General features: G+C 61.9%; 60 protein-coding genes and 3 pseudogenes (1 of these 63 running past the window's edge). 43 read left to right on the forward strand and 20 right to left on the reverse strand.

Annotated features, from left to right (window positions below):
• The 5 genes from petA to ROSMUC_RS12085 all read left to right on the forward strand — a co-directional run.
• Positions 1–71 carry the final stretch of a ubiquinol-cytochrome c reductase iron-sulfur subunit gene (gene petA / locus ROSMUC_RS12065; RefSeq protein WP_037273366.1) on the forward strand. It extends 493 nt beyond the left edge of the window, so only the last 71 of its 564 coding nucleotides appear in the window; its start codon lies off the left edge, out of view; it ends in the stop codon at positions 69–71.
• 12 nt (positions 72–83) lie between these two features.
• Positions 84–1406: a cytochrome b gene (gene petB / locus ROSMUC_RS12070; RefSeq protein WP_037273369.1), complete on the forward strand. Its 1323-nt coding sequence runs from the start codon at positions 84–86 to the stop codon at positions 1404–1406.
• Between the two features lie 10 nt (positions 1407–1416).
• The gene (locus ROSMUC_RS12075; RefSeq protein WP_037273371.1) at positions 1417–2268 is read left to right on the forward strand and encodes a cytochrome c1; all 852 of its coding nucleotides are present in this window, start codon (positions 1417–1419) and stop codon (positions 2266–2268) included.
• Between the two features lie 184 nt (positions 2269–2452).
• Positions 2453–3493 carry a fatty acid desaturase gene (locus ROSMUC_RS12080; protein WP_037273373.1) on the forward strand — a complete coding sequence of 347 codons (1041 nt, stop codon included), beginning with the start codon at positions 2453–2455 and terminating at the stop codon, positions 3491–3493.
• 42 nt (positions 3494–3535) lie between these two features.
• Entirely contained in the window at positions 3536–4204 is a 669-nt protein-coding gene (locus tag ROSMUC_RS12085) for a cupin domain-containing protein (protein ID WP_037273376.1), read from the forward strand.
• Positions 4205–4438: 234 nt separating this feature from the next.
• Here ROSMUC_RS12085 and ROSMUC_RS12090 read toward each other — a convergent pair whose 3' ends face one another.
• Positions 4439–5578 carry an alkane 1-monooxygenase gene (locus ROSMUC_RS12090; RefSeq protein WP_037273378.1) on the reverse strand — a complete coding sequence of 380 codons (1140 nt, stop codon included), beginning with the start codon at positions 5576–5578 and terminating at the stop codon, positions 4439–4441.
• A gap of 41 nt (positions 5579–5619) precedes the next feature.
• The gene (gene mutY, locus ROSMUC_RS12095) at positions 5620–6681 is read right to left on the reverse strand and encodes an A/G-specific adenine glycosylase (RefSeq protein ID WP_037273381.1); all 1062 of its coding nucleotides are present in this window, start codon (positions 6679–6681) and stop codon (positions 5620–5622) included.
• Between the two features lie 82 nt (positions 6682–6763).
• Between mutY and ROSMUC_RS12100 the strand changes: the two genes are divergently transcribed.
• From ROSMUC_RS12100 to ROSMUC_RS12110, 3 genes are all read left to right on the forward strand, one after another.
• A complete protein-coding gene (locus ROSMUC_RS12100; protein ID WP_037273384.1) occupies positions 6764–7273 on the forward strand; it encodes a DUF721 domain-containing protein in 510 nt (169 codons plus the stop codon).
• 27 nt (positions 7274–7300) lie between these two features.
• Positions 7301–7909: a DsbA family protein gene (locus tag ROSMUC_RS12105; RefSeq protein WP_037273386.1), complete on the forward strand. Its 609-nt coding sequence runs from the start codon at positions 7301–7303 to the stop codon at positions 7907–7909.
• Between the two features lie 113 nt (positions 7910–8022).
• Positions 8023–9372 (forward strand): aminotransferase class III-fold pyridoxal phosphate-dependent enzyme, encoded by a 1350-nt coding sequence (locus ROSMUC_RS12110; RefSeq protein ID WP_037273390.1) that lies wholly within the window; start codon positions 8023–8025, stop codon positions 9370–9372.
• Positions 9373–9455: 83 nt separating this feature from the next.
• On the opposite strand, the gene ROSMUC_RS12115 is transcribed toward ROSMUC_RS12110, so the two are convergent.
• From ROSMUC_RS12115 to ROSMUC_RS12125, 3 genes are all read right to left on the reverse strand, one after another.
• On the reverse strand, positions 9456–9740 hold the full coding sequence (locus ROSMUC_RS12115; protein ID WP_037273393.1) for a sll1863 family stress response protein: 285 nt from the start codon (positions 9738–9740) through the stop codon (positions 9456–9458).
• 123 nt (positions 9741–9863) lie between these two features.
• Positions 9864–11399, reverse strand: coding sequence for an alanine/glycine:cation symporter family protein (locus tag ROSMUC_RS12120; RefSeq protein ID WP_037273395.1), 1536 nt, complete (start codon positions 11397–11399; stop codon positions 9864–9866).
• A 27-nt stretch (positions 11400–11426) separates the two neighbouring features.
• Positions 11427–11861: a universal stress protein gene (locus ROSMUC_RS12125; RefSeq protein ID WP_037273398.1), complete on the reverse strand. Its 435-nt coding sequence runs from the start codon at positions 11859–11861 to the stop codon at positions 11427–11429.
• Between the two features lie 261 nt (positions 11862–12122).
• Between ROSMUC_RS12125 and ROSMUC_RS12130 the strand changes: the two genes are divergently transcribed.
• Genes ROSMUC_RS12130 through ROSMUC_RS12145 form a run of 4 tightly spaced genes read left to right on the forward strand, consistent with a single transcriptional unit; the run spans position 12123 to position 15494 of the window.
• Entirely contained in the window at positions 12123–12569 is a 447-nt protein-coding gene (locus ROSMUC_RS12130) for a protein tyrosine phosphatase family protein (RefSeq protein WP_102105947.1), read from the forward strand.
• The gene (locus tag ROSMUC_RS12135; RefSeq protein WP_037273400.1) at positions 12566–13285 is read left to right on the forward strand and encodes a 2-dehydro-3-deoxygalactonokinase; all 720 of its coding nucleotides are present in this window, start codon (positions 12566–12568) and stop codon (positions 13283–13285) included. The genes ROSMUC_RS12130 and ROSMUC_RS12135 overlap by 4 nt, the downstream gene beginning before the upstream one ends.
• Complete coding sequence (locus ROSMUC_RS12140; RefSeq protein ID WP_037273403.1) at positions 13282–14502, forward strand: 3-deoxy-D-manno-octulosonic acid transferase; 1221 nt, start codon at positions 13282–13284, stop codon at positions 14500–14502. The genes ROSMUC_RS12135 and ROSMUC_RS12140 overlap by 4 nt, the downstream gene beginning before the upstream one ends.
• Complete coding sequence (locus ROSMUC_RS12145; RefSeq protein WP_037273406.1) at positions 14499–15494, forward strand: tetraacyldisaccharide 4'-kinase; 996 nt, start codon at positions 14499–14501, stop codon at positions 15492–15494. The genes ROSMUC_RS12140 and ROSMUC_RS12145 overlap by 4 nt, the downstream gene beginning before the upstream one ends.
• Here ROSMUC_RS12145 and ROSMUC_RS12150 read toward each other — a convergent pair.
• The 7 genes and pseudogenes from ROSMUC_RS12150 to ROSMUC_RS12180 form a co-directional block, all read right to left on the reverse strand.
• A complete protein-coding gene (locus ROSMUC_RS12150; RefSeq protein WP_102105948.1) occupies positions 15487–16800 on the reverse strand; it encodes a M16 family metallopeptidase in 1314 nt (437 codons plus the stop codon). The two genes, ROSMUC_RS12145 and ROSMUC_RS12150, sit on opposite strands and share 8 nt — an antisense overlap.
• Positions 16797–18137 (reverse strand): M16 family metallopeptidase, encoded by a 1341-nt coding sequence (locus ROSMUC_RS12155; RefSeq protein ID WP_037273408.1) that lies wholly within the window; start codon positions 18135–18137, stop codon positions 16797–16799. The genes ROSMUC_RS12150 and ROSMUC_RS12155 overlap by 4 nt, the downstream gene beginning before the upstream one ends.
• Before the next feature lie 74 nt (positions 18138–18211).
• A complete protein-coding gene (locus ROSMUC_RS12160) occupies positions 18212–18727 on the reverse strand; it encodes a DUF3035 domain-containing protein (protein WP_037273411.1) in 516 nt (171 codons plus the stop codon).
• Between the two features lie 51 nt (positions 18728–18778).
• On the reverse strand, positions 18779–19249 hold the full coding sequence (gene lspA, locus ROSMUC_RS12165) for a signal peptidase II (RefSeq protein WP_037273415.1): 471 nt from the start codon (positions 19247–19249) through the stop codon (positions 18779–18781).
• A 7-nt stretch (positions 19250–19256) separates the two neighbouring features.
• Positions 19257–20847 (reverse strand): annotated as a pseudogene (purH, locus tag ROSMUC_RS12170) (bifunctional phosphoribosylaminoimidazolecarboxamide formyltransferase/IMP cyclohydrolase).
• Positions 20848–20871: 24 nt separating this feature from the next.
• Positions 20872–22627, reverse strand: a pseudogene (locus ROSMUC_RS12175) (heparinase II/III family protein).
• Between the two features lie 95 nt (positions 22628–22722).
• Complete coding sequence (locus ROSMUC_RS12180; RefSeq protein ID WP_037273418.1) at positions 22723–23991, reverse strand: RsmB/NOP family class I SAM-dependent RNA methyltransferase; 1269 nt, start codon at positions 23989–23991, stop codon at positions 22723–22725.
• A 69-nt stretch (positions 23992–24060) separates the two neighbouring features.
• Between ROSMUC_RS12180 and ROSMUC_RS12185 the strand changes: the two genes are divergently transcribed.
• From ROSMUC_RS12185 to sigJ, 4 genes are all read left to right on the forward strand, one after another.
• Positions 24061–24252, forward strand: a complete 192-nt coding sequence (locus tag ROSMUC_RS12185; protein ID WP_037273421.1) for a DUF1674 domain-containing protein — start codon at positions 24061–24063, stop codon at positions 24250–24252.
• A 95-nt stretch (positions 24253–24347) separates the two neighbouring features.
• Positions 24348–24731 carry a hypothetical protein gene (locus ROSMUC_RS12190; RefSeq protein WP_146005689.1) on the forward strand — a complete coding sequence of 128 codons (384 nt, stop codon included), beginning with the start codon at positions 24348–24350 and terminating at the stop codon, positions 24729–24731.
• Positions 24728–25267 (forward strand): hypothetical protein, encoded by a 540-nt coding sequence (locus ROSMUC_RS12195; RefSeq protein WP_037273423.1) that lies wholly within the window; start codon positions 24728–24730, stop codon positions 25265–25267. Before ROSMUC_RS12190 ends, ROSMUC_RS12195 begins: the two co-directional genes overlap by 4 nt.
• Positions 25264–26136: an RNA polymerase sigma factor SigJ gene (gene sigJ / locus ROSMUC_RS12200; RefSeq protein ID WP_037273426.1), complete on the forward strand. Its 873-nt coding sequence runs from the start codon at positions 25264–25266 to the stop codon at positions 26134–26136. The genes ROSMUC_RS12195 and sigJ overlap by 4 nt, the downstream gene beginning before the upstream one ends.
• Before the next feature lie 31 nt (positions 26137–26167).
• On the opposite strand, the gene ROSMUC_RS12205 is transcribed toward sigJ, so the two are convergent.
• Together ROSMUC_RS12205 and dapB are read right to left on the reverse strand one after the other, a co-directional pair.
• A complete protein-coding gene (locus ROSMUC_RS12205; protein ID WP_037273429.1) occupies positions 26168–26521 on the reverse strand; it encodes a hypothetical protein in 354 nt (117 codons plus the stop codon).
• Between the two features lie 56 nt (positions 26522–26577).
• Positions 26578–27396 carry a 4-hydroxy-tetrahydrodipicolinate reductase gene (gene dapB, locus ROSMUC_RS12210; RefSeq protein ID WP_037273432.1) on the reverse strand — a complete coding sequence of 273 codons (819 nt, stop codon included), beginning with the start codon at positions 27394–27396 and terminating at the stop codon, positions 26578–26580.
• Between the two features lie 162 nt (positions 27397–27558).
• On the opposite strand from dapB, the gene rbfA reads away from it, so the two are divergent.
• From rbfA to ROSMUC_RS12230, 4 genes are read left to right on the forward strand one after another with little or no spacing between them, the layout of a single operon-like run.
• Complete coding sequence (gene rbfA / locus ROSMUC_RS12215; RefSeq protein ID WP_037273434.1) at positions 27559–27954, forward strand: 30S ribosome-binding factor RbfA; 396 nt, start codon at positions 27559–27561, stop codon at positions 27952–27954.
• Positions 27941–28699, forward strand: a complete 759-nt coding sequence (locus ROSMUC_RS12220; protein ID WP_037273437.1) for a phosphodiester glycosidase family protein — start codon at positions 27941–27943, stop codon at positions 28697–28699. The genes rbfA and ROSMUC_RS12220 overlap by 14 nt, the downstream gene beginning before the upstream one ends.
• Positions 28700–28735: 36 nt before the next feature.
• Positions 28736–29641, forward strand: a complete 906-nt coding sequence (gene truB / locus ROSMUC_RS12225) for a tRNA pseudouridine(55) synthase TruB (RefSeq protein ID WP_037273440.1) — start codon at positions 28736–28738, stop codon at positions 29639–29641.
• Positions 29638–30207 carry a DUF1643 domain-containing protein gene (locus ROSMUC_RS12230; RefSeq protein ID WP_037273443.1) on the forward strand — a complete coding sequence of 190 codons (570 nt, stop codon included), beginning with the start codon at positions 29638–29640 and terminating at the stop codon, positions 30205–30207. The genes truB and ROSMUC_RS12230 overlap by 4 nt, the downstream gene beginning before the upstream one ends.
• A gap of 72 nt (positions 30208–30279) precedes the next feature.
• Here the strand turns inward: ROSMUC_RS12230 and ROSMUC_RS20860 are convergent, their stop codons facing one another.
• The 4 genes from ROSMUC_RS20860 to ROSMUC_RS12245 form a co-directional block, all read right to left on the reverse strand.
• A complete protein-coding gene (locus tag ROSMUC_RS20860) occupies positions 30280–30468 on the reverse strand; it encodes a hypothetical protein (RefSeq protein ID WP_146005690.1) in 189 nt (62 codons plus the stop codon).
• Positions 30446–31417: a hypothetical protein gene (locus ROSMUC_RS12235; protein WP_037273446.1), complete on the reverse strand. Its 972-nt coding sequence runs from the start codon at positions 31415–31417 to the stop codon at positions 30446–30448. Before ROSMUC_RS12235 ends, ROSMUC_RS20860 begins: the two co-directional genes overlap by 23 nt.
• A 132-nt stretch (positions 31418–31549) precedes the next feature.
• A complete protein-coding gene (locus tag ROSMUC_RS12240; RefSeq protein ID WP_245875171.1) occupies positions 31550–32182 on the reverse strand; it encodes an enoyl-CoA hydratase/isomerase family protein in 633 nt (210 codons plus the stop codon).
• A complete protein-coding gene (locus tag ROSMUC_RS12245) occupies positions 32179–32928 on the reverse strand; it encodes an SDR family oxidoreductase (RefSeq protein ID WP_037273449.1) in 750 nt (249 codons plus the stop codon). The genes ROSMUC_RS12240 and ROSMUC_RS12245 overlap by 4 nt, the downstream gene beginning before the upstream one ends.
• A gap of 129 nt (positions 32929–33057) precedes the next feature.
• Between ROSMUC_RS12245 and ROSMUC_RS12250 the strand changes: the two genes are divergently transcribed.
• The 4 genes from ROSMUC_RS12250 (at position 33058) to ROSMUC_RS12265 (ending at position 37806) form a co-directional block, all read left to right on the forward strand.
• Positions 33058–34578 carry a DUF2125 domain-containing protein gene (locus ROSMUC_RS12250; protein ID WP_037274062.1) on the forward strand — a complete coding sequence of 507 codons (1521 nt, stop codon included), beginning with the start codon at positions 33058–33060 and terminating at the stop codon, positions 34576–34578.
• A 111-nt stretch (positions 34579–34689) separates the two neighbouring features.
• The gene (locus ROSMUC_RS12255; protein ID WP_425442805.1) at positions 34690–36042 is read left to right on the forward strand and encodes a TldD/PmbA family protein; all 1353 of its coding nucleotides are present in this window, start codon (positions 34690–34692) and stop codon (positions 36040–36042) included.
• Positions 36029–36808: a 3'(2'),5'-bisphosphate nucleotidase CysQ gene (locus tag ROSMUC_RS12260; RefSeq protein ID WP_037273453.1), complete on the forward strand. Its 780-nt coding sequence runs from the start codon at positions 36029–36031 to the stop codon at positions 36806–36808. The genes ROSMUC_RS12255 and ROSMUC_RS12260 overlap by 14 nt, the downstream gene beginning before the upstream one ends.
• Positions 36809–36885: 77 nt before the next feature.
• The gene (locus ROSMUC_RS12265) at positions 36886–37806 is read left to right on the forward strand and encodes a DMT family transporter (RefSeq protein WP_037273455.1); all 921 of its coding nucleotides are present in this window, start codon (positions 36886–36888) and stop codon (positions 37804–37806) included.
• Here the strand turns inward: ROSMUC_RS12265 and ROSMUC_RS12270 are convergent.
• On the reverse strand, positions 37745–38563 hold the full coding sequence (locus tag ROSMUC_RS12270; RefSeq protein WP_037273456.1) for a glycosyltransferase: 819 nt from the start codon (positions 38561–38563) through the stop codon (positions 37745–37747). The two genes, ROSMUC_RS12265 and ROSMUC_RS12270, sit on opposite strands and share 62 nt — an antisense overlap.
• A gap of 15 nt (positions 38564–38578) precedes the next feature.
• Positions 38579–39408 (reverse strand): annotated as a pseudogene (locus ROSMUC_RS21745) (putative rhamnosyl transferase).
• A 317-nt stretch (positions 39409–39725) separates the two neighbouring features.
• Between ROSMUC_RS21745 and rpsL the strand changes: the two are divergent.
• From rpsL to rpsQ, 19 genes are all read left to right on the forward strand, one after another.
• The gene (gene rpsL / locus ROSMUC_RS12280; RefSeq protein WP_008281863.1) at positions 39726–40097 is read left to right on the forward strand and encodes a 30S ribosomal protein S12; all 372 of its coding nucleotides are present in this window, start codon (positions 39726–39728) and stop codon (positions 40095–40097) included.
• Between the two features lie 12 nt (positions 40098–40109).
• The gene (rpsG, locus tag ROSMUC_RS12285; protein ID WP_008281864.1) at positions 40110–40580 is read left to right on the forward strand and encodes a 30S ribosomal protein S7; all 471 of its coding nucleotides are present in this window, start codon (positions 40110–40112) and stop codon (positions 40578–40580) included.
• Between the two features lie 20 nt (positions 40581–40600).
• Positions 40601–42724 (forward strand): elongation factor G, encoded by a 2124-nt coding sequence (gene fusA, locus ROSMUC_RS12290; protein WP_037273459.1) that lies wholly within the window; start codon positions 40601–40603, stop codon positions 42722–42724.
• Positions 42725–42808: 84 nt separating this feature from the next.
• The gene (tuf, locus tag ROSMUC_RS12295; RefSeq protein WP_037273461.1) at positions 42809–43984 is read left to right on the forward strand and encodes an elongation factor Tu; all 1176 of its coding nucleotides are present in this window, start codon (positions 42809–42811) and stop codon (positions 43982–43984) included.
• 82 nt (positions 43985–44066) lie between these two features.
• A complete protein-coding gene (gene rpsJ / locus ROSMUC_RS12300) occupies positions 44067–44375 on the forward strand; it encodes a 30S ribosomal protein S10 (RefSeq protein ID WP_037273464.1) in 309 nt (102 codons plus the stop codon).
• 12 nt (positions 44376–44387) lie between these two features.
• Positions 44388–45230 carry a 50S ribosomal protein L3 gene (gene rplC / locus ROSMUC_RS12305; RefSeq protein ID WP_037273465.1) on the forward strand — a complete coding sequence of 281 codons (843 nt, stop codon included), beginning with the start codon at positions 44388–44390 and terminating at the stop codon, positions 45228–45230.
• Positions 45227–45844 (forward strand): 50S ribosomal protein L4, encoded by a 618-nt coding sequence (gene rplD, locus ROSMUC_RS12310; protein ID WP_037273467.1) that lies wholly within the window; start codon positions 45227–45229, stop codon positions 45842–45844. The genes rplC and rplD overlap by 4 nt, the downstream gene beginning before the upstream one ends.
• On the forward strand, positions 45841–46137 hold the full coding sequence (locus ROSMUC_RS12315) for a 50S ribosomal protein L23 (RefSeq protein ID WP_008281870.1): 297 nt from the start codon (positions 45841–45843) through the stop codon (positions 46135–46137). The genes rplD and ROSMUC_RS12315 overlap by 4 nt, the downstream gene beginning before the upstream one ends.
• Positions 46138–46288: 151 nt before the next feature.
• A complete protein-coding gene (locus ROSMUC_RS12320; protein ID WP_037273471.1) occupies positions 46289–47047 on the forward strand; it encodes an SAM-dependent methyltransferase in 759 nt (252 codons plus the stop codon).
• A gap of 272 nt (positions 47048–47319) precedes the next feature.
• Entirely contained in the window at positions 47320–48162 is an 843-nt protein-coding gene (gene rplB / locus ROSMUC_RS12325) for a 50S ribosomal protein L2 (RefSeq protein WP_037273474.1), read from the forward strand.
• Positions 48163–48165: 3 nt separating this feature from the next.
• The gene (gene rpsS / locus ROSMUC_RS12330; protein ID WP_008281873.1) at positions 48166–48444 is read left to right on the forward strand and encodes a 30S ribosomal protein S19; all 279 of its coding nucleotides are present in this window, start codon (positions 48166–48168) and stop codon (positions 48442–48444) included.
• A 3-nt stretch (positions 48445–48447) separates the two neighbouring features.
• Positions 48448–48828, forward strand: a complete 381-nt coding sequence (gene rplV, locus ROSMUC_RS12335; protein ID WP_008281874.1) for a 50S ribosomal protein L22 — start codon at positions 48448–48450, stop codon at positions 48826–48828.
• The gene (rpsC, locus tag ROSMUC_RS12340; RefSeq protein ID WP_008281875.1) at positions 48828–49535 is read left to right on the forward strand and encodes a 30S ribosomal protein S3; all 708 of its coding nucleotides are present in this window, start codon (positions 48828–48830) and stop codon (positions 49533–49535) included. Before rplV ends, rpsC begins: the two co-directional genes overlap by 1 nt.
• Before the next feature lie 13 nt (positions 49536–49548).
• Positions 49549–49962 carry a 50S ribosomal protein L16 gene (gene rplP / locus ROSMUC_RS12345; protein ID WP_008281876.1) on the forward strand — a complete coding sequence of 138 codons (414 nt, stop codon included), beginning with the start codon at positions 49549–49551 and terminating at the stop codon, positions 49960–49962.
• A 100-nt stretch (positions 49963–50062) separates the two neighbouring features.
• Positions 50063–50683: a 2OG-Fe(II) oxygenase family protein gene (locus ROSMUC_RS12350; protein WP_037273478.1), complete on the forward strand. Its 621-nt coding sequence runs from the start codon at positions 50063–50065 to the stop codon at positions 50681–50683.
• Positions 50684–50891: 208 nt separating this feature from the next.
• Complete coding sequence (locus ROSMUC_RS12355; protein ID WP_008281878.1) at positions 50892–51098, forward strand: cold-shock protein; 207 nt, start codon at positions 50892–50894, stop codon at positions 51096–51098.
• A 166-nt stretch (positions 51099–51264) separates the two neighbouring features.
• Positions 51265–51843 carry a hypothetical protein gene (locus ROSMUC_RS12360; protein ID WP_037273482.1) on the forward strand — a complete coding sequence of 193 codons (579 nt, stop codon included), beginning with the start codon at positions 51265–51267 and terminating at the stop codon, positions 51841–51843.
• Between the two features lie 247 nt (positions 51844–52090).
• Positions 52091–52291: a 50S ribosomal protein L29 gene (rpmC, locus tag ROSMUC_RS12365; protein ID WP_008281879.1), complete on the forward strand. Its 201-nt coding sequence runs from the start codon at positions 52091–52093 to the stop codon at positions 52289–52291.
• A 12-nt stretch (positions 52292–52303) separates the two neighbouring features.
• Entirely contained in the window at positions 52304–52534 is a 231-nt protein-coding gene (rpsQ, locus tag ROSMUC_RS12370; RefSeq protein WP_008281880.1) for a 30S ribosomal protein S17, read from the forward strand.
• The last annotated feature ends 27 nt before the right edge of the window (positions 52535–52561 follow it).

The raw sequence follows: 52561 nt of genomic DNA on the forward strand, positions 1-52561 counted from the left end.
GGCCCGCCCCGGAGAACCTTCCGGTGCCGGTGGCCCAATTCCTCGACGAAACCACGATCCAACTGGGATAAGGAAACGCGCAAATGTCCGGAATTCCGCACGATCACTATGAGCCCAAGACGGGCGGCGAGAAATGGCTTCATTCGCGCCTGCCCATCGTCGGGTTGCTTTATGACACCATCATGATTCCCACGCCCAAGAACCTGAACTGGATGTGGATCTGGGGTATCGTTCTGACCTTCTGTCTGGTGCTGCAAATCGTCACCGGCATCATTCTGGTGATGCATTACACGCCGCATGTCGATCTGGCCTTTGCCAGCATCGAGCATATCATGCGCAACGTGAACGGTGGTCATTTCATTCGCTACCTGCATATGAACGGCGCGTCGCTGTTCTTTGTGGCCGTTTACCTGCATATTTTCCGCGGTCTCTACTATGGGTCTTACAAAGCCCCGCGTGAGGTGACGTGGATCATCGGCATGTTGATTTATCTTGCGATGATGGGCACGGCGTTCATGGGCTACGTGCTGCCTTGGGGGCAGATGTCGTTCTGGGGCGCTACGGTGATCACCGGTCTGTTTGGTGCGATCCCGTTCATCGGCGAGTCGATCCAGACCTGGCTGTTGGGTGGGCCAGCGGTGGATAATGCCACGCTGAACCGCTTCTTCTCGTTGCATTATCTCTTGCCGTTCGTGATTGCGGCGCTGGTGGCGCTGCATATCTGGGCGTTCCACACCACGGGCAACAACAACCCGACCGGCGTGGACGTGCGCCGCACCTCCAAGGAAGAGGCGCAGAAGGATACCGTTCCGTTCTGGCCCTATTTCGTGATCAAGGACCTCTTTGCCTTGGCCGTGATCATGGTGGTGTTCTTTGCCATCGTCGGTTTCATGCCCAACTACCTTGGCCATCCCGACAACTACATCGAAGCGAATCCGCTGGTGACGCCCGCGCATATTGTGCCGGAATGGTACTTCCTGCCGTTCTACGCGATCCTGCGTGCCTTTACCGCCGATGTCTGGGTGGTGATGTTCGCCAACTGGATCACCGGCGGAATCATCGACGCCAAGTTCTTTGGCGTGTTGGCGATGTTCGGGGCTATCGCGGTGATGGCGCTGGCACCTTGGCTTGATACGTCTTCGGTGCGGTCGGGCCGCTATCGCCCGATGTTCAAGTGGTGGTTCTGGCTCTTGGCGATCGACTTTGTCGTCCTGATGTGGGTGGGCGCAATGCCCGCAGAACCGCCCTATTCCACGATTTCGCTGATCGCGTCGGCCTATTGGTTCGCCTATTTCCTGGTGATCCTGCCGCTCTTGGGCGTGATCGAGAAACCCGAGGCCCAGCCTGCCACCATCGAGGAAGATTTCGATGCGCATTATGGCAAGGCCCACACGCCCGCCGAATAAGAAAGGACGGATGACAATGTTCAAGACAACAGGCATTGCGGCCCTTGTGGCCCTGTCCCTCTCGACCGGCGGCGCATTGGCCGCCGGGGGCGAGGGGCATATCGAGGACGTCGCCTTTTCCTTTGAAGGTCCGTTCGGCAAGTTCGACCAGAACCAGCTTCAGCGCGGTCTGAAGGTCTATACGCAGGTCTGCGCGGCCTGCCATGGGCTGAAGTATGTGCCGCTGCGCACCCTCGGCGACGAGGGTGGGCCGCACCTGCCCGAGGATCAGGTCTTTGCCTATTCCGAGCAGTTCGAGGTGTTCGATCCGGAGCTTGACGATTTCCGGACGGCCACGCCGACCGACCATTTCCCGGCTGTGACCTCGGCCGGGGCCCCGGACCTGAGCCTGATGGCCAAGAAGCGTGCGGGCTTTCACGGCCCCTATGGCACCGGTCTGAGCCAGCTCTTCAACGGGATGGGCGGGGCAGAGTATATCTACTCGCTGATGACCGGCTATCACGAAGTGCCGGAATGCGCGCCCGAGGATTTCCCCGGCAACTATAACGCGGCCTTTACGGCGGGCGGCTATCCCGAAGAGTGCAAGGACGAGCATGGGCACCACACGGTTCCCGGTACCTGGATTGCCATGGGTCAGCCGCTCTGGGGTGACGATGTCGAATTTGATGACGGCACCGCGGCCACGTTGGAACAAGAGGCCGAGGATGTCGCGGCCTTCCTGATGTGGACGGCGGAGCCCAAGATGATGGCGCGCAAGCATGCGGGCCTGACCGGCGTGATCTTCCTCACCATCCTGTCGGTGCTGCTCTATCTGACCAACAAGCGGATCTGGGCCCCGGTCAAGGGCAAGAAAACGAGCTGATCGAGTCGCGACCTCATGCATTACGAAAGCCCCGCAAGCCCGGCTTGCGGGGCTTTTGCGTGACGTTGGGTCAAAAATATTTCAAGACGTGGTCAAATAGCGCAGGGGGCAAGGTGACGCAACGTTTGCAAACGCCTGCCAATCCTCTATGAGTTTGGCAATCGCTACCAAAAAATACAGGCACATGCTCGATCAAACCCACCCCGCCCCGCTGCCACCTGAAACACGCGCTGGTAGGGAATGGGCGCAACTCCTTGCGAAATACCGCGAACCGAGTTCGCCGCGTGCCGCGTTTGAATTGTGCGTGACGGTTGGCCCGTTTCTCGCCCTTTGGGGGTTGGCGTGGTGGGCGCTGTCGCTGAGTTACGTGTTGAGTGTCGTTGTGGCGCTCTGCGCCGCGCCGTTCCTGTTGCGCCTGTTTGCTATCCAGCATGATTGCGGCCATGGCGCGTTTTTCAAGAGCCGGTCGATGAACGACTGGCTGGGTCGCGCGCTTGGGGTTGTGACGCTCACGCCTTATGATGTGTGGCGACATTCGCATTCGATCCACCACAGTTCCTCGGGTAATCTGGGGCGGCGGGGCATCGGCGATATAAACACGCTGACGGTGGCGGAATATGCCGCGCTGACGCCGTTTCAGCGGCTGAAATACCGGCTCTATCGCAATCCGCTGGTTCTGTTCGGGTTGGGGCCGGGCTATATCTTTTTGCTGGAGAACCGCCTGCCGCTCGGGTTCATGGGCAAGGCGCGCTATTGGGTCAGCGCGATGGCGACCAATGCTGTTCTTGTGGCGGTGCTGGGGCTGGTGGCGTGGTTCGGGGGGCTGATGCCGATCCTTTTGATCTTTTTGCCTTCGACCGTTCTGGCGGCGACGGCGGGCATGTGGCTATTTTACGTGCAGCATCAGTTCGAGACGACCCATTGGGAGGCCGAGGAAAACTGGCAATTGCATGATGCCGCCCTCGAGGGCAGCTCGCATTATGTGCTGCCCGGCTGGCTGCAATGGCTGAGTGCCAATATCGGGATTCACCATGTCCATCACGTCAACAGCCGTATCCCGTTCTACCGTCTGCCCGAAGCGTTGCGGGATCACGCGCAGCTGGCCCAGATGAACCGGATGACCATTCGCGAGAGCCTTGCCAATGCGCGGCTGCATCTTTGGGACGAAAAAGCACGTCGGTTACTGTCTTTTGCCGAAGCACGGGCGGTGATCGAGGCGGCTTGAATTCGGCGGTCCGCTGCCTAGCTACCCATCAGGAGGACCGCCATGCGCATCAATGCTGATTTTTCCCAACGTGTCGTGATCCGGCCCGAGGATTACACTTGGGTGCAATCCCCCGCGACCGGAGTCGAGCGGATGATGCTGGACAGAATCGGGGATGAGGTGGCGCGTGCAACCACCATCGTGCGGTTCGCGCCGGATTCGTATTTCGACGCCCATACCCATGATGGCGGTGAGGAATTCCTTGTCCTGGAGGGGGTGTTTTCCGACGAGAGTGGAGATTATCCGGCGGGGTCTTATGTGCGCAATCCGATTGGCACACGTCACAAGCCCCATACCAAGGACGGCTGCACGATCCTGGTGAAGCTCTATCAGTTCGATCCATCGGATACCGAGCAATTCCACATTGACACGAAACGTGCCGCGTTTCGCCCGGGTTTGGTTGAGGGGCTGAGCGTGCTGCCGCTGCATACGGCCGTGAACGAGAATGTGGCGCTGGTGCGTTGGGCGCCCGGCACGCGGTTCACACCGCATCGGCATTGGGGCGGCGAAGAGATATTCGTGATCGAAGGCACCTTTGCCGATGAGCACGGCAGCTACCCGGCGGGGACCTGGCTGCGCAGCCCGCATCTGTCAGAGCACAAGCCCTATTCCGACGAGGGCTGCCTCATCTATGTGAAGACGGGGCATCTGCTCGATCAGGTCGCGGCGTGATTTGGACGCCATCCTGTCAGGTTAGAGTATGGCGCGTCTGATCGGGGTCACATCGCCCCGGCCTCCGAGCCGGGGCCTCCTGCCTCGGCAAGGTCCCGGGTCAAGCCCGGGACGGGTGCGTTATCATGGGGCGCAACGCGCCCTAGACGGATCTGGCATCTACAAAGCACCAGACGGTGCAAGTCGTTCCCGCGTCCCTGGCCGCCTGGCCCCCGCGCGCCTCTCCATATAGCCCTAGCGCGGCAATGGATTGCTCGCGCGGTTGTAGGGGCGCCAATTGGTGATCTCGGGGTAATACATCTCGCGCCAGCGGCGCACGCGGGGGTTCATCACCCGCCGCCAAATGGGCGGAACCATGGCGGCCATGGTCATCACCGGATAGCCATAGGGCAGTTGCGGGGCGTCCGCCTCGGTGTAATTCTGCAAGAGCGGAAAGCGGCGGTCGGGTTTGTAGTGATGGTCCGAATGGCGTTGCAGATTGATCAAGATCCAGTTCGACGCCTTGTGCGCCGCGTTCCAGCTATGGCGCGGCTGGACATGCTCGTATTTGCCATTGCCCAGATGTTTGCGCGTCAGGCCGTAATGTTCGATGTAATTCACCAGCTCCAATTGCCAGATCGCGACAAAGGCTTGCCAGACAAAGAGAGCAAGGCCGATCCAGCCGCCGATCAGCCCGGCCAGCAGGGCCATGAACCCTTGCAGCGCCCAATATTTGAAAAACGGATTCTTGAGATCATGCCATGGCAGGTTGCGGCGGGCCAGCATATCGGCCTCTGCCTTGAAGGCCGAGTGCCAGCTTTGCCGGAGCACGCGCGGGAAAAAGCGGTGGAACCCCTCGTTATAGCGCGCCGTGACCGGATCGCGGGGGGTGCCAACATAGCGATGATGCACCAAGAGATGTTCAGAGCGGAAATGCGAATAGAGCACCATCGCCAACAGAATGTCGCCCATGAACCGCTCGCCCCGGTTCTTTTGATGCATGAGTTCGTGGCTGTAATTGATCCCGACCGTCCCGGTGATCACCCCCACGCCAAAGAAAAGAAGGATGGTTTCCAGAGGTCTGAGATGGGCGTCACCGGGGCCGGTGACATACCAGATCAGCCAATAGAGCAGCCCGAATTGCAAAGGGGCCCAGATCAGGGTGATCGCACGATACCAGGTCAATTGATCCTCGCGCGTCTCAAGATCGGCATTCTCGGTATAAAGCCCGAGAAAGGCGTCGAGGATCGAGAAGAAATACCACGTGGCGAGCGGGAGCAGCAGAACGGTCCAGCCGCCGTTGAGCGCGCCCAGAACGCCCAAGGGCAACAGAAGCAGAGACATCCAGAAGGGCAAAGCGCGGTGCAGTTGAGCGACCTGTGCGGCGGGGATCATGGGGGTGTCCTGTGCAGTTTACACTTACATATCACGGCTTATCACGCGGAAGAGTTTAGCGCTGCCCGCGCAAGGTCAAAGACCTTTCGCATCACGGTAGGCAATTCCGCGGGGCGAAACGTTGCGTCACGTAGGAACTGGCCGCGCTCTGGTGTCGCATCCTCTGGCAGAAGCGCCACATGGATGCGGAGGCGGAGGTGGAAATGGGTGAAGGTGTGGCGGGCCTCGGCTTCCAGCTCCTGCCAGTGGGCGGCGATGGGCGGAGCGGGCGATGGGGCGTCGCCCCAATCGCTGCAGGGCCAGCCCAGCATCCCGCCCAAGAGGCCGCTGTCGGGGCGGCGCTCGAGCAGCCATGCGCCGTCGGCGCGACGGGCGACATAGGCGTGACCATGGCGCAGGGGCTTGGGCGTTTTGGGCAGTTTGCGAGGCAGGTCCGCGGCGGTGCCTGCAGCGTGGGCGGCACAGGGCGCGCGCCAGGGGCAGAGGGCGCAGGCGGGGGATTTGGGCGTGCAGATCGTCGCGCCAAGATCCATCACCGCCTGGGCGTAATCGCCGGGGCGGGTGCGGGGCGTGAGGCGGGCGGCGGCCTCGGTCAGTTCGCGCTTGGCGGTGGGCAGGGGGGTGTGGATGTCATGGAGCCGCGCTATCACCCGTTCGACATTGCCGTCCACCACCACATGCGGTTGATCATAAGCGATGGCCGCGATGGCGGCGGCGGTATAAGGCCCGATGCCGGGCAGGGCGCGCAGGCCGTCGAGCGTGTCGGGAAAGCGTCCGTTGTGATCGCGCACAACCGCGCGGGCGCATTTCAGGAGATTGCGGGCACGGGCGTAATATCCCAAGCCCGCCCATTCGCCCATCACGGCGGAATCCTCTGCCGCCGCCAGATCGGCAACGGTGGGCCAGAGCGTTGTGAATCGCAGGAAATAGGATTTGACCGCCGCGACGGTGGTCTGTTGCAGCATCACCTCGCTCAGCCAGATGCGGTAGGGATCGGGGCGCCCGCCGCCCGCGCGGGCGGCGGGGCTGATCCGCCACGGCAGGTCTCGGGCATGGGTATCATACCACGCAAGCAGGCTCTCAGCCTCGGCGAAATAACGCATAGTTTATCCCTCTGCCCCGCAATCTGCTCTGGTATCCCCTGTCACATGCCATAGATTAGCGCCATTGAGGAGAGCGCCAACCATGACCAGCCGCAAGGCCGCGACATACGGGTTCAAACGCACCTCGGCGTTGCTGCAGACCAGCATCCGCCGCGCCTCGGAAAGCCGTGGATTCGCACAATCGCGGCTCTTGACGCATTGGGCCGAAGTGGTGGGCGAGGACATCGCCGCCATCGCCCGCCCGGTCGAGGTCTCTTATGCGCGGCAGGGGATGGGGGCAACGCTCACGCTGCTCACGACCGGCGCGCAGGCCCCGATGCTGGAGATGCAAAAGGAAAAGCTGCGCGAGCGGGTCAATGCCGTTTACGGCTACAATGCGATTGCGCGTATTCGTATCACCCAGACAGCCCCCGTGGGTTTTGCCGAGGGGCAGGTGGATTTCACCCATCGGCCCAAGGAGGCGGCGATGCCCGCCTTGGCCCCCGAGACACTCCAAGCCGCCAGCAGCCTTGCCGCGCCTGTCACAGACGACGGATTGCGGGCCGCGCTGGAAAGGCTGGCGCGCAACGTGTTAACCAAGCAGCAACACTGACCGACCCATCAGACCAAGGATAAAGACATGAAACACATGATCGCAACCGGGGCGCTGGCCCTTGCCATGCTCACAGGCCCCGCCGTGGCGCAAGAGACCGCCCCCGATACGTCGCAGATCGTCGAAATGACGATGGGGCCAGAGGATGCCAAGGTCACGATTGTGGAATATGCGTCCTTTACCTGTCCGCATTGCGCGAATTTCCACAAAGGGCCGCTCAAGCAGTTGAAGGCTGATTACATCGACACGGACAAGATCCATTTCATTTATCGCGATGTCTATTTTGACCGGTTCGGCCTATGGGCGTCGATGGTGGCGCGCTGCGGCGGGCCCGAGAAATTCTTTGGCATCTCTGATATGCTCTATGAGCAGCAGCGCGAATGGACCCAAGGCGAGCCCGCCGCGATTGCTGACAACCTGCGCCGCATCGGCAAGGTTGCAGGGCTTGAGCCGGACGCGGTCGAGGCCTGCCTGAACGACACCGACAAGGCCAAGGCGCTGGTGGCCTGGTATCAAGAGAATGCCGAGGCCCATGGCGTCGAGTCGACGCCGACCCTGGTGATCAACGAGCAGAAATATTCCAATATGGCCTATGACGATCTCAAGGCGATCATCGAGGAAAAGCTGGCGGAGTGATCCGCCACGCGGGATGGGCCGGGATTGGTGTTCCGGCCCCTTAATCCCTCTGGACAGTCTCTCGCGGCGGTGGCAGAATTTGATCAAATTCCCACCAATGCCGGAGCACCCCCATGAAAGACGACAATTTCCTGCGTGAGATGAACGCGCGCCACCTGTGGCACCCGATGGGGCATCCCGGCGAGCAGCAGGCCAACGCGCCCAAGATCATCAAGAGCGCCTCAGGTGTGCGGATCACCGACATTGACGGGCATGATCCGGTGGATGCGGTGGGGGGCCTGTGGTGCGTGAACCTTGGCTATTCCAACGATGTGGTGAAGCAGGCGATTTCCGATCAGCTCTGGCAATTGCCCTATTATTCGGCCTTTGCCGGCTCGACCAACCCGGCGGCGATCGAGGCGTCCTATGCGGTGCAGGAATTCTTTGCCGAAGATGGGATGACGCGCGTCTTTTTCACCTCTGGTGGGTCGGATAGCGTGGACACGGCGCTGCGCATGGCGCGGCAATATCACCGCCTGCGGGGGGAACCCACGCGCACCAAGTTCCTGAGCCTGAAAAAGGGCTATCACGGCACCCATTGGGGCGGGGCGAGCGTCAATGGCAACAACCGCTTCCGCATCACCTATGAGCCGCTCTTGCCGGGCTGCTATCACCTGCCCAGCCCCTATACCTATCGCAATCCCTATGACGAGACCGATGGGGCCAAACTGGCGCAGAAGATTGCCGCGGCCATGGTGGATGAGATCGAGTTTCAGGACCCCTCGACCATTGCCGCCTTTATCATGGAGCCCATTCAGGGCGCGGGCGGGGTGATCGTGCCGGATGCCTCCTTCATGAAGCTTATGCGCGAGATCTGCGACCGCTACGGCATCCTGATGATTTCGGATGAGGTGATCACCGGGTTCGGGCGCACCGGCGACTGGACCGGCGCGCGGCATTGGGGCGTCAAGCCCGACATGATGACCATCGCCAAGGGCATTACCAGCGGATACTTCCCGGTGGGCGGTGTGGTTCTGGGCGACAAGGTGGCCGATGTCTTTGAAAAGGCGGGGCCGGAAGGCAGCATCTGGACCGGCTATACCTATTCGGCGCATCCCGTGGGGGCGGCGGCTGTGGTGGCCTGCCTGTCGGAAACGCTGCGGCTTGATACCAAGAGCAATGCCGCCGTGCGCGGCACGCAGCTCTATGAAGGAGTCAAGAAGCTGGCCGAAAAATACGACATCATCGGTGATGTGCGTGGCGGCCATGGGTTGATGATGGGGATCGAGCTGGTCAGCGACCGCGCCAAGAAAACGCCGATGGATGCCGCGACCATGAAGCGGGTGCATCAGGCCACCTATGAGGCAGGCGCGATGGTGCGTCTGGGGGCGCATAACATCCTGATGTCGCCGCCCCTGGTGATTTCCGAAGCTGAAATCAACGTGATCCTGTCGGCGCTCGATGCCGGGTTTGCGGCGGCCTGAGCAGGCAATCCTACCTCTGAAAAAGCACGCAAGCGCCTGTTATGGCGCTTGCGTGACGGCAATTGAAGAGGTTTGGCAGCTCTTCAGCCAAACCGACCCCATGCTGACTTCATGGCCTTGGACATGTTATCCCATGCCTCGTCGGCGCCGGTCTTGAAATCTTTCCACGCCTCGATGCTGGCGGCCTCAATCTTGTCATACTCGGCTGCCATTTCGGCGCGTTTTTCGCGCAGCTCTTTGATTTGATCCTGATACTTGATCTGCATGTCGGCAGAAGCCTCGCGCGACTGGGCTTGCAACTTGTCAATTTCGGCTTTCCATTGATCGAGTTGGGCGTGCAGCTTTTTCTGATATGTCTCTTTGTCCATAACTGGTCCTCCTTGAGGGAAATCGTCGTATCGTTCTGACATTTATCTATGCATGATCTCCCTGAATCCAAAGGGGCCGGCGGATGTCCGCCGGCCCCCATGATTGTCAAATCGGGTGAAAAGTTACTCGAACTTCTTGATTTCGCCGGACTTCAGGCGGCTGAGATAGCCGTCAAGCTCGCGTTTGACGATGGGCATCAGGAAATAGAGCCCGATGATGTTGACCACCGCCATGGCAAAGATCGCCGCATCCGAAAAGTCGATCACCGGGCCGAGGTTGGCGGCCGCACCGATCACCACGAAGATGCAGAAGATCACCTTGAACACCAGTTCCTTGGTCTCGCCTTCGCCAAAGAGGTAGGTCCAGGCCTTGAGCCCGTAGTAGGACCAGCTGATCATGGTGGAGAAGGCAAAGAGCACGACGGCAATGGCCAGCACATAAGGAAACCAGCTGATTGCGCTGCCAAAGGCCGCGGAGGTGAGACCCACGCCGGAGGTGCCGCCGACAGTCTGGATCGCCGTGCCCGCCTCGTTGAGCAGGTAGTTGCCATCCGGTCCTGCAACCAGCTGTCCCGTGATGATGATCACCAGCGCGGTCATGGTGCAGATCACCACCGTGTCGATAAAGGGTTCAAGCAGCGACACGAAACCTTCGGTGATCGGTTCCTTGGTGCGCACCGCCGAATGGGCGATGGCGGCGGAGCCGACGCCGGCCTCGTTGGAAAAGGCCGCGCGCTTGAAGCCTTGGATCAGCGCGCCGACCATGCCCCCCGCAACGCCCAGCCCGGTAAAGGCCCCTTCGAAGATCTGGCCAAAGGCCCAGCCAATCTGATCGGCATTCATCGCGATGATGATCAGCGCCGTGCCAACGTAGAGGATGCCCATGAAGGGCACGATTTTCTCGGTCACCTTTGCGATGGATTTGAGGCCGCCCACGATCACCGCAAAGACCACACCGGCAAAGATCACGCCGGTGATCCAGCCCGGATAAGCGCCGACGATGCCGGCAATCTGCTGATGCGCCTGATTGGCCTGAAACATGTTGCCGCCGCCGAGCGCGCCGAGGATACAGAAGATCGAGAACATCACGGCGAGGATTCTGCCACCGGGCAGGCCGCGTTCGGCAAAGCCCTTGGTCAGGTAATACATCGGGCCGCCCGAGACGCGGCCGTCGGGGTATTCGTTGCGGTATTTCACGCCCAAGGTGCATTCGGTGAATTTCGACGCCATGCCCATGAGGCCCGCAAGGATCATCCAGAAGGTCGCGCCGGGGCCACCGATGCTGACCGCGACGGCGACGCCTGCGATATTACCAAGGCCCACGGTGCCCGACAGGGCGGTGGCGAGCGCCTGAAAATGGCTGACTTCGCCGGCATCGTTGGGGTCGGAATAGTCGCCTTTGACCAGTGCGATGGAATGACCGATCGCGCGGAATTGAATAAAGCCGAAATAGAGCGTGAACACGGTGGCACCGATCACAAGCCACGCCACGATCCACGGAAAGGAAGTGCCCGGAAAGTTGGAAAAGATCAGATTGACGAACCAGCCGGTTGAATTGGCGAAAATCTGGTTGACCTTTTCATCAACGGATTGTGCATGGGCGGGCATGGCGAGCATCGCCGCCCCGACCGCCGCCGCAGGAAATGCGTATCGAGTCATTTTTGTTATCCCTGTTGTTTCTTGCTGTTATGGAACAATGGTGCAGGGCACCGGGGCCGTCTGCACAAGCGCACCGGCGACCGAACCGAACACCCGCGCGCCGATCGCCGACTGGCCATCACGTCCGATGACGATCTGGACGGCGTTCACCTCTTTGGCGATGCGGCAGAGCAGATCGGCGGTGTTGCCATAGCGGATCACGGTTTCAACCGGCATGCCGCTGTCCTTCAGTTCCGTAACGACGGTTGAGGTGATCGCCTTTTCTGCGCGCTCCATCTCTTCGCGGCGGCGCTTATGGCGTTCTTCCAACTCGCTGGCCGTCAGGAAGGAATAGGGCGACCATTCCAGCACATGTGCCAGCACGATAGTGCCGCCTTGTGCGCGTGCGCGCTCTACCGCGAATTCCAAGGCGCGCCGCGATGACACGCTGCCGTCGTAGCCGACGACGAATTTTCCAGACATGACAGGATCTCCCTCGCTGTTGTTGTTACTTGTCCGGGCATCCAGACGTTGCCCGGTAGTCTACTCTACCAGAGGTTACGTCTGCGGTTTTCCCGGATTTCCCGGATTTGCAGGCCGAATGCCGTAAATTTCGGCAAAAATCGGGATGTGCTGCAAGAATCTTCGTCTTTGGTGCTGAGGTCTGCGCGTGACGTATCGCCGCGCGCTGCTCTGTCACTGCCGCGTGTGTGCCATTGAATCCGGATCGGGATTTGCGCATAGATGGGGCAAACCCTGCTGGAGAGCCTTATGGACCTGCGCCCGATCACCCAAGATTTTACCGTATCCCCGCAGATCGAGGTGGGGGATGTGGCCGCTGTTGTCGATGCCGGATATCGTTCGATCCTTTGCAACCGCCCGGATGGCGAGGATTACGGGCAACCGGCCTATGATGCCGTTGCCGCCGCAGCAGAGGCGGCGGGGCTTGCGGTGCGGTGGGTGCCTATTGTGTCGGGGCAAATGACACAGGCCGCATTGGATGAGTTTCGCGCAGCACTCGATGAGATGCCCAAGCCCATCCTTGCCTATTGCCGGACCGGCACGCGCTGCACGATGCTGTGGAGCATAACGCGGTTTGACGATCTGGGCGGGGATGAAATCCTGCGCGCCACCGCCGAGGCGGGCTATGATATGTCCGGTCTCGTGGCGCAGCTTGAACGCCGGCAATGACCGACTGGGCCGTCATCGGCCATGACGGAGAGAGGGCGCGCGCCTTTGTGATGCAGGGTGCGCGGATTGTTCAAGAGGCCACGGCCCCCGATGAGTCGGCCGCGCGGGCCATGCTGGCATCGATGCCGCACAGGATTTTCCGGGTTGGAGAAGGGCAGGGGGATCGCCTGCCAGCACAGATCATGCCGCAGGGTGCACGGGGGCTGGCACCGCTTGTGCAGGACAACCCGCCCGATGTCATCGACGCCTGGGTGCGTCTGTTGCTGATCGGGCTCTTGCAGGGACGGGCGCAATGGGACGGTGTGGCGTGGGTGGTCGGGCGCGACCTGAGCCATTGGGTGCATCTGAGTGCGGGCGAGGCTGTGAGTTGCCAGAGTTTCATGACGCCAAGGCTGGTGCGGCTCTTGGGGGGCGCCGCAGAGCCTTGTGATGTGGCCCTGGCCGATACGTTGAGCCGCCCGGAGCGTCTGGCGGCGTATCTGCGTGGGGCTGAGGTGCGCGGGTCTGCGACGGCGCTGACGGGTCACCTTTTGGCGGCGGAACTGGCGGCCGCGCGCCCCTATTGGCTGGGACAGAATGTGGTGCTGGTCGCGTCGGGTGACGCGGCTGAGAGCTATGCCGTTGCGCTGCTTGGGCTTGGCGTGCCGGTTGAGAGGATCGCGCCCGAGAGCCTGATTTCGCCTGCTCTTGTGGCGATTGACGGGGCGATGGCATGAGCCGGTCGCTCAGCCTCTCGGCCTATCTGGCCTATGCGCGCCGGGCTGGGCGCGCAGGGCCTGCGCCGGATCAGGCGCGCCCGCCGGGGCCGCTTATCTGGGCGCATGCGGTCGATGCGGCGCGGGCCGATACGCTGGTGCATCTGGCCGAGCGTTTGGCGGCGCAGAGGCGGGGTCTTCATCTCTTGCTGACCACGGCGAGCACGACACCCGCGCGCACCGACACGGCGGCGTCGGTCGTTTGGCAGACGGTGCCCGAGGACAACCTGCCCGCCGCCGAGGCATTTCTGGGCCATTGGCGGCCTGATATATGCCTCTGGACCGGGGGCGATTTGCGGCCTGCGTTGTTGATTTGTGCCGCGCGCATGAACATTCCTCTCTATCTTGTCGATGCCGATGAAGAGAACCTGGATCGGGCAAGCTGGCGCTGGTTTCCCGACATGCCACGTGCAGTCTTGGGGTTGTTCACGGAAATCCTGACACGAACCGAAGCGGCGGCGCGGCTGGTCCGCCGGTTTGGGGCGCCCGAGCGGATCGTGACCGTGACGGGCGCGTTTCAGGAAGGGGCGATGACGCTACCCTTTAGTGTCGCCGAGCGCGAAGAGATGGCGGGCCTCTTGCGCAGCCGTCCGATCTGGCTTGCGTCGCGTATCCACCGCGACGAGCTGGCCACGGTGCTGGAGACGCACCGAGAGGTGAGCCGTCTGGCGCATCGTAGCGTTCTGATCGTGGTGCCGGACGATTTGCAGGATTGCGCCGAGATGCGCGCCACGCTGGACGCGCAGGGCTGGCGGGTCGCGGTCTGGTCCGAAGGCGAGATGCCAAGCGAGACAACGCAGGTAATTCTGGCCGATACGCGGGGCGAGATGGGGCTGTGGTATCGTCTGGCCCCGGTGACATTCATGGGCTCGTCGCTGGTCTCGGGCCAGCATGGGCGCGATCCCAACGAGCCTGCCGCGCATGGATCGGCGATCCTTTATGGCCCCAACGTTGGCCGCTACCTCAACCGGTATTCGCGCTATGCCGAGGCCGGGGCGGCGCGGATCGTGCGTGACAGCGCGACGCTCACGGCGGCGGTGCAGCGGTTGATTGCGCCGGATCAGGCGGCGGTGATGGCCCATGCGGCCTGGGATGTGGCCTCGCGCGGGGCGGCGGTGACCGACCGGATTCAGGATATGCTGCTGGATCGGCTGGATCGGCTGGACGCCGCGCGATGAGCCTGCCCGCGCATTGGTTCACGCCACCGGACCGACCCGGCCTGCGCGCGCGGTTGTTGACGCCTTGGGCGCACTGGCGGGCGCGCGGCAAGCGGGTGGATGGCGACGGCTGGCGTGCGCCGGTGCCGCTGATCTCGGTCGATGCATTGGCGGCGGGGGGTGTGGGTGCGTTGCCTGCGGTGCTGGCGGTGGTCGGGCATATACAGCGGTTGGGGTTTGCGCCTGTGATCCTTGCGCGGGGCGGGTCGGGACCGCTCCGGGTAGAGCCGCGCCGCCATGGGGCGGCAGAGGTTGGGGCGGCTGCGCTGCTGGCTGCGGATTTCGCGCCGACCTGGGTTGCGTCCGACTGGGCATCGGGCGCGCGGGCGGCCTTGGCTGAAGGCGGGGCCGATTGTCTCGTGATGATGGGGGGGCTGCGCGATCCGGCGCTGGTCAAGGATGTATCCATTGGCGTGGTCGATGCGGTGCGCGGGTTTGGCAACGGACGCTGTCGCCCGGCGGGGCCGCTTGCGGAACCTCTGGCGGTGGCGTTGGCGCGGGTTGATCTGCTGATCCCGGTCGGGCCGCGTTCCGCCCAAGAGCGATTTGCAGAGCTTTGGGCCGAGCGGCTCGACATGCCAAGGATGCCGGGCGATCTGCAGCCGCTGCCCACCGGCATGGAGTGGGCGGGGGCGCGGCTCTTGGCCTTTGCGGGGGGTGAAGATCCGGGGCTCTTCTTTGCCACCTTGCGCGGGCTTGGGGCAGAGCTTGTGCGCTTTGAGGCGTTGGCGACAGAGGAGGCCTATGGCTCGGCCCTGCTCGCGCGGCTGGAGCGCGAGGCCTACCTGCGGGCTGCGCAACTGGTCACGACGGAAGAGGACGCCGTGCGTTTGCCAGAGGCGTTTCGGCGTAAGGTCTTAAGCCTGCCGATGCGGCTGAATCTGCCGGACATGGCCCCACTGGATGCGGCCCTGACGCGTGTGGGATTGCGTCAGGGCGGCAAGGTCAGTTGATCGTGCTGTCCAGCCCTTCGGGCTGACCCACCACCACAAAGGTGAGCGCCTCGGGATCAAGGAGGTCGCGCGCGACGCGGTTGATGTCCTCGAGCGTGACGGCATTCACCTTGTCATTGCGGGTGGTGATGTAATCGGTCGGAAGCCCCTCCATCTGCATGCCGACGGCGATGTCGGCGATGGGGCCGTTCCCCTCGAATTGCAGGGGATAGGCGCCGGTCAGATAGGTCTTGGCGTTTTCCAGCTCTTCGGGGGTGACGCCGTCGGTGTGCATCCGCGCCCATTCGTCGCGAATGACGCTAATAGCCTCGGCGACGCGGTCATTGGCAGAGGCGACCGAGCCCATCCAAAGCTGGGCCGCGTCCTTGTCGGCAAGATAGGAATAGACACCATAGGTCAGCCCGCGTTTCTCGCGCACCTCGGTCATCAGGCGGCTTTCAAAGCCGCCACCGCCGAGGATATGGTTGAGGATATAGGCGGCGAAGAAATCCGGATGATCGCGGTCAATGCCGGGTTGGGCAAAGGCCACGATGGATTGCGGGGTGGCAAAATCCGTGACCTTGACGCCGCCGGGCAGGTTGGGATTGGCCGCGCCGGGCAGGGGGGCGCCGGTTTCGGGCAGGTCGCCAAGAAGCCTGTCGAGGAGGGTGGCAAGCTCTGCCTCGGTGATGTCGCCCACGGCAGAAACATAGATCCGGTCCCGCGCAAGCGCCCCCTGATGCGCGGCCACGATGTCATCGCGCGTGAGCGCGGTCACGCTCTCGGCCGTGCCATCAAGCGATGATCCATAAGGATGATCGCCGAATACGAGGCCGTCAAACGCCTTTGCCACGATATCGCGCGGGTTAGTTTGGGCGGAATTGATAACCGAGAGTATTTGCGCGCGCACGCGCTCGATGGCGTCCGGGTCAAAGCGCGGTTCCACGAGGCTGGCGCGCAAGAGATCAATCGCCTGATCGCGGTTCTCGGTGAGGAATCGGGCTGAGACGCTGACGCGGTCGTCATTGACGGAATAGCGGAAGTTGGCGGCGAGGGATTCAGAGGCGCGCGCAAAGCCCTGCGCGTCCATCTCGGCGGCCCCTTCTTCGAGAAGCCCGACCATGAGGTTTGTCACGCCACGCTTGCCCTCGGGGTCAAGCGAGCCGCCGCCGCGAAAGCGCAGTTCGAGCGCAACGAAGGGGATCGAGTGATCCTCGACCAGCCAGGCATTCAGTCCGCCGGACGTGGTGATTTCCCGCACGTCGATATCTGCGCGTGCGGGGAGAGCGGCCATCAGCAGAACAAAACTCAGAACAAAACGGATCATTGCGTGACCTCCGGTGCCATAAGCCAGCCTGTGACGGATTGCGTGCGGTCCAGCACATCGCGCGCGGCCTGCATGATCTCTTCGGCGGTGGTGGCCTGGATGAGAGCGGGCCATGCCTGCACATCGGCCACGGTCAGGCCTTGGGTCAGTGCCTGACCATAACGCTGGGCCAAGCCCCCGGCATCGTCACGGGCATAGGTTTCCGAGGCGCGGAACTGCATCTTGATACGCTCAAGCTGGTCGGCATCCACGCCGGTTTCGAGAAAGGTGATCAGCGCCTCGTCCATCGCGGCTTCGGCCTGTTCCAGAGTGACACCGGGGGCGGGCACGACAAAGAGGTCAAAGGTGGTGTCATCGAGCGACAGGCCCGAGTAGGACGCGCCGACCTGCACCGCCGTCTGGGTCTGAAACTGAAGTTTCTCGACCAGAAGCGAGGTTTGACCGCCGCCCAGAATATCGGCGAGCAGGGTCAGTGCCGCGGCTTTTTCCTGTGCGCCGCTGTCGCGCTCGGGTGCCAGATAGGAGCGGGTGACATAGGGTTGCGATACGCGCGCGTCGCGCATGGTGATCCGGCGTTCCGCCAGTTGCGGTGGCTCTTGCGGGCGGACGCGTTCGGGCAGGTCGGGATTGGCGGCGATGGGGCCGTAATAGGTTTCGGCCAAGGCGCGCACATTCTCGGGGGTGACATCGCCCGCGACGATCAAGATGGCATTGTTGGGGGCATAGAAGGTCCGGTAGTAATCAAGCGCCGCGTCGAGATCGAGCGCCTCCATTTCGTGTCGCCATCCGATGATCGGCACGCCGTAGCGGTGATTGAGATATTGCATCGCGTTCTTTTGTTCACGGAACAGCGCGCCGGGGCTGTTTTCGACCCGTTGATTGCGCTCTTCGATGATCACGTCGCGCTCTGTCAGGATGTCCGCCTCGTCCAGTTGCAGATTGGTCATGCGGTCCGATTCCATCCGCATGATCAGCTCAAGACGGTCGGCGGCGATACGTTGGAAATACGCGGTATAGTCATAGCTGGTAAAGGCGTTGTCCGAGCCGCCGTTGCGCGCCACGGTGGCGGAAAATTCGCCCGGTGCCATGGTCTCGGTGCCCTTGAAGAGCAGATGTTCGAGGAAATGCGCGACGCCCGACACGCCCGGTGTCTCGTCGGCGGACCCGGCACGATACCAGAGCATCTGCGTGACCACGGGCGCGCGGTGATCCTCGATCACCACCACATCAAGCCCGTTGTCGAGCGTGAAATGCGTCACCTGATCGGCAGTCGAGGCCGATGTCGGGGCAGCAAACGGCAAAAGGGCCAGCGTCAGCCCGGCGAGGAAATGTCGCATATACGGTCTCCGGTCTATGTCGCGTTTGATTTGGTAGATACGCCTTGGCCGCGCCGTTTCAAGCGGGGTGGCGTTCACTCTGGCGGGGGCGGACTCGCCGGTGTTACCACGCCACGACTGCGCAGGTAGCGTTCTTCGGCATAGGCATCCAGCCATTCGCGGCGGTAGGCCTGCACGTAATCGTCGCCCGGCAGGAAGCGCAGCACATCGACGCGGCCATGCGCCTGACGCAGCGCCTTGTCCTCGGCGGCGAGAGTCTGGCGGATGGCCGGGGTGGTGGCCCCGAAACGGTTGGCATGATTGACAAGCGCGCCGTTGCTCGCGACCCCGCCTGCCGGATTGCCGCCAAGGGCGGCCACGCCATCGGCGAGGGGATTTTGATCGGTGAGGTTGCTGCCGCCAGGGTTCGGCGCGGGTAGGCTGGCCAGATCCTCGGGCGTTTGCAAGGGCTTGCCGGGAATTATGGAAAACTCGTCAGGCCCGTTTCCGGTATGACGAATCTTGCTGAGCGTGACGTCGTCGCGCCCGCCGCACCCGGCCACGAGCGTGGCCACAAGAAAGGTCAGAACTGTCTTTCGCGGCATCGTCATCGCCACTCTCCTGCAAGGTCATGGGAGCCTTATCGCATTCAATGCGCAAGGTCACGAGGGCTTTTTGCCCGAAGGCAGCAGAACCATGCCAAATGCACCGGCAAACACGGCGATATCGGCCACGTTGAATGCATAGGGGTTGGAAATCCCGCAACAGGACATGTTGAGAAAATCCGCCACCGCCCCATAGATCAGCCGGTCGATCACATTGCCGAGAGCGCCGCCCACCAGCAGCCCTGCGGCAAAGCGGTGCCAGCGCCCCAAGGGTTCGTTATGCACCCACCACAGAACCGCGCCCGAGATGACCAGCGCCACGGCAATCAGTACCCACCGGGTGAGCGGATCATCGCCCGCCAGAATCCCGAAGTTGATCCCGTAGTTCCACGCCATGCGCAGATTGATAAACGGCGGCCAGAGGTCGATGGAACCGAGGCTGCGCAGGTCCATCATATGCACCACAAGATACTTTGTGGCCTGATCCAGCAGGAAGACCCAGAACGCCGTCCAGAATACGATCCGCATCGGCGCGTCAGTGCCGGAAATGGCGCATGCCGGTGAAGACCATGGCCAACCCCGCCGCATCCGCCGCCGCGATCACCTCATCATCGCGCATCGAGCCGCCGGGCTGAATGATGGCGGTGGCACCCGCCTCGGCGGCGGTCATCAGCCCATCGGCAAAGGGAAAGAACGCATCCGAGGCCACGACGCTGCCTTGGGTCAGGGGCGCGGCCAGCCCGAGGGTTTCGGCCATGTCCACGGCCTTGCGCGCGGGCAATGCGGCAGCTATCGACCCGGCTCATCTGGCCCGCGCCCACGCCGACGGTGGCCCCGTCCTTGACGTAGACGATGGCGTTGGATTTGACGTGTTTCGCCACTTTCCAGGCAAAAAGCAGATCCGCCAACTCGCGCGGGTTGGGCGCGCGTTTGGTCACAACCTTGAGATCGGCGGCGCTGATACGGCCGTTGTCCTTGTCCTGCACGAGATAGCCACCCGAGACCTGTTTGATCATCCGCCCGGCAGTGGCAGGATCGGCCAGCCCATCGGTCAAGAGCAGGCGCAGGTTCTTCTTCTTGGCAAAAATACTCATGGCGCCAGCGTCTGCGCCAGGGGCAATCACCACCTCGGTGAAGATCTCTGCAATCTCTTCGGCGGTGGCCGCGTCGAGCGGCTGGTTGAGCGCGATGATGCCGCCAAAGGCGGAGGTGCGGTCACAGTCGAAGGCGTGTTTGTAGGCCTCGAGCAGCGTCGCGCCGCGCGCCACGCCGCAGGGGTTGGCATGTTTGATGATGGCGCAGGCGGGGCCATCGGCGGGGGCAAATTCGCTCACCAGTTCAAAGGCTGCGTCAGTGTCGTTGATGTTGTTGTAGCTCAGTTCCTTGCCCTGCACTTGCCGGGCGGTGGCCACGCCGGGGCGCTCTGAGCCATCGGTGTAGAAGGCCGCCGCCTGATGCGGGTTTTCGCCGTAGCGCAGCGTTTGTGCCAGCGTTCCGGCAAAGGCGCGGCGGCGTGGCGCGGCATCGCCTATGGCCCCAGCCAGCCATGTGCTGACCGCCGCGTCATAGGCGGCGGTGCGGGCATAGGCGATCTGTGCCAGACGCTGCCGGAACGCCCGTGTCGTGTGGCCATCATGCGCATCAAGTTCCGCCAGAAGCGGCGCGTAATCGGCCACATCCACCACCACGGTGACAAAACCGTGGTTCTTGGATGCGGCGCGGATCATCGCCGGGCCGCCGATGTCGATATTCTCGACGCAGGTCTCATAGTCGCCGCCGCGCGCCACGGTTTCCTCGAACGGATAGAGGTTGACGACCAGAAGGTCGATGGCACCGATGCCATGCGCCTGCATCGCTGCCTGATGCTCGGGGTTGTCGCGCAGAGCCAGAAGGCCGCCATGTACCATCGGGTGCAGGGTTTTGACGCGCCCGTCCATCATCTCGGGAAAGCCTGTCACCTCGGCCACGTCACGCACCGCGAGGCCCGCGTCGCGCAGCGCCTTGGCGGTGCCTCCGGTGGACAAGAGTTCGACCCCGCGCTCTGCCAATGCGCGACCAAGCTCAAGAAGCCCGGTCTTGTCGGAAACAGAGAGAAGGGCGCGGGTGATGGGTGCTTGATCGGTCATGTCGGGCGGTCCTGCCTTGTCGGTTCAGTCGTCAGCCACGGGATCAAGCGCCTCCTCCTCGACATCGCGGATGCCGACCGGAGTATCTTGCGCCTTGGCCAGTGACCATCTCAGATGGGTCGCATAGTCCATCGCGCGACCGGATAAAACGATCTGTTTGGTCGCACGCGGTTTGAGGCGCGTTTTTTCAAGATACACACTTGGTTGCAAGGACAAAGCGGCGTGCCCGTCGCTGCGGAATACCCAAATTTCGCCGCTGCGCAGCGCCAGGGACACCGCAGCCCCACCCATATCGACCGAAGCGTCCACATCGGGGTGCAGATGAAAGCGGATATCATAGGCGATACCCTGCATTCGGCTGTCGTCAAGGGCGCGGTCAAAGCGGCGTTTGTCCATCTCCTCGATGGCGAGCAGCATGTCTTCTGCCCGCAAGCCCACGGCCGTCCGAGGTAAGATCGATTTGCCGAACATGGGTCAGGCCATGGCTGCGCCGATAGCCGTCCTGCGCCCCTTCGAAACGCAGCCCGTCGGGGGCCTTTGTCAGGTTGACCGGCACATTGCGCGGGGCTTCACTCAGCCATTCGGGGTGGCGTTTGTCGTTGCTGAGCCGCGCGCTGGATCCATTGGCAAGCACAAGTGTCGAATGCGAGGGCGTGGCGCGTCCCGCGCGTCGCCAGTCTGGTCCAAAGCTGTTGCCCGAGCCGCAATTGACGATCAGCGGGCGCCGCCCCGAGGTCAGTTCGAGCGCAAGGGTTGAGGCATGCGCCCCGGCAGAGGCCGGGCCGGTGGGGGGCGGTGCCGCGTCTATGATGACGCTGGTGCGGCCCGCGCCAAGCCGGGCAAAGCCCATGGCGAGCCCATCCATGCGCCGGGTCTTGACCCCACTGGTGGCAAGCGCGCTGTCAAGCCTCCCCTCCAGCCCGCGCCCGCCGCCGTGAAAACGAGCCAACCCGCCATCGGCATGGCGCAGGGTGCGCAGGGTGGGAGCGATGCGTTCGATCGCGCGCCAATGCGCCTCGCCTGCGGTTCGACCGGATTCGCTCAGGGCCATGGCGGCCCAAGTGAGCAGGGTGAAAACCTCGAGCAGTTCCTCGGGATTGCGCGTGGGCACACCGCCTTGCGCGTCAATCTGGTCGGAGCATTCTCGTGCCAGTGCCGTCAGCGCCGGGTCGAGATGCGTTTGCATCCCCTCAAGCGACAGCCCGGCATAGATGAGGCCGGTCAGCGCCTCGAACCGGGGCAGGCCGGGGCGGGCGGCCTGCCAGCGCCTGGACAGGAATGCCGTCTGTTGTGCCAAGGACCGAAAAAAGGGGGCGGAGGCCTCTGAGGGTTGACCACTGAGCACGAAGAGCGCTTGGCTGATCCAGCGAATCAAGCGCCGGCCAGTCAGGTCCGGGGTCCAGCCCGGTCCGGTGCCTTTGCCGTAGCGATCGATCCAAGCCCAAAGCCAGGCTTGCGCGCGCGCGCGCGCCGGGGTGTCGCCTGCTGCCGCCAAATCGTCGAGCCAGCCAAAGCCGTGCAATTGCGCGGCAAATGCCGCGTCGGGCGGATCGAGATCCCAGATGCTGGTGTCCGGTGCCTCGACCAAGTGCCCGGCGAAGACAAAATTGCCGGCGCAGAGTTGTCGGCCACGGGCAAGGTAGCCGATGCTGCGCGGCTCTGGCTGCGACAGAAAGGCGGTGGCGGGACGGCTGAGAGCGGCGCGGCGTGCCGCCACGCGGTTCAGCAGGCGCGACCAGCGCTCTGGCCAGCGTTCTGGCAAGGGATCGGATGTGGACATATGCCGTGCCTCTGGACGCTTCTTTCGGCGTTGATGGAGGCACTATAGCGGTGGGGTGTGGTCAAGTCACCGTTTCTTTGAAGGGGCTGGTGGCGTTAAAATCGCAGGCAGGCGATGTAGAATCCATCCATTCCGCCCAGGTCTGCCCAGTAATCGGGCCGCAGGCGCAGCCCGCCCTCTTCGGTGATCCAAGCCGGGTCAATTCCGGGATGCTCCAAGGCGACCCGGTCGACGCGCAGGCCGGGGTGACGTGCCAGCGCCTCTTCCACCTGACATTCGCCTTCGTCGGGCAAGAGCGAACAGGTGCAAAAGATCAGCCGCCCGCCGGGCTTCAGCAAGGTCAGCGCATGGTCGAGCATCTCGGCTTGCAAGCTGATAAGCGCGCCAAAGTCTGAGCCGTCCTTGGCGTGAGGCAGGTCGGGGTGACGCCGGATGGTCCCGGTCGCGGAACAGGGCGCGTCAAGCAGGATGGCATCATAGGGCCCGCCCTGATGGGTGCGCGCATCCTCGACCCGGCACGTGGCGGCAAGGCCGGTGCGGGAGAGGTTTTCGGCCACTCGCGTCATGCGGCGCTCTGACAGGTCGAGAGCTGTGACTTGTGCGCCCGCCGCCGCCAATTGCAGCGTCTTGCCGCCAGGCGCGGCACAGAGGTCAAGCACCTGCTCGCCGGGTTTGGGGGCCAGCACCTGCACCGGCAGCGCGGCGGCCGCATCCTGCACCCACCACGCGCCCTCGGCATAGCCGGGTAGGGCCGAGACCTGCCCGGGATCGGTGCGCCGCAGCGAGCCGGTGGGCAAAAGCGTGGCCCCCAGTCGGTCGGCCCAACCCTCGGGGTCGGATTTCACGGTGATGTCGAGGGCGGCCCCGGCGAAATGCGCGCGCTCCATGGCGGTGACGGCACCCTTGCCCCAGGCCTCGACCAGCGGACCGCGCAGCCAGTCGGGCAAGCCGGGCAGTCGCAGGTCGTTCCAACTGCGCGGTGCCTCGTCGGCCAGTTTGCGCAGCACGGCGTTGACCAGCCCCTTGAGATTGGCGTGCCGCGCGCTCTGACCCACGATGTCAACGGCGGCATTGACCACGCCATGCGACTCGCCGCCCTGCGCCAGTTCGACGGTGGCCAAGCGCAGCACGTTATAGACGGGCAGAGGCGGTGTCTTGCGCAGGTGGCGGGACAAGAGGCGGTCGGCGCGCGCCAGCCCGCGCAGCGTCTCAGAGGCCAGCCGTTGCGCGCGTGCGCGGTCGGCGGGGCTGAGCGGGTCGAGCGCACCCCCTGCGATGAGATCGGACAGGAGCCGCCCCTCGCCCAACACGCGGTCGAGCAGATGCGCCGCGGCTGAGCGGGCGGTGGCGGTGTGCTTTTTCATGGGCCATGTCCTTGGCGAGGGGTTGGCTGTGCGATATATCAGGGGGGTCTTGCCAAGGAAAGCCCGACCATGACCGATGATGACAGCACCCCGATCCGCGATCTGCCCCCTGCTGCGCAACGGGCGTTGGCAGAGGCCGAGGCGCGGCGCAAGGCCGCCGATGCCCTGGACCTGCCCCGCGAATTGGGGGGGCGACGCGAGGGGCTGGAGCCCGTGCGCTATGGCGATTGGGAGAAAAAGGGTCTCGCCGTCGATTTCTGAACCGGGCTGGATATTCCCTGATCCACGCTCTTTTTCAACATCTCCTGTCACAACTCTGCCCTCCGTTTCGTCTTTACGGGACAAGGAGGTGCTAAATGACGCGATCTTTCATAGCTCTAGTGGCGGCGTGGTGCGCGGGTATCGGGCTTTGGCTCGTGATCTCACCTGGTGGATTTTTCGCCACCATTCCCGGCGTGGCCGAAAGCGGCCCGTTCAACATTCATTTTTTCCGCGACGTGGGTCTTGCCTTTGTCGCCTCTGCACTGGCGCTGGGTGCAGGGGCGATGATGCGCGATTGGCGGGTGGCGCTGGCGGGGGCCGGATTCCCACTGCTGCACGGCGGATTGCACCTTGCCGAGGCGGTCGATCACGGGCCGCATGGCGGGGCGGGCGAGCTGGTCGCCACTGTGCTGCCCGGGCTGATTGCGCTGACCGCCGCTTTGTGCCTAAGGATCAAGACACCGGAGGGCAGGTCATGATGCGCTGGCTACTGAACATCGGGTTTCGACGCTTTGCGCGGCTCAATGATTATGACACGACCTACCTTCAGGAGATGACCGATGCATGGCCCGGTGCAGGGCTGCGCTATCTTGTCCTGCCTGCGTTGAGCCGGTTGACCGGGCCCGATCCCGACATCTGGGCGGGCGCGATCCTCGCTTCGGTGTTGGACGGCGATTGCGGACCCTGCGCGCAGCTTGTGTGTAACGACGCGCTGGCAAAGGGGGTGGACCCCGCGTGTCTGGCCGCCTGCCTGAGGCGTGATTTCGCGGCGGCAGGGGCGGTGGGTCTTGGCTTTTGCTTTGCAGAGGCGGCAATCGAAGGGGCGGAGGATGCCGAGACATTGCGCGTCGAGATCGTTCGGCGGCACGGGGCGCGTGCGGCCATCGCCGCAGCGTTCGCCGCCGCCTCGGGGCGGGTCTATCCGGTGCTCAAGCGCGGGCTGGGGCATGGCGCGGCCTGCCATGCGATCAGGCTGGGTGAAAAGGACATCGCGGTTGTGAGGGCAGATCCATGACCGGTGACGCGCTGCATCTCTTCGAGGCCGAGCGCCCGCACCTGACGGCACTGGCCTACCGGATGCTGGGCGAGCGCGCGGCGGCCGAAGATGTGGTTCAGGACGCGTGGCTGCGCTGGTCCGCGCATGCGGCAACGGTTGAGGCGCCGCGCGCATGGCTGCGGCAGGTGACGACGCGATTGGCGGTGGACGCGCTGCGCCGCGCGCGGGCGCGGCGCGAGCATTACGTCGGCCCGTGGCTGCCCGAACCGATCATCGCCGAAGTGGACGAGGCCGATGGCGCGGCGCGGGTGGCGCTGGCCGAGGAGTGTCACCTTGCTCTTTTATGGGCGATGGAAAGGCTCAGCCCAGAGGACCGCGCGGCCTTCCTCCTGCGTCGGGTGTTTGATGCCGATTATGCCGAAATCGCTGCCGCGCTTGGTCGCAGTGAGACCGCCTGTCGTCAAATGGTGAGCCGCGCCGCCGCGCGCCTGAGAGAGGTGCGCCCGCGTTTCGCGCCTGACCAGGGCGCGGTTCGGGTGGCGCTCGACCGCTTCGCACAGGCGGCGATGGCACAGGATCACGCCACGGTCCTTGCCATGCTCGCGCCCGATGTCACAGCCATCAGCGATGGCGGCGGCAAGGCGCGCGCGGCGCTGCGGTCGCTCATGGGGGCGTCAGAGGTGGCGCAGGTGATCCTTGCGGTCGCGGCCAAGGCCGGTCCTGCGGTGCCGCGGTGGGTGCAGGCCAACGGCGCGCCTGCGCTTGCGATTCTCGATGGGGGAGCGGAGGATGTGCTTTATACGCTGACGCTGGACCCGTCGGGCAAGATCGACTGGATCTACATCATGCGCAATCCCGACAAGCTGTTGAACGTGGTGAGAGCTTGACGCGACGATTCTGGATTATGCATTCGCCGGCCTAGCGCAGGTAGAGATCCGCAAACTGTCCCGTGCCCTGATCCGAGATGAAGCGGATCGTGTCGCCATTCAGGCGCACCGCCTGACAGTTCGGGCCAAGGTCCATTTTGCCCCAAAAGAGATCTCGGCAGAAGTAATCGCCATTCCAGCGCCATGCGCCGGTGACGTCCCGGCCAAAGGCGCGGCCTTTGATCTGGCCATCAGAGGTCACGTTGAGGGTGATGCCAAAGCGGGTCAGGTCCCGCCCTTCGATCAGTGACACGAACCGGTCGCGTTTGGTTACGGGGGCAAAGCCCTCTGCCACGGCAGGGGCGGCCAGTCCGAGAAACAGCAGGGCAGCAGAAAGAACGCGCATCGGGACACCAGACCAAAAGTGGTTTGAACTGGATACGCGAGAGCGCCGGGATCGGATCAGTTTTCGCCGAGGCCCAGAACGTCGATCATGTCGTAGCTGCCCGGTTTGCGCCCCAATCCCCAGAGCGCGGCCTTGAGCGCCCCGCGCGCGAAAATGGCGCGGTCGGTGGCGATGTGGCGCAGCACGATCCGCTCGCCTGCCGCCGCAAAGATCACGTCATGTTCACCGACGATGTCACCGCCGCGAATGGCCGAAAATCCGATGTGCCCGCGCGTGCGTTTGCCAGTGATGCCGTCGCGGGCGCGGTCGCTGACGTGATCGAGCGCGACCCCGCGCCCCTCTGCCGCCGCTTCGCCCAGCATGAGTGCTGTGCCGGAGGGGGCATCGACCTTTTGATTGTGATGCGCCTCGATGATCTCGATGTCGAAATCCTCGTCCAAGGCGGCGGCCACGCGCTTGGTCAGTTGTGTCAGCAGATTGACACCAAGGCTCATGTTGCCTGCGCGCACGATGACAGCGTGGCGCGCTGCGGCGTCGAGATGTTTGAGGTCGTCCGTACCGAGCCCGGTGGTGCCGATCACATGCACGACCCGCGCCTGAGCGGCCAGAGTGGCGAATTCCCGCGTGGCCGCGGGGGAGGTGAAGTCGATCACCGCATGGGCGCGTGCGATCACCTCGAGCGGATCGTCGGTCACAGTCACACCCATCTCGGTCCCGCCCATGGCGCGGCCGACATCCTGACCGATCCATGCATGCCCAGGCCGCTCAAGCGCGCCGATGAGCGTCGCGCGCGAACTATCGGCAAGGGTGCGGATCAGCATCTGGCCCATGCGGCCAGATGCCCCGGTGATCACGATGCCCGGCAGGTCGGTCATTGGCGGCACTCCTGATGAGGGTTTCGCGCCTGCATAGCGCGCTGTGCTTTACGCGGCAAGGGCGCGGGCCGGGCCAGGGCGGCACAGGAGTATTCCGGCCCTGAAGAAGCCGGGTAGATTTCTGTGCTTGGAAATGCCGGTCCAAGCGATTAGATGCGGGGCATGGCAAAGAACAAGTTTCATGACGGGCCCGGCCCTTCGCAACGTCAGCTTCGCGTGGGCGAGTTGATCCGCCGGACGTTGTCCGAAGTTCTGATGCGGGGGGATATTCACGACCCCGAGCTCAACCGTATTTCCGTGACGGTGGGCGAGGTGCGCGCCTCGCCGGATCTCAAGATTGCGACCGCCTATGTGATGCCGTTGGGGGGCGAGGGGCAAGACGATCTGATCGCGCTCCTGGCGCGCAACAAGCACGAGTTGCGGCGGATCATCGGCAAGAAGGTGGGGCTGAAATACGCACCCGATCTGCGCTTTCGGCTGGATGAGACATTCGATCAGATGGATGAGACGCGACGCCTCTTTGACCAAGACACGGTGCGCCGGGATGTGGAAAGCTAGGCTCTGTATCTTGCTTGCGGTGGTGCTTGGCCCTGGGGCCGTGCAGGCAGCCGAGTGCCGTGGCGAACAGTTTGAGGGCGAAAGCTACACCGTGTGTGCCGTTGACATGGCGCGCGATGATCTGCGGCTTTTCCTCAACGATGCCGAGGCTGGGACGCCTTTGGGCAGTTTCGGCGCCATTGAGGACCAGATAAAGGCCGAGGGCAAAGCGCTGGTCTTTGCGATGAATGCGGGCATGTATCATGCGGATCGCAGCCCGGTCGGGCTGTATGTGGAGGCGGGCAAGGAGGTGCGTGGCCTTGTCACGCGCGACGGTCCGGGCAATTTCGGCCTCTTGCCCAACGGGGTGTTTTGCATCCGCAAGGGCCGCGCTGATGTGATCGAATCCCTGAGGTTTGAGCGGGAGAAGCCCGCGTGTCGTGATGCCAGCCAATCGGGGCCGATGTTGGTGATTGACGGCGCGCTGCATCCGCGGTTTCTGAAAGATAGCGACAGTCTCTATGTCCGCAACGGCGTGGGCACGTCCCAGGACGGACGGCGGGCGTTCTTCGTGATTTCGGACCGGGCGGTGAATTTCCATACGTTCGGGCGATTTTTCCGCGATCATCTGAAATTGAGTCAGGCGCTCTATTTCGACGGCAAGGTGTCGCGCCTCTATGCGCCCGCGCTTGGGCGCTCTGACATCGGCTTTCCTTTGGGGCCGATGGTGGGCGCGGTGATTGACGCGGGCACGGCAGTGGATTAGGCGCTGCTGCCTTGAACAACAGGCAAAGGGCCGGGCATGGCACGCAAACGCAAGGGGCGCGAGATTTCGGGATGGCTGGTGGTGGACAAGCCCGCTGGCATGACCTCGACCGCTGTGGTCAACAAGGTGAAATGGGCGTTGCAGGCGCAAAAGGCGGGCCATGCAGGCACGCTTGATCCCGAGGCGACGGGGGTGCTGGCCGTGGCGCTTGGCGAGGCGACCAAGACGGTGCCTTATATCACCGATGCGCTCAAGGCTTATACGTTTTGCGTGCGGCTGGGGCAGGCGACCAATACCGATGACACCGAGGGCGAGGTGATTGCCGAGAGCGAGCGCCGTCCGTCTGATGACGAGATCAAGGCAGTGCTTGGCAGCTTTGTGGGCGATGTGATGCAGGTGCCGCCCAAGTATTCCGCCGTCAAGATCGACGGGCAGCGGGCCTATAAATTGGCGCGCGACGGAGAAGAGTTCGAGGTCGCGGCGCGGCCTCTCTGGGTTGAGGAATTGCTGCTGGTGGACCGGCCCGATGCGGATCATGCGGTGTTGGAAATGACCTGTGGCAAGGGTGGGTATGTCCGCTCTGTGGCGCGCGATCTGGGCGAGAAGTTGGGCTGTTACGGGCATGTTGCCTGGTTGCGGCGGGTCTGGTCGGGGCCGTTCGAGGCCGAGGATGGCCTGAGCATCGAGGACATCGACCGGATGGCGCAGAGCCCGGAGTTGGAGGCGCATGTGCGCCCGCTCGAAGAAGGGCTGGCCGATTTGCCCATGGTCACGGCCACGCCCGAGGGGGCGACGCGTCTGCGCAATGGCAATCCCGGAATGGTCATCGCGACCGGCATTGAATACGGCGATGAATGCTGGGCTGCGATTGACGGCAAGGCGGTGGCCGTGGGCCGCTACAAGGCGGGGGAATTGCACCCCAGCCGGGTGTTCAACCAATGAACGGCGGCGCACCGGATCACCTGCATGATCCGGGCGGAAAGGTGCGCCTGCGCCTGCCTGACGGGGTGATAGGTGGGGCGGAATATTCGGACTGTGGGCGGTATCGGCAGGTTTTGAGCCGCGATTGGACGGCTGACGCACAGGCCCCGCGCCGGGTTCTTTTTGTGGGCATGAACCCGTCTGTGGCCAGTGCGGAGGTCTCCGATCCGACCTGTCATCGCGAGGTGATGTTCGCCAAGGATTGGGGGTATTCCTTTTATTTCAAGGGCAATATGCTGGATTGGCGGGCGACCTCGCCCAAGGATCTGCCGCGCGAGCCGGATGTGGCATGCAGTGCCGCGAACATCCCGGCGCTGGTGGCCATGGCGGAGCAATCAGAGCTTGTCGTGCTGGCCTATGGAAAGCTTCACGAGCGTTATCAAGGGGTTGTGAGGCGAGCGCTGCGCGAGATTGCGGCCACGAGCAAGCCGCTCATGTGTCTGGGGTTGAACAAGGACGGCTCGGCCAAGCATCCGCTCTACCTGCGCAAGGATACCCCGCTGATGGCATTCCCGATGCCGGTCTGAGCCAAGCGGACTGTACGGTTGTGCGGTCAAACCGTACAAACTCGCAGTTCAGCTCGCGCTCTTGCGTGAAGGTCAGGATAACTCATCTACCAAACCGGCAATAAGACGGTTTCTAAATCGGCCTGGAAACTGATCCTTGTCGTCCTGCAGATGCGAGCATTGCGGCGTTGTGCTATCGTGCGGCAGGCCGATTGAAATTTTCAATAAGAATTTTCCGGCAATATCTGGCAGACTGTGGTCAATCGCCAGCGGTACACACATTTTTTTCTTCGAGCGCGTTCCCTAAATAAGAAACACGGTAGAATGCGACGTGGCACCCGGACGGAGAAAACGCTATTGGAGGCTCTACACGTCCCTCGATCACTTGTCGCCAACTGGTGCTTTCATCTGCTTCCTGCACCAGTTCATACAAACCTCTTCTGGAAGACGGGATGGGGAAGCCCGAAATTTGGAAAAAAACCTTGCCGTTTACGGCATAAATATCTTCCTGCGTTACACATCCGCAGCCGCAGGAAAAACAGCTTAACGTGTCTTCGACAAACAAAAGATCTTCTTCTGGCAAGGCTACGACGTCTACTAAAATAAGGTCGCGATCCAACCACCACGCGGTTCTATGACAAGAGCCTTCTCCGTTTGGATATTCGCAGCCATTCTGAATGGCAAAGAACATCCCAGAGTGTTTGTCCCATACGACGAACGGCGCAGACCTATTGTCAGGAAACTTCAGCGGTAAGTTGATCAGCTTGGGCTTGGCTGCCTCAAACACTATTAGGCCGACTTTGCCGAGGTGGAGATAGGTTTTGAACGGAATTCCTTCCATCCGTGGAAAACCTCGGTTCATCCCGTGCCGTTTCCAATACTGGTAGGGGAACACCCTCATCTTGCTCCCATCAATGACACTGTATGTGTGATTGTCCTGCATAAAGAACTGTCCCGGCTCAATTGGCTCAGTGTCAAATTGCGGAACTTGGTGAGCCCATATTGGCATCTTCTTGTCAGTTGGACGTGTTGACCTATCTTCGATGTTCATGAGGCGAACATCGTCGTTCTGCGAATAAAGGTAGGTGTGTTCATCCAGCCAAATCAAAGGCGTTGCCTTTTCTTCCATAGCGATCGGCTTTTCGGGGATACATCTGGATGCCAAGCCTACCAAGGCGAACAGCAGGAATAATGGCACCAAAACTCGTCGACGCAGAAAAAATCTCGTCATCAAAAATCCTTACTCGTCAATTGGCCGACCCCAGAAAGAGATATCCAGTCATAGTATGATCCACAATTCGTCGCTGATTTGAACGTTATCATGCTGATCTGATTCTGGGATGATTGGGGCTTCGTTTACCGTTCAGTCTACCGCGCGGCACATCGCCTTGAGCGCCGCCGCGTGATCGGGCGACGCGACGAGGGCGTTGGCGGCCAGATCACGGGCCGATTGCATCAGGCTGTCACCGGGAACGACACGGTCGAACAGCCCCCAGTCGAGCGCCTCTTGGGTGCTGAGCCGTGCCCCGGCCAGCAGGATCATCTTGGCGCGGGCCGGGCCGATCAGGGCGGCAAGGCGGGCGGGGTCGCTGGGTTGGGGCAAAAAGCCCAGTTTCATCACCGGATAGAACGCGCCAGCGCCCTCGGCGGCGATGCGGATGTCACAGGCAAGCGCCATGCCTGTGGCCCCGCCCGCGACCGTTCCATTGAGCGCGGCGATACTGAGACCGGGCAGGGCGGCAATGGCGCCCGAGAGGCGTTCCCAGACCGGGCTGGTGGCGAGGCCGGCGCGTGCGGCGTCCAGATCGGCCCCGGCGGAAAACACTTTTCCTGCGCCGGTCAGCACGAACACGCGCGCCTCTTGGGCGGCCTCTGCGATGTCGGCGAGGTCGGACAGCATCGGCTCGGTCAGGGCATTGGCCTTGTCCGGGCGCTTGAGGGTCGCGATCCAGAGCCCGCCGTCGCGTTCGAGCGTGACCAGAGCATCCGCGCTCATATCAGGCCCACCCGGCGGCGGATCGCCTCGTCGCGCAGCGAGATTTCCTGTCCGGCGAACTCGGCGGCGTCGGGGCCGCACATCCAGAGGAGGGCGCGTGCGGGCCAATCGGCGGGGATATGGCTGGACCAGTCCAACTGGCTGACGGCATTGACGCCGCTGGCCTTGATCTCGCGCTGCATGTCGGTGGCCACCGTGCCGGGCGATAGGCCCATGACGCGGATCCCTGCGGGGGCGGCTTCGAGATCGGCGCAGCGGGTCAGCATCGCAGCCCCGGCCTTGGAGGTGCAATAGGCGCTCCAGCCTTCAAGCGGGTTATGGGCCGCGCCGGAGCTGACGGTCAGGATGGTGCCCGCGCCACGCGCGATCATGCCGGGCAGGGCGGCGCGCATGCCGTTGAACACACCCTTGAGGTTCACGTCGATGGCGCGCGCCCAATCATCGGGATCAGCCTCGGACAGGCTGGTGATGGGGTCGATCACGCCAGCGTTGTTGATCAGCACATCGAGATGCCCAAAGGCGGTGTGGCAGGCGGCAACGGTAGCCTCCATTTCCCAAAAGCGGCTGACATCGCAGGGAATGGCGATAGCTGCGGGGCCAATTTCACCAGCCAGTTCGGCAATTGCATCGCCATTGCGCGCCGCGAGTGCGACATTCGCCCCTGCGGTGGCGAAAACCCGCGCAGCGGCGGCGCCGATGCCTTTGCTGGCGCCCGTGATGAGAACGCATTTGCCCTGCATATCCATGGTATTCCCCTTTTTGAATGCCCTTGTCCTAACGCTGGGGTAGGCCAAGTTCCAGTCAGATCATCCCTTGACCAAGCGGCGGTGACAACCGAAGTTGTTGGCAACCCCGATTTAAAAAAGGTGCTCTTCATGTCTTATATCCGCACGATCGCCGCTTCGACTTCTGTGCTCTGCCTGTCGGCGACAGCCGGATTTGCCGATCTGACCGCCGCAGAGGTCTGGCAGGATTGGCAAAGCTATCTGGAAAGCAATGGCTATGCTGTCACCGCAGAGACTGCACAAGCAGGCGATACGCTGACGATCCGCGATCTCGCGATGCGGATGGAGGTGCCCGAAGAGGGTGGCACCGTCGAGGTCCGCATGGGAGAGATGCAACTTGTCGAACAAGGCGACGGATCGGTGGCCGTGATCCTGCCTGCTGTCATGCCGATTGCGATGGACCTCAAGGATGAGGCGGGCGAGCAGGTTGCGGTCACCATGCAGGTGGCGCAAACGGGCATGGAGATGGTCGTGACCGGCGATGCCAGTGCAATGACCTATGACTACACCGCGCAAGAGGTTGCGATGACGCTGGATGACGTCGTTGCCGGGGCGGAGACGGTCGAGATCGGGGTGGCCGAGGTCCGCATGGCCGACATGGCGGGACGGCATCAGAGCACGCTGGACGGCGCGACGCGCGCGGTCACGCAAGAGATGACCGCCGGTCCCGTGGCCTACGAGATTGATTTCACGGATCCCGAAGAAGGTGGGCGCGCCCGGATCAACGGCACGTTGGCACGGCTCAGCATGACCGGGAATGGCGATATGGTCGATGGCGTGGACACCAGCGACATGGCTGCCGCGCTGCGCGCAGGTTTTCGGGTGGACAGTGAGATCGCCTATGAAGAGGGCAACACGTCCTACCGGCTGACAAACGGCGACGAGGATATCGAAGGCACCCAAAGCTCGACATCGGGCACGCTGCAGGTGAGCATGGGGCCGGATGGTTTGCGCTATGGCGGCGAGGGGCGCGACGTGAGCGTTGCCCTGGCGGGAAGCGGTTTGCCATTTCCGGTTACGGCCGGGATGGCGCGGATGGGATTCAATTTTGCGATGCCTGTTGTCAAAAGCGACGCGGCACAGGACTTTGCCTTGGCGCTCGAGTTCGGGGGATTCACCATGGCCGATACGATCTGGGCGATGTTCGATCCGGGCGCGCAATTGCCGCGTGATCCGGCGACGATCAGCATTGATCTCTCCGGCAAGGGGCGGCTCTTTTACGACCTGCTGGACCCCGCGCAGATGGCCAAGCTGGAAGAGGGGGACGAGGTCCCCGGCGAGGTGGAAAGCCTCGTGCTCAATGACCTGACGGTTGATCTGGCGGGGGCCAAGCTGACCGGGGCGGGGGCGTTTACCTTTGATCAGACGGACCTGACCAGCTTTGACGGGGTGCCGGCCCCGGAGGGCGCGATTGATCTGCGGCTGGTGGGGGGCAATGGCCTCTTGGACAAGCTCATTGGCATGGGCTTTGTGGCCGAAGATAAGGCGATGATGGTGCGGATGATGGCGGGTATGTTCGCGCGCACTGGCACCGGCGAGGACGAGTTGACCTCGCGCATCGAAGTGACCGAGGAGGGTCAGGTTCTGGCCAATGGGCAGCGTCTGAAGTAACGCGGAAATACAAGGCAGGAGAGGGTCACGGGCGCAGGCGCGTGGCCTTTTGCTTAGGCGCGGGCTTGCGCGTGAGGGGGTGGCGGTCTACCTCAGGGCGGCAACAAGGAGATGCCGATGGCGAAAGCGCTCGATGAATTGACCCATGCGCTGATTGACGCGGCCCTGAAGGCCGGGGCCGAGGCGGCGGATGCCATTGCCTTGCGCGGGCAGTCGATCACAATCGACATGCGCGGCGGTGCGCTGGAACAGGCAGAGCGTGCCGAGGGGGTGGACATCGGTCTGCGCGTGCTGATCGGTGGGCGGCAGGCGAATGTGTCGGCCTCGGATACCGGGGCTGCGACGATTGCGGCCTTGGCCGAGCGGGCCGTGGCGATGGCGCGGGAGGCGCCGGTTGATCCCTACGCCGGGCTGGCCGAGGCGGGGCAATTGGCGAGGGATTGGGATGTGGCAGCGCTGGAGCTGTGCGATGCGGCACCTGAGCCTGCCCCCGATGGCTTGGCTCGCATGGCGCAAGAGGCGGAGGCGGCGGCCTTGGCGGTGTCCGGTGTGACCCAAGTGCAATCGGCGACGGCGGGCTATAGCCAAAGGGCCGTGCATATCGCGGCGAGCAACGGGTTCTCGGGCGGTTATGCGCGCAGCGAAACAGGGGTTTCCTGCGTGGCAATCGCCGGATCGGGCACCGGGATGGAGCGCGACTATGATGGCGACAGCCGGATTTTCGCCAGCGATTTGCGGGATGCGTCGGACATCGGGCAAAGGGCCGGTCTGCGCGCAGTGGAACGTCTGGGCGCGCGCCGTCCGCGCACCGGGGCCTATCCGGTGCTGTTTGACGAGCGCATTTCCGGCTCCTTGATCGGGCATCTGCTGGCGGCGGCCAATGGGGCGTCGGTGGCGCGGGGATCGTCCTGGCTGCGGGAACGGTTGGGCGAGCAGGTGCTGCCCGAGGCGCTCTCGGTTCTGGAGGACCCGCACCGTCCGCGTGTGAGCGGATCGCGCCCGTTCGATGCCGAGGGGCTGCCGACCGCCAAGCGGGCGATTGTGCAGGATGGCGTGCTGATGGGCTGGACGCTCGATCTGGCCACGGCGCGCAAGCTGGAGATGCAGAGCACGGCCAATGCCACGCGCGGCACGTCTTCTGCGCCCTCGCCGGGGACGTGGAATATCGCACTCACGCAAGGCACGCAGAGCCGCGAGGATCTGATCCGCGAGATGGGCACGGGCCTGTTGGTCACGTCGATGATCGGCTCCACCATCAATCCCAACACCGGCGACTATTCGCGGGGGGCGGCGGGCTTCTGGGTTGAAAATGGCGAGATCAAATGGCCGGTCAATGAATGCACCATCGCCGGCAGCCTGCCCGAGATGTTGCGCCAGATGGTCCCGGCCAATGATGCACGGCTGCATGTGGGCCGGGTGGTGCCATCGCTGCTGATCGAGGGGTTGACGCTTGCCGGGGAATGATCTGGCACTCTTGATCGAGGCGGCGCATGAGGCGGGCCGGATTGCGACCGCCTTTGTGGGTGGGCCGCTCGACATGCAGGACAAACCGGGTGGTGCCGGGCCGGTGACGGCGGCGGATCTGGCGGTCAATGCGATGCTGGTAGAGCAATTGCGCGCGGCGCGGCCTGACTATGGATGGCTGTCGGAAGAGACTGAGGATAACGCGGCACGGCTAGGGGCCGAGCGGGTGTTCATTGTCGATCCCATCGACGGCACCCGCAGTTTCATCGAAGGCAATCACGACTGGGCGCATTCTCTGGCGGTGGTGGAGCGTGGCGTAGTCATTGCCGCGGCGATTTACTTGCCGATGCGCGACAAGCTCTACGCTGCCGCAGCAGGGCATGGGGCCACGCTGAACGGGGTGCCCATCCGGGCCACGGCGCGGGCAGATCTGGTGGGCGCGTCGATATTGGCGTCCAAGCCCAATTACGCGGCCGAGAATTGGCGAGGGGGCCAAGTGCCCGAGATGGCGCGCGCCTTTCGCCCGTCGCTGGCCTATCGCCTGAGCCTTGTTGCGGAGGGGCGTTATGACGCGATGATGACGCTGCGCCCATCCTGGGAATGGGACATTGCGGCGGGCGATCTGATCCTGCGCGAGGCGGGGGCGGTCACATCGGACCGCCGCGCCGTGCCGCTCCGGTTCAACAATCCGGTGCCGATGGTCGATGGCGTGCTGGCGGCAAACCCGCTGTTGCATGGGGCGCTGCACGCCGCCTTGGCCGCATGATCCACCTAGCGCCCCCTTGCGCCCGCTGGTGATCCGCGTCTAATGCGCGGGCGACAGGATCAAAAAACAGGCACATCATGCCCCGCTCCGACAATTTGACTGGCGCCCTTCTGATGATGGGGTCTATGGCCGCGTTCACGCTGAACGACGCCATGATCAAGGGGTTGGCAGGGCAGGTGCCGCTTTTCCAAGTGATGTTTCTGCGCGGGGTGGTGACGACGATCCTCGTCGCGCTGATCGCGTGGAAGATGGGCGCGCTCAAGCGGCATCTCCCGCGCGAGGATTGGGGGCCGGTGTTCTGGCGTCTGGTGGGCGAAATCGGATCGGCGTATTTCTTTGTCACGGCCCTCTATCATATGCCGCTGGCCAATATCAGCGCGATCATGCAGGCCCTGCCGCTGACACTGACATTGGCCGCCGCGCTTTTTTTCCGCGAGCCGGTGGGCTGGCGGCGGATGGCGGCGATCTTGGCCGGGTTTGTCGGCGTGATGTTGATCGTGCGGCCGGGCACCGAAGGGTTCAACATCTATTCTGTCTATGGATTGGCGGCCGTTGCCTTTGTCACGCTGCGCGATCTGGCGACGCGGCGGTTGTCGCGCGATGTGCCCTCGATGCTGGTGACGCTGTTCAACTCGTTCTTCATAATGGCGTTTTTCGGTCTGGGAAGCCTGACCGGCGAATGGGTGGCGCTCGATGGGCGGGCCGCGCTCTTGATCTGTGGCGCGGCGGTGATGATCATCGGCGGCTATCTTTTTTCAATCATGGTGATGCGGGTTGGCGAGATAAGTTTCGTGGCACCGTTTCGCTACACCAGCCTGATTTGGGCCTTGATTCTGGGGTGGTTGGTGTTCGGCGACTGGCCGCAGACGCTGACCTTGGTCGGGGCTGCTATCGTGGTGGCAAGCGGGCTCTTTACCCTTTACCGCGAGGCGCAGATCAGCCGCCGGGCAAAAGCGGATTTGAAAAGACAGCTTTCACTTGGGCCTCGTCCACGTTGAACTGAGATTTGAAAAACGCTGCTTCGCGGGCATCAATCGGGTGCATCGGACCCGTTTTGTATTTGGCATGAGAGTCGTTGTCGGCATGTTTGGCGCGCAGATACATATGCGGGCCGGGCTGAATCAGCGTGGGCATGTCGTAATGCAACTTGTGATGGCCGAAATTCATTACGGTCAGCGGATCGCCGGGGCGGAAGAGCACCGCAAGGCCACAGGCCCAAAAGGGCGCCTGAAGCTCTTCGGCGACGATTCCGCGTTCTGACAGGGTGACGGAATAGCCGCGGTTATAGTCGATTGCCATGTAGCGCCAGCTCTTGCGCATGGTGCGGGTGTGTTTCTCGAACCAGCGCAGGCTACGCACGAAACCGAGACCGACCGCATCGTCATCATCGAGGCGGAATTGCATCGAGAGGTCGGTATCCTCGCCCAGTTCGTGCTTGATCGCCAGTTGCATGGCAAGGCGATGCTTCATCGGCTCGCTTTCGATGATCTTGATCTGCGGCACCGGGGCGGTGAGATCGTGCAGGCGCTCGAGATAGGGTTTGGGCATTTTCTGCCCGATCATGACCAGAAATGTGAAATCGGGATTCTGTTGGGCGGCAATCGAGGGCAGGGTCAGGCATTCGAAATGGCGAAACCGCAGCTCCATCCGGGTTGGCGCGTAAAGATAGGCCTCGCGTTCCTCGACCGTGTCATGCATGCGTTTGAAGCCGCCCAAGGCGGGGTAGGAAAATCGGCAGATCCCGATCACGCGCATGTCCTGTCCTTACCTCTAGCGAAAGCTGGCGCGGACCCGGTCCGCGTCGATTTGAAAGTGATCGCGAAAGAGTGCCTCGCCTGCGGTATCCAACAGAGAGAGCTTGGGCATTCTCACTCCCTCTTTTTGTCGCGAGTCATTGTAGCCGTTGTGACCGCGCACGAACATCGGTTCCTGGGGCCAGGAGAGTGTGGGCATGTTCTGCCAGAGGCGCGCGTGGGAATAGTTCATGATCGTATGGCGCACGCCGGGGCGAACCGAGAGCGCGAGCGCAGGTGTCCACATGTGCTGAAACGTGGCCGAGGCCAGGATGCCTTCGGGCGTTGGGGTGGCGACAAAGCCGTTGACGAAATCAATCGCGACATGGCGGTGGCTGCGCAAGAGGCCGCGCGCCGAATGGGCCAGTTTGCGCAGACGCTCCACGAAATGGACGGATACCGCATCGTCGTCGTCCATGCGGAATTGCAAGGGGGTTGATCGCTGTCCAGAACGGCTGCATTGATCACCTCGCGCATGACATCGCGGTGGCGCCCCGGTTCGCGGACCAGGACGCGAGCCTGCGGTAGGGAGACGAGATTGTCCATCAGGCGGGCGTGATCGCGCCGGGGCATGTTGGGGCCGATGACCACCAAAAGGATGAAATCCGGATCGGTCTGAGCGCGCAGGGGTGGGAGGGTAAATTGCTCAAACAGGCGAAACCGTTCCTTCATGCGTTCGGGGGCGTATAAATAAGCCTCGCGCTCTGCGGTTTCGGTATGTTCGACCTGAAAACCACCGAGGGCTGGATAGGAAAACCGGCACAGGCCGATCACCTGCGAATTTGCATTTTCCATCCTGCCCTGCATGCCTTAGACTGCTTGTATCGACTGTGGCATTGGCCTGTGGTGAACGCAAGTCCGGACCTGTTGACAACCCCCGCGACTCCCCCTATACGCGCCCCATCCATGGCTGAGGGGGTCGCCCCGTCGCCTGTATCAGAACTGTAGTGGTCAAGATCCGGGCGAATGCGCCCCGATCCTCTGGAAACCCACCGCGTCGGACCCAGAATGCAGGGTGCGATTGCGGTCTTTGCGTATTGCGGACGCGCGATTCGCTTTTGATTAACCGCATGGGGCTGGTCCTTGTGCAGACACATGTGTTGAGAGACGGGGAAATAACCGGAATGCCAACGATCCAACAGCTGATCCGCAAGCCGCGGCAGCCGAAAGTCAGAACCACCAAGTCACAGCATCTTCAGGGCTGCCCGCAGAAGCGTGGCGTTTGCACGCGCGTCTACACGACGACGCCGAAGAAGCCGAACTCGGCCATGCGGAAGGTTGCCAAGGTGCGCCTGACCAATGGCTTCGAGGTCATCAGCTACATCCCCGGCGAGAGCCACAACCTTCAGGAGCACTCTGTGGTTCTGATCCGTGGCGGCCGTGTAAAAGACCTTCCCGGTGTGCGTTACCACATCCTGCGCGGCGTGCTCGATACGCAAGGCGTCAAGGATCGTAAGCAGCGCCGTTCGAAATATGGCGCGAAGCGTCCGAAGTAAGAGGAACCACAGATGTCTCGTCGTCACGCCGCAGAAAAACGCGAAGTCCTGCCCGATGCCAAGTATGGCGATCGGGTTCTGACCAAGTTCATGAACAACCTGATGATCGACGGCAAGAAATCCGTCGCTGAAACGATCGTCTACAACGCGCTCGAGCGCGTCGAAGGCAAGATCAAGCGCGCGCCGGTGGAAGTGTTCCACGAAGCGCTCGACAATATCAAGCCGTCGGTCGAAGTGCGTTCGCGCCGCGTCGGTGGTGCCACCTATCAGGTGCCCGTCGAAGTGCGCCCCGAGCGCCGCGAAGCTCTTGCCATCCGTTGGCTGATCAACGCATCGCGCTCGCGGAACGAGAACACGATGGAAGAGCGTCTGGCAGGTGAGCTGCTTGATGCGGTCCAGAGCCGCGGTTCGGCCGTGAAGAAGCGCGAAGACACCCACAAGATGGCAGACGCGAACAAAGCGTTCAGCCATTACCGCTGGTAAACCTCAGAGGCATTTGAATCATGGCACGCGACTATCCCCTCCAGCGTTACCGGAACTTCGGGATCATGGCCCACATCGATGCGGGCAAGACCACGACGACCGAGCGCATCCTGTTTTACACCGGCAAGTCCCACAAGATCGGCGAAGTTCACGACGGCGCCGCGACAATGGACTGGATGGAGCAGGAGCAGGAACGCGGTATCACCATCACTTCGGCTGCGACCACGACTTTCTGGCAGCGCCAGGAAGACCCGAGCAGCGAGGGTATTTCGGATACCAAGTATCGCTTTAACATCATCGACACCCCCGGCCACGTCGACTTTACCATTGAAGTCGAGCGTTCGCTGGCGGTTCTCGATGGCGCGATCTGTCTGCTGGACGGGAACGCCGGCGTCGAGCCGCAGACCGAAACCGTGTGGCGTCAGGCTGACCGCTACAAGGTGCCGCGTCTGGTGTTCGTCAACAAGATGGACAAGATCGGCGCGGATTTCTTCAACTGCGTCAAGATGATCAAGGATCGCACCGGGGCCATTCCGGCGCCCGTCGCCTTGCCGATCGGTGCCGAGGATCAACTCGAAGGCATCATCGACCTGATCAAGATGGAAGAGTGGGTCTGGAAGGGCGAAGATCTGGGCGCGTCCTGGGTTCGCCAGCCGATCCGTGACGACCTCAAGGATCTGGCCGACGAATGGCGCGCCAACCTGATCGAAGTCGCCGTCGAAATGGACGATGACGCGATGGAAGGCTATCTCGAAGGCAAAGAGCCCGATGAAGAGACCCTGCGCGCGCTGATCCGCAAGGGCACGCTGTCGCTCAGCTTCGTGCCGGTTCTGGTTGGCTCTGCCTTCAAGAACAAGGGTGTGCAGCCGCTTCTGAACGCCGTGATCGACTTCTTGCCGTCGCCGCTCGACGTGCCGCCGTACATGGGCTTTAGCCCGGATGACGAGACCGAGACCCGGAACATCGCGCGTCACGCCGATGATTCCGAGCCTTTCTCGGCGCTCGCGTTCAAGATCATGAACGACCCCTTCGTTGGCTCGCTGACCTTCACACGCATCTATTCCGGCGTGATGAAGAAGGGCGATGCGATGCTCAATGCCACCAAAGGCAAAAAAGAGCGCGTTGGCCGCATGATGATGATGCACGCCATCAACCGCGAAGAGATCGAAGAGGCCTTTGCTGGGGACATCATCGCTTTGGCCGGTCTCAAAGAGACAACCACGGGCGACACGCTCTGTGATCCGGCCAAGCCGGTCGTTCTCGAAACCATGACCTTCCCCGATCCCGTGATCGAGATCGCGGTCGAGCCCAAGACGAAGGGTGACCAAGAGAAAATGTCGGCGGGTCTGGCCCGTCTGGCAGCAGAGGACCCTTCCTTCCGCGTCGAAACCGACCTCGAGTCCGGTCAGACCATCATGAAGGGCATGGGCGAACTGCATCTCGACATTCTGGTTGACCGTCTGCGTCGCGAGTTCAAGGTCGAGGCCAACATCGGTGCGCCGCAGGTGGCGTATCGCGAAACCATCAGCCACATGGTCGAGCATACCTACACCCACAAGAAACAGTCGGGTGGTTCGGGTCAGTTCGCCGAGGTCAAGCTGGTCATCACGCCGACAGAGCCGGGCGAAGGCTTCAGCTTTGAGAGCAAGATCGTCGGCGGTGCCGTGCCCAAGGAATATATCCCGGGTGTCGAAAAAGGTATCCGCTCGGTGATGGACAGCGGCCCGCTCGCCGGTTTCCCGGTGATCGACTTCAAAGTGGCGCTGATCGACGGTAAATACCATGACGTGGACTCTTCGGTCATGGCGTTCGAGATTGCCGGTCGTATGGGCATGCGTGAAGGCCTCAAGAAGGCGGGCGCCAAGCTGCTCGAGCCGATCATGAAGGTCGAGGTCGTGACGCCTGAAGAGTATACCGGCAACGTCATCGGCGATCTTACGTCGCGGCGCGGTCAGGTGTCGGGCCAAGAGCAGCGCGGCAATGCCATCGCGATCAACGCCAACGTACCGCTTGCCAATATGTTCGGCTATATCAATACGCTGCGCTCGATGTCTTCGGGACGCGCCCAGTTCACGATGCAGTTCTCGCATTACGAGCCGGTGCCGCACAACATCTCGGAAGAGATTCAGAAGAAATACGCATAACGGCGGTGGGCAATCTGCCCACCCTACCCCCCCTGTAGGGTGCGTCACCGCGCACCGCATTAGACCCAAGAAGGAGCCAGAACCATGGCAAAGGAAAAGTTTGCACGTAACAAGCCGCATGTGAACATCGGCACGATCGGTCACGTTGACCACGGCAAGACGACGTTGACGGCGGCGATCACCAAGTATTTCGGCGAGTTCCGGGCCTATGACCAGATCGACGGGGCGCCTGAAGAGAAGGCGCGCGGGATCACGATTTCGACCGCGCATGTGGAATACGAGACCGAGAACCGCCACTACGCGCACGTCGACTGCCCCGGCCACGCCGACTATGTGAAGAACATGATCACCGGTGCCGCGCAGATGGACGGCGCGATTCTGGTTGTGAACGCGGCTGACGGCCCGATGCCGCAGACCCGCGAGCACATCCTGCTCGGCCGTCAGGTGGGCATCCCCTACATGGTCGTCTACATGAACAAGGTCGACCAGGTCGATGACGAAGAACTGCTGGAACTGGTCGAGATGGAGATCCGCGAGCTGCTGACCTCCTACGATTATCCCGGCGACGACATTCCGATCGTCAAGGGTTCGGCCCTGGCCGCGATGAACGGGACCGACCCGGAGATTGGCGAGAACTCGATCCGCGCGCTGATGGCGGCTGTGGACGAATACATCCCGACGCCGGCGCGCGCCGTGGATCAGCCGTTCCTGATGCCGATCGAAGACGTGTTCTCGATCTCGGGCCGCGGCACGGTTGTGACCGGTCGCGTCGAGCGCGGCGTGATCAACGTGGGCGACAGCATCGAGATCGTGGGTATCCGCGACACCAAGACCACCACCTGCACCGGTGTGGAAATGTTCCGCAAGCTGCTGGATCGTGGTGAAGCGGGCGACAACATCGGCGCGCTCTTGCGCGGTGTGGACCGTGAGGGCGTCGAGCGCGGCCAGGTGCTGTGCAAGCCCGGTTCGGTCAAGCCGCACACCAAGTTCGAGGCAGAGGCCTATATCCTGACCAAGGAAGAAGGTGGCCGTCACACGCCGTTCTTCGCCAACTACCGCCCGCAGTTCTACTTCCGCACGACGGACGTGACCGGCACGGTGATGCTGCCCGAGGGCACCGAAATGGTGATGCCGGGCGACAACCTGAAGTTCACCGTTGAGCTGATCGCGCCCATCGCCATGGAAGACGGCCTGCGTTTCGCCATCCGCGAAGGCGGCCGCACCGTCGGCGCCGGCGTCGTGTCGAAGATCATCGAGTAACAACCTTTAAGGGTTCGACGAGGGAGGCCGGGTGGTCCGGCCTTCCTCCTATCAACTCCAATGCCGCGAAAGGCTAAGACAAATGCAAAGCCAAAATATTCGCATTCGGCTCAAGGCGTTTGATTACCGTGTGCTGGATGCCAGCACGCAGGAAATCGTAAATACCGCCAAACGGACGGGTGCCCAGGTGCGTGGGCCGATCCCGCTGCCGAACAAGATCGAGAAATTCACGGTTCTGCGTGGTCCGCACGTGAACAAGAAATCCCGCGACCAGTTCGAGATTCGGACGCATAAGCGTCTCTTGGACATCGTCGATCCCACGCCGCAGACGGTGGACGCGCTGATGAAGCTCGACCTCGCCGCAGGCGTGGACGTGCAGATTTCGGTTTAAGGAGAGCAAGAGATGTTGCGCTCTGGTGTGATCGCGAAAAAAGTCGGCATGACCCGGCTTTTCCTCGAAGACGGCAAACAGGTTCCTGTGACCGTTCTTCAATTGGATAAACTTCAGGTGGTGGCACAGCGCACCCCTGAGAAAGACGGCTATACGGCCGTGCAACTTGGGGCTGGCACCGCCAAAGCCAAGCGCACGACGCAAGCCATGCGTGGCCACTTCGCCGCAGCCAAGGTCGAGCCCAAGCGCAAGATCGCGGAATTCCGCGTGGCGCCTGAGGCCATGATCAACGTGGGCGAGGAAATCACTGCTGACCATTACTTTGAAGGTCAGTTCGTGGATGTCTCGGGCACCTCGATCGGTAAAGGTTTTGCCGGTGCGATGAAGCGGCACAACTTTGGTGGTCTGCGGGCCAGCCACGGTGTGTCGATCAGCCACCGTTCGCACGGCTCGACGGGTCAGTGTCAGGACCCGGGCAAGGTGTTCAAGGGCAAGAAAATGGCCGGTCATATGGGGGCCGTGCGTGTCACCACGCAAAACCTTCAGGTCGTCAAGACGGATGCGGACCGCGGCCTGATCATGATCAAGGGTGCTGTTCCCGGCTCAAAAGGTGGTTGGGTGACGATCAAGGATGCGGTGAAAAAGCCGTTCCCCGAGAACGCCATTCTGCCCGCCGCGCTGCGCTCTGCTGCGGAAGAAGCTGCCAAAGCTGCTGAGGCTGCGGCCGCTGCTGCTGCGGCTGAAGCAGAAGCTGAAGCCAAGCGTCTGGCCGAAGAGGCTGCCGCCGCTGAGGAAGCTGCTCTGAAAGAGGCTGAGGCCAGCATTCAGGCCGAGAAGAAGGAAGGCGAAGAATGAAACTCGACGTGATCAAACTGGACGGCGGGACGGCCGGCTCGGTCGATCTGGGCGAAGACATCTTCGGCCTCGATCCCCGTGCGGACATCCTGCACCGCGTCGTCCGCTGGCAGCGCAACAAGGCGCAGGCTGGCACGCACAAGGTCAAGACCCGGTCGGAAACCAGCTATTCCACCAAGAAGATCTATCGCCAGAAGGGCACCGGCGGCGCACGCCACGGTGACAAGAATGCGCCGATCTTCCGTCACGGTGGTATCTACAAGGGTCCGACACCCCGCAGCCATGCGCATGACCTGCCCAAGAAGGTCCGCGCGCTTGGTCTCAAGCACGCGCTCTCGGCCAAGGCCAAGGCAGGCGCGCTTGTGATCCTCGACGAGGCGTCGTCGAATGGCAAGACGGCGGAATTGGCCAAGCAGGTCAAGAACCTCGGCTGGAAGCGCGCGCTGGTCATCGACGGCGCACAGGTGAATGCAGAATTCGCCCGTGCCGCGGCCAATATCGAGGGTCTCGATGTGCTGCCGTCGGTCGGCGCAAATGTCTATGACATCCTCAAGCGTGACACGCTCGTGATCACCAAGGCGGGTGTCGAAGCACTGGAGGCTCGTCTGAAATGAGCGCGAAACCTGAACATTACGATGTGATCCGCAAGCCGATCATCACCGAAAAGGCCACTATGGTCTCGGAAAATGGGGCTGTGGTGTTCGAGGTCCATATGGATGCCAACAAACCTGCCATCAAAGAGGCCGTTGAGGCGCTCTTTGGGGTTAAGGTGACGGCTGTGAACACCACGATCACCAAGGGCAAGCAAAAGCGCTTCCGGGGTCAGCTTGGCCGTCGGAATGACGTCAAGAAAGCCTATGTGACCCTCGCCGAGGGCAACACGATCGACGTGACCACGGGTCTCTGATCGTGGTGGGGCTTTCCCCACTCTATGGATTGAAATAAGAACCCCGACTGCCGAGAGGTGGTCGGGGTTCTTCTTTGGTGACACGCGCCTTTGCTATGGAACAGGGCAATGGTAATTACCCTGACAACGACGTTTGGAATGTGAAAACAGTATGCAGCTTGAAATCGACATTGCCGCCGAGGCCGAGGAGGATCGGATCGCGTCACTCGATCTCACATGCTTTGATCGTGGCGACCTTGTTAACCTGATCTTGCAGCGCTCCGAAGTGATGTTTGACCGTCCGAAGTCGGGGCGCGTTATCAAGGCGTGGCAAGAGGGCGAAGATGCGCCGATCCAGGCCGTGGTGGACGAGATGGGGGAGACCATCGCGCGCCGGGCCGCCGGGGTCATTCACGCCGAATACAAGGCTATCAAGGGATTGTTGCAGGATCTGAACCTCAAACGGCTGGCTGATATTGGCTGTGGTTATGGGTTCTTTGATCTCTTTGCCGCGCAGGATCTTGGGTGTCAGGTGCTTTTGATTGATATCGAGGAGAACACGCACCGGCATTTCGGGTTCAATCTAGAGGGTGCGGCCTATTCCTCGCTCAGCCGGGCCAAGCGTTTGCTCGTCTCGAATGGGATCAAGTCGAGCATGATCGAAACATTGAACCCATCCAAGAAGCCGGTCGAGGCGTCCAAGCCTGTAGATTTGACTGTAAGCTTTCTCTCTTGTGGGTTTCACTATCCGGTGGATCCGTATCTGCCGTTTCTTGACAAGGTGTTGCGGCCCGGCGGCGCGGCGATTTTCGACTTGCGCCGGAGCACATCAGCCGCACAGGCACAAAAGCTGGAAGAGTTTGGTGCGTTGTCTGACATGGCCGCGCCGCCTAAAGCGCGCCGTGTTCTGCTGCGCAAGGCGACGGCGTAAAAACCCGAGTGCACGGGTGTGGGGCTGTGGCCAACGCACAGCGCCATGCAGACACCGCCGCGGCCCTTTAAATCTTGGGCAAACCCCTTGACCGCGCAGGTGACCTCCCTTATCAGACCCCATCCGCAAGGCCCCGGATTCGTCCGGGGCTTCGCTGTTGTTCGCAAGGGCAACTCTAACCGGGGACCTACGGGGCCTCATACCTTGGCCACCCTCGGGGGGCTATAACATAGGCGGGGCATCCCGCCGTAAGCAAACGGAAGACAGAAAGCATGGCACTCAAGTCGTATAAGCCGACGACGCCGGGCCAGCGTGGGCTGGTGCTGATCGACCGTTCGGAGCTGTGGAAAGGACGTCCGGTCAAATCCCTCACCGAGGGTTTGACCAAGAATGGCGGCCGGAACAATACCGGACGGATCACGATGCGTCGCAAAGGCGGCGGGGCGAAACGCCTCTATCGCATCGTCGATTTCAAGCGGACGAAATTCGATATTTCGGCAACCGTGGAACGGATCGAATATGACCCGAACCGCACCGCATTTATCGCGCTGATCAAATACGAAGATGGCGAGCAGGCCTATATCCTGGCACCGCAGCGTCTGGCGATTGGTGACAAGGTGGTCGCCTCGGCCAAGGCCGACATCAAGCCGGGTAACGCGATGCCGTTCTCGGGCATGCCCATCGGTACGATCATTCACAACATCGAGCTCAAGGCTGGCAAGGGCGGGCAGATTGCACGCGCCGCTGGCACCTATGCGCAATTCGTGGGCCGCGACGGTGGCTATGCTCAGATCCGTCTGAGCTCGGGCGAACTGCGTCTGGTGCGCCAGGAATGCATGGCCACTGTTGGGGCTGTCAGCAACCCAGACAACTCGAACCAGAATTACGGCAAAGCGGGCCGTATGCGTCACAAAGGCATCCGCCCGTCTGTGCGTGGTGTGGTTATGAACCCGATCGACCACCCCCATGGTGGTGGTGAGGGCCGGACCTCGGGTGGTCGCCACCCGGTTACGCCTTGGGGCAAGCCCACCAAAGGCGCGCGCACCCGCAACAAGAACAAGGCGTCGCAGGATCTCATCGTGCGCTCGCGTCACGCCAAGAAGAAGGGCCGCTAACACATGGCACGTTCTGTATGGAAAGGCCCCTTTGTCGATGCCTATGTCTTGAAAAAGGCAGAGGCAGCGCGCGAGTCGGGGCGTAATGAAGTCATCAAGATCTGGTCGCGTCGTTCGACGATCCTGCCGCAGTTCGTGGGTCTCACGTTCGGCGTCTACAACGGCCACAAGCATATCCCTGTCAACGTCAGCGAAGACATGATTGGTCAAAAGTTCGGTGAATATTCGCCGACCCGGACCTATTACGGTCATGCCGCAGACAAAAAAGCGAAGCGGAAGTAAGTCATGGGCAAGGAAAAGAACCCCCGCCGCGTGGCAGACAACGAAGCGATGGCCAAGTTGCGCATGCTTCGTACCAGCCCGCAAAAGCTGAACCTCGTTGCTGCGATGATCCGCGGCAAGAAGGTTGACAAGGCGTTGACCGATCTGACCTTCTCGAACAAGCGCATTGCGCAGGATGTCAAGAAGTGTCTTCAGTCCGCGATTGCCAATGCCGAGAACAACCACAATCTCGATGTGGATGGTCTGATCGTGGCAGAGGCCTATGTCGGCAAGAACCTTGTGATGAAGCGTGGCCGTCCGCGTGCCCGTGGTCGCTTCGGCGCGCTGAAAAAGCCGTTCTCGGAGCTGACAATCAAGGTGCGTGAAATTGAGGAGCAAGCCTAATGGGTAACAAAGTCAATCCGATTGGCATGCGCCTGCAGGTGAACCGCACCTGGGACAGCCGCTGGTATGCCGACACAAAGGACTATGGCAATCTGCTGCTCGAGGATCTTGCGATGCGCAAGTTCATCGGCGAAGAGTGCAAGCAGGCCGGCATCAGCCGTGTGATCATCGAGCGTCCGCACAAGAAGTGCCGCGTCACGATCCACACTGCACGTCCCGGCGTGATCATCGGCAAGAAAGGCGCCGACATCGAGGGTCTGCGCAAGAAGCTGGCGGCAATGACCGCAAGCGAATTGCACCTCAATATCGTCGAAGTGCGCAAGCCCGAGCTGGATGCAGCCCTTGTGGGTGAGAGCATCGCACAGCAGCTTGAGCGTCGTGTGTCCTTCCGTCGCGCCATGAAGCGTGCCGTGCAGAACGCGATGCGCATGGGTGCGCTTGGGATCCGGGTCAACGTCTCTGGCCGTCTTGGCGGTGCCGAGATTGCGCGGACCGAGTGGTATCGCGAAGGCCGGGTGCCGCTGCACACGCTGCGTGCGGACATCGACTATGCGCCCGTCGAGGCCACCACGGCCTACGGGATCATTGGTATCAAGGTCTGGATCTTCAAGGGTGAAATCATGGAGCACGATCCCGGTGCCCGTGACCGCAAGGCCCAGGAACTCCAGGATGGTCCCGCGCCCCGTGGCGCCGGCGGCCGCCGTTAAGGAGGAATGAAAGATGCTTCAACCAAAGCGCACCAAATTCCGCAAGCAGTTCAAGGGCCGGATCAAGGGCGAAGCCAAGGGCGGCTCTGATCTCAACTTTGGCACTTTCGGTCTCAAGGCCACTCAGCCCGAGCGTATCACCGCGCGTCAGATCGAGGCCGCTCGTCGTGCCATGACGCGTCACATGAAACGTCAGGGCCGTGTCTGGATCCGGATTTTCCCGGATGTGCCGGTCTCCTCCAAGCCCACCGAGGTTCGGATGGGTAAAGGTAAGGGTTCGGTCGATTACTGGGCCTGCAAGGTCAAGCCGGGCCGGGTCATGTTCGAGATCGACGGTGTTAGCGAAGAGATCGCCTTTGAGGCGCTGCGTCTGGCGGCGATGAAACTGCCGATCAAGACGCGCGTCGTGGTCCGCGAAGACTGGTAAGGACCATGGGGTAACACCCATGCTACGAATCACCCCCGTGCGAGAGCTCGCGCGGGGGTTTTTCTTTGCCACTTGCTTGGCACCACGCTAAGAGCGGGCCATGCCCAATATCGATTCCCTCTTCGTGACCCGCCTCTATCGTGCCGCCCTGAGCGAGCACGCACCCGCGATTGATGCCAAGGAATTGGAGGCGTCCTGCTATTCCATCGCCGAGGATGACGAGGCGGGACAGGAATGGTGCGACGAGAATGGCTATCCCGGCTACACCTCTTATGCCTCGCTCAGCGACCTTCCGTGGCGGTTTCCGATTTTTGCCGATCTGGTCAAGGTGCTGGACGCCCATGTCGCGGCCTTTGCCAAAGATCTCGAGTTTGATCTGGATGGCAAGGAATTGAAGCTTGAGGACATATGGATCAACATCCTGCCCGAAGGCGGGATGCACGCGAGCCATATCCACCCACATTCAGTGATTTCCGGTACGACCTATGTAGCGATGCCCGATGGCACAAGCGCGCTCAAGCTGGAAGACCCGCGATCGGCGCGCATGATGGCCTCTCCGGTGCGGCGCAAGGACGCGCGGCAGGAATTGCGCACGTTCATTTACGCCAAGCCGGTGGTGGGCGATGTCCTCTTGTGGGAATCATGGCTGCGCCATGAGGTGCCGATGAACATGTCCGAGGATGACCGCATCAGTGTCAGCTTCAATTATTCTTGGAGTTGAGGGCGTAAAACCGCCTGATTTTAGTGAATCCACGGTATTTTTGGTTTTCCCCTTGTAAAATTTGGCAAACTCCCCCATGTGCAAGGGGCTAACGTTATTCTATTTCGATCATCTGCTCCTCTAAACCGGCTGTCAGTATCTCGATCCAGACCGACCACGCCGCGACTGCCGCATTCCCGCGGGCAGCACTACCAGAGGAGACATCACGATGGCCAACGGCACCGTGAAATGGTTCAATTCCACCAAAGGCTTCGGCTTTATCGCGCCCGACAATGGCGGCAAGGACGTTTTCGTCCACATCAGCGCTGTTGAGCGCGCAGGCCTGACCGGCCTCGCCGACAATCAGAAAGTGACCTTCGACATCGAATCCGGCCGTGACGGCCGTGAGAGCGCGTCGAACCTCCAGCTCGCATAAGCGATCTGATCTGATGGGAACGGCCTCGGGGAAACCCGGGGCCGTTTCTATTTGGTGTGGGATAATTCAAGAGGCTGTTTCGCCAAATAGCACGTGAGACTTGACGCGACTGATCAAGGGTTGTGAGGTGCTGAAGTTGTAAAAGTTAGTGTTCAAAGGAAGAACGGTGAAGCGTTCCACCACTTACGAGCTTGATCCGGGGCCGAAGCGCATTCTTTGGATCATCATATGGGCATGTGTGATCAATTTCGTGATCCATCTTTTCCCAATCTCATTGCTGAGCCTGTTTGATATTTATCCGTCTGCCTTTGCGCAGGAGATCGCATTAGACCATACCGGGCAGCTTCAAGAAAAACTGAATAGGGCAAATGCTACCGTTGAAATGCTGATTGGCCTTGTCCTCCAGATGACGCTTGCAGCGTTGATGGTGGCTTGGGTTATGATCCGTGAGGTGTTTCGCGGTCTTGCTCGCGGACGGCAGGCCATTGTTTTGAAACTGGATTCCTATGTGCTGCTCCTAGGTTTGAATGGTTTTTCATGGGGCCTCCTTATGGTTCTGATCCTAAAAGGTTTCGCCGCCTTTGAGGGATCGCGGTTGGGGAGTGCGCCACAGTTTACATTGTTTGCTGTCGCGGGCTTGGTCCTTTTATCTCTGATACTGGCCTTCGCATTTCTTGTAGATCCGGCGAAGGCGCAAGCCAACTTGTCAAATATGAGGGCGACGAGACGGGCGAATGGATGGTAATTGAAGCGAGAGTGTGGGCATAATAGAGAGTGTGGGCATAATAACGGTGACAAAGGGAAGGTCTGGTTCTTTATAACCAAGGATGTCCAAACTCCCCTTGCCCTCTGCTACCGCCTCCCGTATAGAGCTCCAATCCGCTTGCCCGGCCAGTCCGGGGATTCGGGTATTTGCAATTCATCCACCGGGTTTCGAGTTACCCTGAGCAAACCGTCAGGGGCTGGCCGGTGTTTTGAGAAAGGAAAAGGCGATGAACGCCAAGGAACTGCGTGACAAGACCCCGGATCAGCTCCGGGAGGAACTCACCAACCTGAAGAAGCAGCAGTTCAATCTGCGTTTTCGGGCGGCTACCGGCCAGTTGGAGAATCCCGCTCAGATGCGTATTGCCCGCCGCGACGCCGCGCGCGTGCTGACCATTCTGAACGAAAAAGCCAACGCGGCAGCAGAGTAAGGAGCCCGAGATATGCCCAAACGTATTCTTCAAGGGGTCGTGACCTCTGACGCAAACGCCCAGACCGTGACCGTATCGGTCGAGCGTCGTTTCAAGCACCCCGTGCTTCAGAAAACCATTCGTAAGTCCAAGAAATACCGGGCTCACGATGAGAACAACACGTTCAAAGTGGGCGATGCCGTTCGGATCATCGAATGCGCGCCCAAGTCCAAGACGAAACGCTGGGAGGTGCTTGAGGCATAAGCCTTTAGCGCCTTTTGGCATTAATCG

This window comes from Roseovarius mucosus DSM 17069 (assembly GCF_000768555.3).
Taxonomy (GTDB): domain Bacteria; phylum Pseudomonadota; class Alphaproteobacteria; order Rhodobacterales; family Rhodobacteraceae; genus Roseovarius; species Roseovarius mucosus.

What these genes read in the sequence shown, in the direction of transcription:
- ROSMUC_RS12180 (WP_037273418.1), bottom strand. Translation starts at nt 23,991, where the DNA reads ATGAAAAAGCACACCGCCACCGCCCGCTCAGCCGCGGCGCATCTGCTC.
- rpsG (WP_008281864.1), top strand. Translation starts at nt 40,110, where the DNA reads ATGTCTCGTCGTCACGCCGCAGAAAAACGCGAAGTCCTGCCCGATGCC.
- ROSMUC_RS12315 (WP_008281870.1), top strand. Translation starts at nt 45,841, where the DNA reads ATGAGCGCGAAACCTGAACATTACGATGTGATCCGCAAGCCGATCATC.
- ROSMUC_RS12080 (WP_037273373.1), top strand. Translation starts at nt 2,453, where the DNA reads ATGCTCGATCAAACCCACCCCGCCCCGCTGCCACCTGAAACACGCGCT.
- rplD (WP_037273467.1), top strand. Translation starts at nt 45,227, where the DNA reads ATGAAACTCGACGTGATCAAACTGGACGGCGGGACGGCCGGCTCGGTC.
- ROSMUC_RS12105 (WP_037273386.1), top strand. Translation starts at nt 7,301, where the DNA reads ATGAAACACATGATCGCAACCGGGGCGCTGGCCCTTGCCATGCTCACA.
- ROSMUC_RS12075 (WP_037273371.1), top strand. Translation starts at nt 1,417, where the DNA reads ATGACAATGTTCAAGACAACAGGCATTGCGGCCCTTGTGGCCCTGTCC.
- rpsJ (WP_037273464.1), top strand. Translation starts at nt 44,067, where the DNA reads ATGCAAAGCCAAAATATTCGCATTCGGCTCAAGGCGTTTGATTACCGT.
- rpmC (WP_008281879.1), top strand. Translation starts at nt 52,091, where the DNA reads ATGAACGCCAAGGAACTGCGTGACAAGACCCCGGATCAGCTCCGGGAG.
- ROSMUC_RS12120 (WP_037273395.1), bottom strand. Translation starts at nt 11,399, where the DNA reads ATGACTCGATACGCATTTCCTGCGGCGGCGGTCGGGGCGGCGATGCTC.
- rbfA (WP_037273434.1), top strand. Translation starts at nt 27,559, where the DNA reads ATGGCAAAGAACAAGTTTCATGACGGGCCCGGCCCTTCGCAACGTCAG.
- rplV (WP_008281874.1), top strand. Translation starts at nt 48,448, where the DNA reads ATGGGCAAGGAAAAGAACCCCCGCCGCGTGGCAGACAACGAAGCGATG.
- ROSMUC_RS12270 (WP_037273456.1), bottom strand. Translation starts at nt 38,563, where the DNA reads ATGCGCGTGATCGGGATCTGCCGATTTTCCTACCCCGCCTTGGGCGGC.
- ROSMUC_RS12110 (WP_037273390.1), top strand. Translation starts at nt 8,023, where the DNA reads ATGAAAGACGACAATTTCCTGCGTGAGATGAACGCGCGCCACCTGTGG.
- tuf (WP_037273461.1), top strand. Translation starts at nt 42,809, where the DNA reads ATGGCAAAGGAAAAGTTTGCACGTAACAAGCCGCATGTGAACATCGGC.
- mutY (WP_037273381.1), bottom strand. Translation starts at nt 6,681, where the DNA reads ATGCGTTATTTCGCCGAGGCTGAGAGCCTGCTTGCGTGGTATGATACC.
- ROSMUC_RS12145 (WP_037273406.1), top strand. Translation starts at nt 14,499, where the DNA reads ATGAGCCTGCCCGCGCATTGGTTCACGCCACCGGACCGACCCGGCCTG.
- ROSMUC_RS12230 (WP_037273443.1), top strand. Translation starts at nt 29,638, where the DNA reads ATGAACGGCGGCGCACCGGATCACCTGCATGATCCGGGCGGAAAGGTG.
- ROSMUC_RS12085 (WP_037273376.1), top strand. Translation starts at nt 3,536, where the DNA reads ATGCGCATCAATGCTGATTTTTCCCAACGTGTCGTGATCCGGCCCGAG.
- ROSMUC_RS12265 (WP_037273455.1), top strand. Translation starts at nt 36,886, where the DNA reads ATGCCCCGCTCCGACAATTTGACTGGCGCCCTTCTGATGATGGGGTCT.
- ROSMUC_RS12205 (WP_037273429.1), bottom strand. Translation starts at nt 26,521, where the DNA reads ATGCGCGTTCTTTCTGCTGCCCTGCTGTTTCTCGGACTGGCCGCCCCT.
- sigJ (WP_037273426.1), top strand. Translation starts at nt 25,264, where the DNA reads ATGACCGGTGACGCGCTGCATCTCTTCGAGGCCGAGCGCCCGCACCTG.
- ROSMUC_RS12115 (WP_037273393.1), bottom strand. Translation starts at nt 9,740, where the DNA reads ATGGACAAAGAGACATATCAGAAAAAGCTGCACGCCCAACTCGATCAA.
- ROSMUC_RS12195 (WP_037273423.1), top strand. Translation starts at nt 24,728, where the DNA reads ATGATGCGCTGGCTACTGAACATCGGGTTTCGACGCTTTGCGCGGCTC.
- rpsQ (WP_008281880.1), top strand. Translation starts at nt 52,304, where the DNA reads ATGCCCAAACGTATTCTTCAAGGGGTCGTGACCTCTGACGCAAACGCC.
- ROSMUC_RS12240 (WP_245875171.1), bottom strand. Translation starts at nt 32,182, where the DNA reads ATGAGCGCGGATGCTCTGGTCACGCTCGAACGCGACGGCGGGCTCTGG.
- rplP (WP_008281876.1), top strand. Translation starts at nt 49,549, where the DNA reads ATGCTTCAACCAAAGCGCACCAAATTCCGCAAGCAGTTCAAGGGCCGG.
- ROSMUC_RS12135 (WP_037273400.1), top strand. Translation starts at nt 12,566, where the DNA reads ATGACCGACTGGGCCGTCATCGGCCATGACGGAGAGAGGGCGCGCGCC.
- ROSMUC_RS12355 (WP_008281878.1), top strand. Translation starts at nt 50,892, where the DNA reads ATGGCCAACGGCACCGTGAAATGGTTCAATTCCACCAAAGGCTTCGGC.
- ROSMUC_RS12130 (WP_102105947.1), top strand. Translation starts at nt 12,123, where the DNA reads ATGGGGCAAACCCTGCTGGAGAGCCTTATGGACCTGCGCCCGATCACC.
- ROSMUC_RS12160 (WP_037273411.1), bottom strand. Translation starts at nt 18,727, where the DNA reads ATGACGATGCCGCGAAAGACAGTTCTGACCTTTCTTGTGGCCACGCTC.
- ROSMUC_RS12255 (WP_425442805.1), top strand. Translation starts at nt 34,690, where the DNA reads ATGCCGATGGCGAAAGCGCTCGATGAATTGACCCATGCGCTGATTGAC.
- rplC (WP_037273465.1), top strand. Translation starts at nt 44,388, where the DNA reads ATGTTGCGCTCTGGTGTGATCGCGAAAAAAGTCGGCATGACCCGGCTT.
- dapB (WP_037273432.1), bottom strand. Translation starts at nt 27,396, where the DNA reads ATGACCGACCTGCCGGGCATCGTGATCACCGGGGCATCTGGCCGCATG.
- ROSMUC_RS12155 (WP_037273408.1), bottom strand. Translation starts at nt 18,137, where the DNA reads ATGCGACATTTCCTCGCCGGGCTGACGCTGGCCCTTTTGCCGTTTGCT.
- rpsC (WP_008281875.1), top strand. Translation starts at nt 48,828, where the DNA reads ATGGGTAACAAAGTCAATCCGATTGGCATGCGCCTGCAGGTGAACCGC.
- rplB (WP_037273474.1), top strand. Translation starts at nt 47,320, where the DNA reads ATGGCACTCAAGTCGTATAAGCCGACGACGCCGGGCCAGCGTGGGCTG.
- fusA (WP_037273459.1), top strand. Translation starts at nt 40,601, where the DNA reads ATGGCACGCGACTATCCCCTCCAGCGTTACCGGAACTTCGGGATCATG.
- ROSMUC_RS12185 (WP_037273421.1), top strand. Translation starts at nt 24,061, where the DNA reads ATGACCGATGATGACAGCACCCCGATCCGCGATCTGCCCCCTGCTGCG.
- ROSMUC_RS12150 (WP_102105948.1), bottom strand. Translation starts at nt 16,800, where the DNA reads ATGATCCGTTTTGTTCTGAGTTTTGTTCTGCTGATGGCCGCTCTCCCC.
- ROSMUC_RS20860 (WP_146005690.1), bottom strand. Translation starts at nt 30,468, where the DNA reads ATGTGTGTACCGCTGGCGATTGACCACAGTCTGCCAGATATTGCCGGA.
- ROSMUC_RS12125 (WP_037273398.1), bottom strand. Translation starts at nt 11,861, where the DNA reads ATGTCTGGAAAATTCGTCGTCGGCTACGACGGCAGCGTGTCATCGCGG.
- ROSMUC_RS12245 (WP_037273449.1), bottom strand. Translation starts at nt 32,928, where the DNA reads ATGGATATGCAGGGCAAATGCGTTCTCATCACGGGCGCCAGCAAAGGC.
- ROSMUC_RS12140 (WP_037273403.1), top strand. Translation starts at nt 13,282, where the DNA reads ATGAGCCGGTCGCTCAGCCTCTCGGCCTATCTGGCCTATGCGCGCCGG.
- ROSMUC_RS12250 (WP_037274062.1), top strand. Translation starts at nt 33,058, where the DNA reads ATGTCTTATATCCGCACGATCGCCGCTTCGACTTCTGTGCTCTGCCTG.
- ROSMUC_RS12220 (WP_037273437.1), top strand. Translation starts at nt 27,941, where the DNA reads ATGTGGAAAGCTAGGCTCTGTATCTTGCTTGCGGTGGTGCTTGGCCCT.
- petB (WP_037273369.1), top strand. Translation starts at nt 84, where the DNA reads ATGTCCGGAATTCCGCACGATCACTATGAGCCCAAGACGGGCGGCGAG.
- lspA (WP_037273415.1), bottom strand. Translation starts at nt 19,249, where the DNA reads ATGCGGATCGTATTCTGGACGGCGTTCTGGGTCTTCCTGCTGGATCAG.
- rpsL (WP_008281863.1), top strand. Translation starts at nt 39,726, where the DNA reads ATGCCAACGATCCAACAGCTGATCCGCAAGCCGCGGCAGCCGAAAGTC.
- ROSMUC_RS12235 (WP_037273446.1), bottom strand. Translation starts at nt 31,417, where the DNA reads ATGACGAGATTTTTTCTGCGTCGACGAGTTTTGGTGCCATTATTCCTG.
- ROSMUC_RS12190 (WP_146005689.1), top strand. Translation starts at nt 24,348, where the DNA reads ATGACGCGATCTTTCATAGCTCTAGTGGCGGCGTGGTGCGCGGGTATC.
- rpsS (WP_008281873.1), top strand. Translation starts at nt 48,166, where the DNA reads ATGGCACGTTCTGTATGGAAAGGCCCCTTTGTCGATGCCTATGTCTTG.
- ROSMUC_RS12320 (WP_037273471.1), top strand. Translation starts at nt 46,289, where the DNA reads ATGCAGCTTGAAATCGACATTGCCGCCGAGGCCGAGGAGGATCGGATC.
- truB (WP_037273440.1), top strand. Translation starts at nt 28,736, where the DNA reads ATGGCACGCAAACGCAAGGGGCGCGAGATTTCGGGATGGCTGGTGGTG.
- ROSMUC_RS12090 (WP_037273378.1), bottom strand. Translation starts at nt 5,578, where the DNA reads ATGATCCCCGCCGCACAGGTCGCTCAACTGCACCGCGCTTTGCCCTTC.
- ROSMUC_RS12350 (WP_037273478.1), top strand. Translation starts at nt 50,063, where the DNA reads ATGCCCAATATCGATTCCCTCTTCGTGACCCGCCTCTATCGTGCCGCC.
- ROSMUC_RS12100 (WP_037273384.1), top strand. Translation starts at nt 6,764, where the DNA reads ATGACCAGCCGCAAGGCCGCGACATACGGGTTCAAACGCACCTCGGCG.